60 protein-coding genes (1 of these 60 only partly in view) are annotated in these 57,030 nt (G+C 46.7%); 37 read left to right on the top strand and 23 right to left on the bottom strand.

Annotated elements, in window-relative coordinates:
* Nucleotides 1–902, bottom strand: the 5' portion of a protein-coding gene (gene dnaA / locus R7P80_RS26015) for a chromosomal replication initiator protein DnaA (protein WP_005378835.1). Its footprint begins 505 nt before the window's first position; the window shows 902 of its 1,407 coding nt (coding positions 1–902); it begins with the start codon at nt 900–902; the stop codon falls past the left edge of the window.
* A gap of 412 nt (nt 903–1,314) precedes the next feature.
* Here dnaA and R7P80_RS26010 point away from each other — a divergent pair, with 412 nt between their 5' ends.
* The 23 genes from R7P80_RS26010 to glmU all read left to right on the top strand — a co-directional run bounded on the left by R7P80_RS26010 (nt 1,315) and on the right by glmU (nt 21,564).
* Nucleotides 1,315–2,061, top strand: coding sequence for an amino acid ABC transporter substrate-binding protein (locus R7P80_RS26010; protein WP_005378831.1), 747 nt, complete (start codon nt 1,315–1,317; stop codon nt 2,059–2,061).
* A gap of 114 nt (nt 2,062–2,175) precedes the next feature.
* Complete coding sequence (locus R7P80_RS26005) at nt 2,176–2,847, top strand: amino acid ABC transporter permease (protein WP_005378829.1); 672 nt, start codon at nt 2,176–2,178, stop codon at nt 2,845–2,847.
* Nucleotides 2,844–3,581 carry an amino acid ABC transporter ATP-binding protein gene (locus tag R7P80_RS26000; protein WP_005378827.1) on the top strand — a complete coding sequence of 246 codons (738 nt, stop codon included), beginning with the start codon at nt 2,844–2,846 and terminating at the stop codon, nt 3,579–3,581. Before R7P80_RS26005 ends, R7P80_RS26000 begins: the two co-directional genes overlap by 4 nt.
* Nucleotides 3,582–3,823: 242 nt before the next feature.
* Nucleotides 3,824–3,958 (top strand): 50S ribosomal protein L34, encoded by a 135-nt coding sequence (gene rpmH, locus R7P80_RS25995; RefSeq protein ID WP_005378825.1) that lies wholly within the window; start codon nt 3,824–3,826, stop codon nt 3,956–3,958.
* A 46-nt stretch (nt 3,959–4,004) separates the two neighbouring features.
* On the top strand, nt 4,005–4,328 hold the full coding sequence (gene rnpA, locus R7P80_RS25990) for a ribonuclease P protein component (RefSeq protein ID WP_005394102.1): 324 nt from the start codon (nt 4,005–4,007) through the stop codon (nt 4,326–4,328).
* Nucleotides 4,295–4,552, top strand: coding sequence for a membrane protein insertion efficiency factor YidD (yidD, locus tag R7P80_RS25985; protein ID WP_005378822.1), 258 nt, complete (start codon nt 4,295–4,297; stop codon nt 4,550–4,552). Before rnpA ends, yidD begins: the two co-directional genes overlap by 34 nt.
* 2 nt (nt 4,553–4,554) lie before the next feature.
* Nucleotides 4,555–6,177 carry a membrane protein insertase YidC gene (gene yidC, locus R7P80_RS25980; protein WP_005383834.1) on the top strand — a complete coding sequence of 541 codons (1,623 nt, stop codon included), beginning with the start codon at nt 4,555–4,557 and terminating at the stop codon, nt 6,175–6,177.
* 130 nt (nt 6,178–6,307) lie between these two features.
* Complete coding sequence (gene mnmE / locus R7P80_RS25975) at nt 6,308–7,669, top strand: tRNA uridine-5-carboxymethylaminomethyl(34) synthesis GTPase MnmE (RefSeq protein ID WP_005383836.1); 1,362 nt, start codon at nt 6,308–6,310, stop codon at nt 7,667–7,669.
* Between the two features lie 100 nt (nt 7,670–7,769).
* The gene (gene mioC / locus R7P80_RS25970) at nt 7,770–8,204 is read left to right on the top strand and encodes an FMN-binding protein MioC (protein WP_005378900.1); all 435 of its coding nucleotides are present in this window, start codon (nt 7,770–7,772) and stop codon (nt 8,202–8,204) included.
* A gap of 477 nt (nt 8,205–8,681) precedes the next feature.
* On the top strand, nt 8,682–10,577 hold the full coding sequence (mnmG, locus tag R7P80_RS25965; protein WP_005378901.1) for a tRNA uridine-5-carboxymethylaminomethyl(34) synthesis enzyme MnmG: 1,896 nt from the start codon (nt 8,682–8,684) through the stop codon (nt 10,575–10,577).
* Nucleotides 10,577–11,212: a 16S rRNA (guanine(527)-N(7))-methyltransferase RsmG gene (gene rsmG, locus R7P80_RS25960; protein ID WP_005378902.1), complete on the top strand. Its 636-nt coding sequence runs from the start codon at nt 10,577–10,579 to the stop codon at nt 11,210–11,212. Before mnmG ends, rsmG begins: the two co-directional genes overlap by 1 nt.
* Nucleotides 11,213–11,222: 10 nt before the next feature.
* A complete protein-coding gene (locus R7P80_RS25955) occupies nt 11,223–11,996 on the top strand; it encodes a ParA family protein (RefSeq protein WP_005383838.1) in 774 nt (257 codons plus the stop codon).
* A gap of 24 nt (nt 11,997–12,020) precedes the next feature.
* Nucleotides 12,021–12,902, top strand: coding sequence for a ParB/RepB/Spo0J family partition protein (locus tag R7P80_RS25950; RefSeq protein ID WP_005383840.1), 882 nt, complete (start codon nt 12,021–12,023; stop codon nt 12,900–12,902).
* 189 nt (nt 12,903–13,091) lie between these two features.
* Complete coding sequence (locus tag R7P80_RS25945) at nt 13,092–13,481, top strand: F0F1 ATP synthase subunit I (protein WP_005378921.1); 390 nt, start codon at nt 13,092–13,094, stop codon at nt 13,479–13,481.
* Between the two features lie 8 nt (nt 13,482–13,489).
* On the top strand, nt 13,490–14,302 hold the full coding sequence (gene atpB / locus R7P80_RS25940) for a F0F1 ATP synthase subunit A (RefSeq protein ID WP_005378922.1): 813 nt from the start codon (nt 13,490–13,492) through the stop codon (nt 14,300–14,302).
* Nucleotides 14,303–14,359: 57 nt separating this feature from the next.
* Nucleotides 14,360–14,614 carry a F0F1 ATP synthase subunit C gene (gene atpE / locus R7P80_RS25935; RefSeq protein ID WP_002540812.1) on the top strand — a complete coding sequence of 85 codons (255 nt, stop codon included), beginning with the start codon at nt 14,360–14,362 and terminating at the stop codon, nt 14,612–14,614.
* A 74-nt stretch (nt 14,615–14,688) separates the two neighbouring features.
* Entirely contained in the window at nt 14,689–15,159 is a 471-nt protein-coding gene (gene atpF, locus R7P80_RS25930) for a F0F1 ATP synthase subunit B (RefSeq protein ID WP_005378929.1), read from the top strand.
* A 14-nt stretch (nt 15,160–15,173) separates the two neighbouring features.
* The gene (gene atpH / locus R7P80_RS25925) at nt 15,174–15,707 is read left to right on the top strand and encodes a F0F1 ATP synthase subunit delta (RefSeq protein WP_017635596.1); all 534 of its coding nucleotides are present in this window, start codon (nt 15,174–15,176) and stop codon (nt 15,705–15,707) included.
* Nucleotides 15,708–15,720: 13 nt separating this feature from the next.
* The gene (atpA, locus tag R7P80_RS25920; RefSeq protein ID WP_225492060.1) at nt 15,721–17,262 is read left to right on the top strand and encodes a F0F1 ATP synthase subunit alpha; all 1,542 of its coding nucleotides are present in this window, start codon (nt 15,721–15,723) and stop codon (nt 17,260–17,262) included.
* Between the two features lie 44 nt (nt 17,263–17,306).
* Entirely contained in the window at nt 17,307–18,173 is an 867-nt protein-coding gene (gene atpG / locus R7P80_RS25915) for a F0F1 ATP synthase subunit gamma (protein ID WP_005378932.1), read from the top strand.
* Between the two features lie 35 nt (nt 18,174–18,208).
* Nucleotides 18,209–19,612, top strand: coding sequence for a F0F1 ATP synthase subunit beta (gene atpD, locus R7P80_RS25910; RefSeq protein WP_005383849.1), 1,404 nt, complete (start codon nt 18,209–18,211; stop codon nt 19,610–19,612).
* Between the two features lie 18 nt (nt 19,613–19,630).
* Entirely contained in the window at nt 19,631–20,053 is a 423-nt protein-coding gene (locus R7P80_RS25905; protein ID WP_005378937.1) for a F0F1 ATP synthase subunit epsilon, read from the top strand.
* Between the two features lie 149 nt (nt 20,054–20,202).
* Entirely contained in the window at nt 20,203–21,564 is a 1,362-nt protein-coding gene (gene glmU / locus R7P80_RS25900; RefSeq protein WP_053304044.1) for a bifunctional UDP-N-acetylglucosamine diphosphorylase/glucosamine-1-phosphate N-acetyltransferase GlmU, read from the top strand.
* An 80-nt stretch (nt 21,565–21,644) separates the two neighbouring features.
* Here the strand turns inward: glmU and R7P80_RS25895 are convergent, their stop codons facing one another.
* The gene (locus tag R7P80_RS25895; protein WP_225492059.1) at nt 21,645–22,385 is read right to left on the bottom strand and encodes an amino acid ABC transporter permease; all 741 of its coding nucleotides are present in this window, start codon (nt 22,383–22,385) and stop codon (nt 21,645–21,647) included.
* 115 nt (nt 22,386–22,500) lie between these two features.
* On the opposite strand from R7P80_RS25895, the gene R7P80_RS25890 reads away from it, so the two are divergent.
* On the top strand, nt 22,501–23,277 hold the full coding sequence (locus R7P80_RS25890) for a transporter substrate-binding domain-containing protein (RefSeq protein WP_005378944.1): 777 nt from the start codon (nt 22,501–22,503) through the stop codon (nt 23,275–23,277).
* Between the two features lie 44 nt (nt 23,278–23,321).
* Here R7P80_RS25890 and punC read toward each other — a convergent pair whose 3' ends face one another.
* On the bottom strand, nt 23,322–24,527 hold the full coding sequence (gene punC / locus R7P80_RS25885) for a purine nucleoside transporter PunC (RefSeq protein WP_005378946.1): 1,206 nt from the start codon (nt 24,525–24,527) through the stop codon (nt 23,322–23,324).
* 152 nt (nt 24,528–24,679) lie between these two features.
* On the opposite strand from punC, the gene punR reads away from it, so the two are divergent.
* On the top strand, nt 24,680–25,582 hold the full coding sequence (gene punR / locus R7P80_RS25880; protein ID WP_005378948.1) for a DNA-binding transcriptional activator PunR: 903 nt from the start codon (nt 24,680–24,682) through the stop codon (nt 25,580–25,582).
* A 54-nt stretch (nt 25,583–25,636) separates the two neighbouring features.
* On the opposite strand, the gene ilvA is transcribed toward punR, so the two are convergent.
* The 5 genes from ilvA to ilvG are packed head-to-tail and all read right to left on the bottom strand — an operon-like array spanning nt 25,637 to nt 31,935.
* Nucleotides 25,637–27,184 carry a threonine ammonia-lyase, biosynthetic gene (gene ilvA, locus R7P80_RS25875; RefSeq protein WP_225492058.1) on the bottom strand — a complete coding sequence of 516 codons (1,548 nt, stop codon included), beginning with the start codon at nt 27,182–27,184 and terminating at the stop codon, nt 25,637–25,639.
* Nucleotides 27,185–27,186: 2 nt separating this feature from the next.
* A complete protein-coding gene (gene ilvD, locus R7P80_RS25870) occupies nt 27,187–29,028 on the bottom strand; it encodes a dihydroxy-acid dehydratase (protein WP_005383859.1) in 1,842 nt (613 codons plus the stop codon).
* Between the two features lie 13 nt (nt 29,029–29,041).
* Nucleotides 29,042–29,980 (bottom strand): branched-chain-amino-acid transaminase, encoded by a 939-nt coding sequence (gene ilvE, locus R7P80_RS25865; protein ID WP_017635602.1) that lies wholly within the window; start codon nt 29,978–29,980, stop codon nt 29,042–29,044.
* Between the two features lie 12 nt (nt 29,981–29,992).
* The gene (ilvM, locus tag R7P80_RS25860) at nt 29,993–30,277 is read right to left on the bottom strand and encodes an acetolactate synthase 2 small subunit (protein ID WP_005378958.1); all 285 of its coding nucleotides are present in this window, start codon (nt 30,275–30,277) and stop codon (nt 29,993–29,995) included.
* Nucleotides 30,278–30,288: 11 nt separating this feature from the next.
* The gene (ilvG, locus tag R7P80_RS25855) at nt 30,289–31,935 is read right to left on the bottom strand and encodes an acetolactate synthase 2 catalytic subunit (protein WP_005378960.1); all 1,647 of its coding nucleotides are present in this window, start codon (nt 31,933–31,935) and stop codon (nt 30,289–30,291) included.
* A 465-nt stretch (nt 31,936–32,400) separates the two neighbouring features.
* Between ilvG and R7P80_RS25850 the strand changes: the two genes are divergently transcribed.
* Nucleotides 32,401–33,924, top strand: coding sequence for a YifB family Mg chelatase-like AAA ATPase (locus R7P80_RS25850; RefSeq protein ID WP_005383862.1), 1,524 nt, complete (start codon nt 32,401–32,403; stop codon nt 33,922–33,924).
* Nucleotides 33,925–33,979: 55 nt separating this feature from the next.
* On the opposite strand, the gene R7P80_RS25845 is transcribed toward R7P80_RS25850, so the two are convergent.
* A complete protein-coding gene (locus R7P80_RS25845; RefSeq protein ID WP_005379034.1) occupies nt 33,980–34,936 on the bottom strand; it encodes a DUF2860 domain-containing protein in 957 nt (318 codons plus the stop codon).
* A gap of 149 nt (nt 34,937–35,085) precedes the next feature.
* Here R7P80_RS25845 and R7P80_RS25840 point away from each other — a divergent pair, with 149 nt between their 5' ends.
* On the top strand, nt 35,086–35,964 hold the full coding sequence (locus R7P80_RS25840; protein ID WP_005379035.1) for an acyltransferase: 879 nt from the start codon (nt 35,086–35,088) through the stop codon (nt 35,962–35,964).
* 46 nt (nt 35,965–36,010) lie between these two features.
* Here the strand turns inward: R7P80_RS25840 and R7P80_RS25835 are convergent, their stop codons facing one another.
* From R7P80_RS25835 to R7P80_RS25815, 5 genes are all read right to left on the bottom strand, one after another.
* Entirely contained in the window at nt 36,011–36,613 is a 603-nt protein-coding gene (locus R7P80_RS25835; RefSeq protein ID WP_005379036.1) for a thiol:disulfide interchange protein DsbA/DsbL, read from the bottom strand.
* A 34-nt stretch (nt 36,614–36,647) separates the two neighbouring features.
* A complete protein-coding gene (locus tag R7P80_RS25830) occupies nt 36,648–37,634 on the bottom strand; it encodes a serine/threonine protein kinase (protein ID WP_225492064.1) in 987 nt (328 codons plus the stop codon).
* Between the two features lie 48 nt (nt 37,635–37,682).
* Nucleotides 37,683–39,104 carry a cytochrome c oxidase accessory protein CcoG gene (gene ccoG / locus R7P80_RS25825; protein WP_033906581.1) on the bottom strand — a complete coding sequence of 474 codons (1,422 nt, stop codon included), beginning with the start codon at nt 39,102–39,104 and terminating at the stop codon, nt 37,683–37,685.
* Between the two features lie 308 nt (nt 39,105–39,412).
* Nucleotides 39,413–39,679 carry a YihD family protein gene (locus tag R7P80_RS25820; RefSeq protein WP_017821571.1) on the bottom strand — a complete coding sequence of 89 codons (267 nt, stop codon included), beginning with the start codon at nt 39,677–39,679 and terminating at the stop codon, nt 39,413–39,415.
* Between the two features lie 166 nt (nt 39,680–39,845).
* On the bottom strand, nt 39,846–40,013 hold the full coding sequence (locus R7P80_RS25815; protein WP_005379043.1) for a hypothetical protein: 168 nt from the start codon (nt 40,011–40,013) through the stop codon (nt 39,846–39,848).
* Between the two features lie 296 nt (nt 40,014–40,309).
* On the opposite strand from R7P80_RS25815, the gene R7P80_RS25810 reads away from it, so the two are divergent.
* Nucleotides 40,310–41,116, top strand: a complete 807-nt coding sequence (locus R7P80_RS25810) for a sporulation protein (RefSeq protein WP_005379045.1) — start codon at nt 40,310–40,312, stop codon at nt 41,114–41,116.
* Between the two features lie 70 nt (nt 41,117–41,186).
* Nucleotides 41,187–41,840 carry a PAQR family membrane homeostasis protein TrhA gene (gene trhA / locus R7P80_RS25805; protein ID WP_213870507.1) on the top strand — a complete coding sequence of 218 codons (654 nt, stop codon included), beginning with the start codon at nt 41,187–41,189 and terminating at the stop codon, nt 41,838–41,840.
* A 33-nt stretch (nt 41,841–41,873) separates the two neighbouring features.
* Here trhA and R7P80_RS25800 read toward each other — a convergent pair whose 3' ends face one another.
* From R7P80_RS25800 to def, 6 genes are all read right to left on the bottom strand, one after another.
* Complete coding sequence (locus R7P80_RS25800) at nt 41,874–42,458, bottom strand: DUF3157 family protein (RefSeq protein WP_213870509.1); 585 nt, start codon at nt 42,456–42,458, stop codon at nt 41,874–41,876.
* A 26-nt stretch (nt 42,459–42,484) separates the two neighbouring features.
* Nucleotides 42,485–43,930, bottom strand: a complete 1,446-nt coding sequence (locus R7P80_RS25795; protein WP_017821575.1) for a TrkH family potassium uptake protein — start codon at nt 43,928–43,930, stop codon at nt 42,485–42,487.
* Nucleotides 43,931–43,939: 9 nt separating this feature from the next.
* A complete protein-coding gene (gene trkA / locus R7P80_RS25790; RefSeq protein ID WP_005379062.1) occupies nt 43,940–45,316 on the bottom strand; it encodes a Trk system potassium transporter TrkA in 1,377 nt (458 codons plus the stop codon).
* Between the two features lie 64 nt (nt 45,317–45,380).
* On the bottom strand, nt 45,381–46,664 hold the full coding sequence (gene rsmB, locus R7P80_RS25785; protein ID WP_225492057.1) for a 16S rRNA (cytosine(967)-C(5))-methyltransferase RsmB: 1,284 nt from the start codon (nt 46,662–46,664) through the stop codon (nt 45,381–45,383).
* A gap of 80 nt (nt 46,665–46,744) precedes the next feature.
* The gene (gene fmt / locus R7P80_RS25780; protein WP_005379066.1) at nt 46,745–47,692 is read right to left on the bottom strand and encodes a methionyl-tRNA formyltransferase; all 948 of its coding nucleotides are present in this window, start codon (nt 47,690–47,692) and stop codon (nt 46,745–46,747) included.
* Nucleotides 47,693–47,725: 33 nt separating this feature from the next.
* Nucleotides 47,726–48,244, bottom strand: coding sequence for a peptide deformylase (gene def, locus R7P80_RS25775; protein ID WP_005379068.1), 519 nt, complete (start codon nt 48,242–48,244; stop codon nt 47,726–47,728).
* Between the two features lie 138 nt (nt 48,245–48,382).
* Here def and R7P80_RS25770 point away from each other — a divergent pair, with 138 nt between their 5' ends.
* From R7P80_RS25770 to R7P80_RS25755, 4 genes are all read left to right on the top strand, one after another.
* A complete protein-coding gene (locus R7P80_RS25770) occupies nt 48,383–49,477 on the top strand; it encodes a LysM peptidoglycan-binding domain-containing protein (RefSeq protein WP_047102570.1) in 1,095 nt (364 codons plus the stop codon).
* A complete protein-coding gene (dprA, locus tag R7P80_RS25765; RefSeq protein WP_047102571.1) occupies nt 49,461–50,570 on the top strand; it encodes a DNA-processing protein DprA in 1,110 nt (369 codons plus the stop codon). The genes R7P80_RS25770 and dprA overlap by 17 nt, the downstream gene beginning before the upstream one ends.
* Before the next feature lie 2 nt (nt 50,571–50,572).
* Nucleotides 50,573–51,052 carry a DUF494 family protein gene (locus R7P80_RS25760; protein ID WP_005379074.1) on the top strand — a complete coding sequence of 160 codons (480 nt, stop codon included), beginning with the start codon at nt 50,573–50,575 and terminating at the stop codon, nt 51,050–51,052.
* Nucleotides 51,053–51,128: 76 nt separating this feature from the next.
* On the top strand, nt 51,129–51,698 hold the full coding sequence (locus tag R7P80_RS25755; protein ID WP_053350677.1) for a type I DNA topoisomerase: 570 nt from the start codon (nt 51,129–51,131) through the stop codon (nt 51,696–51,698).
* 56 nt (nt 51,699–51,754) lie between these two features.
* On the opposite strand, the gene R7P80_RS25750 is transcribed toward R7P80_RS25755, so the two are convergent.
* Nucleotides 51,755–52,888 (bottom strand): 5-(carboxyamino)imidazole ribonucleotide synthase, encoded by a 1,134-nt coding sequence (locus R7P80_RS25750; RefSeq protein WP_213870512.1) that lies wholly within the window; start codon nt 52,886–52,888, stop codon nt 51,755–51,757.
* 4 nt (nt 52,889–52,892) lie between these two features.
* A complete protein-coding gene (gene purE, locus R7P80_RS25745) occupies nt 52,893–53,378 on the bottom strand; it encodes a 5-(carboxyamino)imidazole ribonucleotide mutase (RefSeq protein WP_005379082.1) in 486 nt (161 codons plus the stop codon).
* Nucleotides 53,379–53,578: 200 nt separating this feature from the next.
* Between purE and R7P80_RS25740 the strand changes: the two genes are divergently transcribed.
* From R7P80_RS25740 to R7P80_RS25725, 4 genes are all read left to right on the top strand, one after another.
* Complete coding sequence (locus R7P80_RS25740) at nt 53,579–54,136, top strand: L-threonylcarbamoyladenylate synthase (protein ID WP_005379084.1); 558 nt, start codon at nt 53,579–53,581, stop codon at nt 54,134–54,136.
* Between the two features lie 47 nt (nt 54,137–54,183).
* Nucleotides 54,184–55,101, top strand: a complete 918-nt coding sequence (hemF, locus tag R7P80_RS25735; RefSeq protein WP_065274969.1) for an oxygen-dependent coproporphyrinogen oxidase — start codon at nt 54,184–54,186, stop codon at nt 55,099–55,101.
* 101 nt (nt 55,102–55,202) lie between these two features.
* Nucleotides 55,203–56,036, top strand: coding sequence for a shikimate dehydrogenase (aroE, locus tag R7P80_RS25730; protein ID WP_005379088.1), 834 nt, complete (start codon nt 55,203–55,205; stop codon nt 56,034–56,036).
* A gap of 3 nt (nt 56,037–56,039) precedes the next feature.
* On the top strand, nt 56,040–56,303 hold the full coding sequence (locus R7P80_RS25725) for a DUF1488 domain-containing protein (protein ID WP_225492056.1): 264 nt from the start codon (nt 56,040–56,042) through the stop codon (nt 56,301–56,303).
* 14 nt (nt 56,304–56,317) lie between these two features.
* Here R7P80_RS25725 and R7P80_RS25720 read toward each other — a convergent pair whose 3' ends face one another.
* The gene (locus R7P80_RS25720; protein ID WP_225492055.1) at nt 56,318–56,869 is read right to left on the bottom strand and encodes a gamma carbonic anhydrase family protein; all 552 of its coding nucleotides are present in this window, start codon (nt 56,867–56,869) and stop codon (nt 56,318–56,320) included.
* Nucleotides 56,870–57,030: the final 161 nt, after the last annotated feature.

Genomic DNA, 57,030 nt, shown 5'->3' with positions numbered 1-57,030 from the left:
TCAAGCTCAGGCGGCTCGATCGCAACAGTAAGACCCCAACCAAAGCGAGATTTAAGACGATCTTCAACGCCATTAATTTCTTTAGGATAACGGTCAGACGTTAGAATGATCTGCTGATTACCTTCCAATAGTGCGTTGAAGGTATGGAAGAATTCTTCTTGTGAACGTTCTTTATTAGCAAAGAATTGGATGTCATCGATAAGGAGCGCATCCACGCTGCGGTAGTAGCGTTTGAATTCTTCAATCGCATTGTTTTGCAGCGCTTTCACCATGTCTTGCACAAAACGTTCTGAGTGCATGTAGACCACTTTTGCGTTCGGGTTGTTATCCACAATCGCGTTACCCACCGCATGCAATAAGTGGGTTTTACCCAAACCCGTGCCGCCGTATAGGAATAGTGGGTTGTAAGCTGCACCTGGGTTATCCGATACCTGACGCGCCGCAGCCAAACCCAGTTGGTTCGACTTACCTTCAACAAAGTTATCGAACTTGTGTTTTGGGTTCATGTTTGAGCGGTGATTGATAGCCGCAATCGCTTGAGCGTCGTCATCCCAGGTTTTGTGTACTGGCTTACGCGCCTGTAATTGCGCAGGTGCAGATGACTCGGCAGCCACATCTGCAGGCGTACGTGTCGGCGCTGGTTTTGGTGCAGAGACAGGTCGGCTCCCCACTTCAAAACGTAAGTTAGGAATATCGCCACCGCAGTATTCCTGCAGTAAGCGAGTAATATTGTTCAGATACTTATCACGCACCCAGTCCAACACAAAGCGGTTTGGCGCGAATAGAGTGAGAGTATTGTCATTGAGCTCCGCTTGTAGCGGACGAACCCACATGCTGAATTCTGTAGCTGGTAGCTCTTCTTGAAGCTGCTGCAAACATTGCAGCCAAAGCGAAGATGACACGGTGCCCCCACTGAGTAATTGAATTATCGGAAAAGACTGGCAATTTTACCTGTTGATAACCAAGATCGCCAGCGATTGATCGACGATCCAGTGAATAAGATCCAAGTTATTCACAATTATTTCTGCAAACTTGATGAGATCAACACACCTTGCCCCAAATTTGCCCACACAACGATCCACAATTGGGCAAAACTCACAAGATCGAGCGATTGGTGATAAGTCTGTGTATTATTTTATTCCCAATGCTGATTTTGTCGATCATTTCGCTAGGTTCAGTTCGCATTTTCGTCACATTTAACATTCTTCTTCTATTATCTAATAACTCACAGGTCTAGGTTATTGCTCTTGGTTATTTATTTAATTGAGCTAACTAACAGTAGTATTTCCAACCATAAAATTATGGAGATGTATTATGAAAAACTGGATTAAGGTTGCCGTTGCAGCCATTGCACTGTCGGCAGCAACCGTACAAGCCGCTACTGAAGTCAAAGTTGGTATGTCAGGTCGCTACTTCCCGTTTACTTTTGTAAAGCAAGACAAGCTACAAGGCTTTGAAGTCGACATGTGGGATGAAATCGGTAAACGTAACGATTACAAAATCGAATACGTAACAGCCAACTTCTCTGGTTTATTTGGTCTTTTAGAAACTGGTCGTATCGATACGATCTCCAACCAAATCACCATGACTGATGAGCGTAAAGCTAAATACCTATTTGCTGACCCTTACGTTGTAGATGGCGCACAAATTACCGTGCGTAAAGGCAACGACAGCATCAAAGGTGTTGACGATCTTGCGGGCAAAACCGTTGCGGTGAACCTAGGCTCTAACTTTGAGCAACTGCTGCGTCAATACGACAAAGACGGCAAGATCAACATTAAAACGTACGACACAGGTATCGAACATGACGTGGCGCTCGGTCGTGCAGACGCGTTTGTAATGGATCGTCTTTCTGCGTTAGAGCTGATTAAGAAAACTGGCCTTCCTCTGGAATTGGCAGGCGAACCGTTTGAGACCATTCAAAACGCATGGCCTTTCGTTGACAACGAGAAAGGTCGTAAGCTGCAAGAAGAAGTAAACAAAGCACTGGCTGAGATGCGCGCAGATGGTACAGTAGAGAAAATTTCCGTGAAGTGGTTTGGCGCTGACATCACGAAATAAGAACTCTTTGTACTTTAGGCCGCAAAGTGGTATCACTCTCGGACTAAAATAAACTTACGTAAAGGTGGAACTTGTTTTCCACCTTTTCTTTTCTCTAGCCTTTAGGTAAGCCGTATGGGATTTGACTTTAATTACATGTTGGAACTGCTGCCGATATTGCTGAAATATCTTGGCACAACCATGGAAATGGCGACATGGGGATTGGTGTTTTCGCTGATTTTATCCGTCATTTTAGCCAATATTCGCGTATTTAAACTGCCAGTTCTGGATCAATTAAGCCAACTGTACATCAGCTTCTTCCGTGGCACCCCACTGTTGGTTCAGCTTTTCCTGCTTTATTACGGCTTACCGCAAATTTTTCCATTGATGGTCGGTATCGACGCCTTTTCAGCAGCGGTGATCGGTTTAACGCTGCACTTTGCCGCTTATATGGCGGAAAGTATTCGTGCCGCCATTATTGGCATTGATCGCAGCCAAATGGAAGCGAGCTTATCGGTCGGTATGACGACATCCCAAGCAATGCGCCGAGTGATTTTACCTCAAGCAACGCGTGTCGCACTGCCTTCATTGATGAACTATTTCATCGATATGATCAAGTCAACGTCTCTCGCTTTCACGCTTGGTGTGGCCGAAATCATGGCGAAAGCACAGATGGAAGCCTCATCAAGTTTCCGTTTCTTTGAAGCTTTCCTTGCGGTTGCTCTTATTTACTGGGGAGTGGTGGTGATTCTGACTCGCGTACAAATCTGGGCAGAAGCAAAACTGAATAAGGCGTACGTACGATGATTAAGTTAGAAAATATTCACAAACGTTTTGGTGAGACTGAAGTGCTGAAAGGCATCGACCTCGATATTAAGCAAGGTGAGATCATCGTGATTATCGGCTCAAGTGGCACGGGTAAATCAACCTTGCTGCGTACGGTGAACTTTCTAGAACAAGCAGATGAAGGTCGTATCACGATAGATGACATCTCCGTTGATACTCAAAAACACACTAAAGCCGAAGTATTAGCGCTGCGTCGTCGAACTGGCTTTGTGTTCCAAAACTATGCCCTGTTTGCCCACATGAATGCGCGCCAGAACATTGCCGAAGGTCTAGTGACCGTTCGAGGCTGGAAAAAAGCCGATGCTCTCAAACGAGCGCAACAAATTCTGGATGACATCGGCCTTGGGGATAAAGGCGATAGTTATCCAGCGGCATTGTCTGGCGGCCAACAACAACGTGTGGGTATCGGCCGAGCGATGGCGCTGCAACCAGAACTGCTGTTATTTGACGAACCAACTTCTGCGCTGGATCCTGAATGGGTCGGTGAAGTTCTCTCATTAATGAAGAAGTTAGCTAATCAGCATCAAACCATGCTGGTGGTGACGCACGAAATGCAATTCGCGAAAGAAGTCGCTGATAGAGTGATCTTCATGGCGGAAGGCAATATCGTAGAGCAAGGTTCTCCACAGGATATCTTCGATAATCCACAAGATCCTCGTTTGAAAAAATTCCTTAACCAAGTAGGAATAGAGTAACGATCAAGCATCAGGATCGATTGATCCTTGAGATTTTACTCACACTACGTATAATCGCCCGGCCGGAATTTCGTACTCATTGAGTCATTGACACATTATGTGAGTGTGATTACAATTCCGCCTCTTTGTTGAGAGGCGTCGGTTGTCCTTCTCTATATAAAGAGCTTCTTTATATAAGAAAGCAAATACCCACGCCGGGTTTAACAAGAACCTAAAACTACTGATCAGTAAAGGTAATTATCATGAAACGCACTTTTCAACCTACAGTTCTAAAGCGCAAGCGTACTCACGGCTTCCGTGCTCGCATGGCAACTAAGAACGGTCGTAAAGTTATCAACGCACGTCGTGCAAAAGGCCGTGCGCGCCTATCAAAATAATCGCTAGTTTATTTTGAACACGTACGCGTTTAATCGGGAGTTACGTTTGTTAACTCCCGAGCATTATCAAAACGTCTTCCAGCAAGCTCATCGAGCTGGCTCGCCTCATTTCACCATCATTGCTCGCAATAACAAACTTTCTCACCCACGATTAGGTTTAGCGGTTCCCAAAAAGCAAATCAAAACGGCTGTCGGTCGTAACCGATTTAAGCGTTTGGCTCGTGAAAGCTTTCGTAACAATCAACATCAGCTTCCAAACAAAGATTTTGTTGTGATTGCGAAGAAAAGCGCGCAAGATTTAAGCAATGAGGAAATTTTTAAGTTGTTTGATAAGCTATGGCAACGCCTGTCTCGCCCTTCACGTGGATAGCCATTGGGCTCGTTTATCTGTATCGCTGGTTTATCAGCCCTTTGATTGGTCCTCGTTGCCGGTTCACACCAACCTGTTCCACTTACGCGCTAGAAGCTTTGAGAGCTCACGGTTTTGTAAAAGGATGTTGGTTATCAGGCAAACGTCTATTAAAATGCCACCCTTTGAATGAAGGGGGGTATGACCCCGTTCCACCAGTCCAAAAACAAGACAGAGATAACTAACGATGGATTCTCAACGTAATATCCTGCTCATCGGTTTGGCCCTGGTTTCTTTTTTGCTGTTTCAACAATGGCAAGTTGCAAAGAATCCAGAACCTCAAGCAGTTGAACAGGCTCAATCAAGCAGCACTCTACCTGCACCATCTTTTGCTGATGAACTTGACCCAGTTCCTGGTCAACAGCAAGCTTCTGCAAAAACTATCACAGTAACGACTGATGTTTTAACTCTGTCGATCGACACCGTTGGTGGCGATGTGGTACATGCCAACCTTAACGAATACTCTGCTGAGTTAGATTCATCAGATTCCTTTGTTCTGCTTAAAGACGCTCAAGGTCACCAATTTATCGCTCAAAGCGGTCTAGTGGGTCCTCAAGGTATCGACTTGAGCAGCACAAATCGCCCTCACTACAACGTAAGTGCAGACAGCTTCACAATGGCTGACGGTCAAGATGAACTTCGCGTTCCGATGACATTCACTGCAAACGGCATCGAATACACCAAAACTTACATCTTTAAACGCGGCAGCTACGCGCTTAATGTTGAATACGATGTAGTGAACAACTCAGGCAACAACGCAACATTTGGTATGTACGCTCACCTACGTCAAAACCTAATGGACGATGGTGGTAGCATCACAATGCCTACTTACCGTGGTGGCGCATACTCAACAGAAGATACGCGTTACAAGAAGTACAGCTTTGATGATATGCAGGATCGCAACCTGTCTCTTAACCTAGCCGATGGCCAAGGTTGGGCAGCAATGATTCAGCACTACTTTGCCGCAGCTTGGATCCCACGTAACGAACCAGGTACTAACCTATACACTCGTGTAATTGGCAACCTCGGCGACATCGGCGTTCGTATGCCGAACAAAACTATCGCAACAGGCGATCAGGCTAAGTTTGAAGCAACACTTTGGGTTGGTCCAAAACTGCAAGATGAAATGGCAGAAGTGGCACCTAACCTAGACCTAGTAGTGGACTACGGCTGGTTATGGTTCATTGCGAAGCCTCTTCATATGTTGCTTTCATTCATCCAGAGCTTTGTTGGCAACTGGGGTGTGGCAATCATCTGTCTGACCTTCATCGTTCGTGGTGCAATGTACCCACTAACAAAAGCGCAATACACGTCTATGGCGAAAATGCGCATGCTACAGCCTAAGCTGCAAGCAATGCGTGAGCGTATCGGTGATGACCGTCAGCGCATGAGCCAAGAAATGATGGAACTGTACAAGAAAGAGAAAGTGAACCCACTAGGTGGCTGTTTACCTCTTATCCTACAGATGCCTATCTTCATCGCGCTTTACTGGGCACTAATGGAATCGGTTGAGCTACGTCACTCTCCATTCTTCGGTTGGATTCATGACCTTTCAGCGCAGGACCCTTACTACATCCTGCCTCTACTGATGGGTGCGTCAATGTTCCTAATCCAGAAGATGAGCCCGACAACAGTAACGGATCCAATGCAGCAGAAGATCATGACCTTTATGCCGGTTATGTTTACCTTCTTCTTCTTGTTCTTCCCATCAGGTCTCGTTCTGTACTGGTTGGTGTCGAACATCGTAACGCTTATCCAGCAAACTCTGATCTACAAAGGATTAGAGAAAAAAGGCTTACACAGCAAGTAACCTTTTAGGAAATGATTGAGAAAGGCGGCCAAAAGGTCGCCTTTTTGTTTTTGGCTGATTACAATTCAGCTAATTAATTGTGATGGCTCCCTAGGTATCTTCCCTATAGCCCAGCTCAAAAGGCAAAATTATGACTACAGATACGATTGTCGCTCAAGCGACCGCGCCTGGTCGTGGCGGTGTCGGTATTATTCGAGTTTCTGGCCCTAAAGCCAACCAAGTGGCGTTAGAAGTCACTGGCAAAACACTAAAGCCCCGCTACGCAGAGTACCTGCCGTTTAAGTCAGAAGATGGCACTGTGCTTGATCAGGGCATCGCACTGTACTTCCCTAACCCACACTCATTTACCGGTGAAGACGTACTTGAGCTGCAAGGCCATGGCGGCCCTGTCGTGATGGATATGCTGATAAAACGCATTCTAGGTATAGATGGTATTCGAGCTGCTCGCCCTGGTGAGTTCTCTGAACGCGCATTTCTGAACGATAAACTCGACCTCGCTCAAGCCGAGGCGATCGCAGACCTCATTGATGCCAGTTCTGAAGAAGCAGCAAAATCGGCACTGCAATCCTTACAGGGCGCATTTTCAGGCCGCATTAATACCTTAGTTGAGTCGCTGATTCATTTGCGTATCTATGTTGAAGCAGCCATCGACTTCCCTGAAGAAGAGATCGACTTTTTGGCCGACGGTAAAGTGGCTGGTGACCTACAAGCCATCATCGACAACCTAGATGCGGTGCGCAAAGAAGCTAACCAAGGCGCTATTATGCGTGAAGGGATGAAAGTCGTGATTGCGGGTCGTCCAAATGCGGGCAAATCAAGCCTACTGAACGCGCTATCGGGTAAAGAATCTGCAATCGTAACCGACATCGCAGGAACCACGCGTGATGTACTGCGTGAGCATATCCATATTGATGGCATGCCACTACACATCATTGATACAGCAGGTTTGCGTGATGCTTCCGATGAAGTAGAGAAAATCGGTATCGAACGCGCGTGGGATGAAATAGCCCAAGCAGACCGCGTGTTGTTCATGGTGGATGGCACGACAACCGATGCCACCGATCCGAAAGATATCTGGCCAGATTTTGTGGATCGCCTACCAGACAACATTGGCATAACTGTGATCCGTAATAAAGCGGATCAAACGGGTGAAGATATGGGGATCTGCCACGTCAATAACCCTACTCTTATCCGTTTGTCAGCGAAGACTGGTGCAGGGGTTGAAGCTCTGCGCGATCATCTCAAGGAGTGTATGGGCTTCTCTGGCAACAGTGAAGGTGGGTTTATGGCTCGTCGTCGTCATCTCGATGCATTAGAACGTGCCGCACAGCACCTTCAAATAGGCCAGGAGCAGCTTGAAGGCTATATGGCAGGTGAAATATTGGCTGAAGAGCTACGTATCACCCAACAACATCTCAATGAGATTACCGGTGAGTTCAGTTCTGACGACTTACTGGGACGAATCTTCTCTTCATTCTGTATAGGGAAGTAAATAATCGAACGCGCGGTGCTGAGCTTAACTCACACCGCGTTTCTTTTTGTACGGCAAGCCATCCATGAGCTTTAGCCGTCGCATTCAATAAGGAAGAAGTATGATCCACATTATTACAGGCAGCACGTTAGGTGGCGCAGAATACGTAGGGGATCACCTGAGTGATCTACTCAACGAGAATGGATTTGAAACAACGATCCACAACCAGCCTTCCCTCAGTGATATCGAAAATCAAGGTACGTGGTTGGTGATCACCTCTACACATGGAGCTGGTGAGTATCCTGATAATATCCAACCTTTTATCGCAGCATTACAAAATACACCGCCAAAAATGACTGATGTAAAATTTGCGGTGATTGCGATTGGTGACTCTAGCTACGATACGTTCTGTGCCGCTGGTCAACACGCTTATGATTTATTAGAGGATATTGGTGCAACCCCTCTAGCAGATTGCTTTAAAATCGATGTACTGAGCCATGATGTGCCAGAAGACGCCGCAGAGATGTGGTTAAAAGAGAATATCGAACGTTTTTAAACTCACGACTTTCCCTTCAACAGAGTCGAAATTCGGCTCTGTTTTCTCCCATGTGAATAACTCCCACCAAATTATTTTGTTTAACCGCTCAAAAACTAACCAAACAGACTGTGGATAACTACAATAAGATCCAGTGATTTTCCTTTAGTTATCCCAATAACAACTTTGATCAATTTTACCTCCTGTGTATAACTACCACTTTTGATCCCAGGTAATCCTCGATCTGATCCAATCATGATCACAAGATATGATCCAAAGAAGATCCATGATCTTGTTGATCATTTTTAGGTTATCCACAGAAACGGTCGATCCTAATAGTAGATCTAATAAAAGATCATATATATAGATCTTATATATATTTATCTTGAAGCTTAAAACGGATAAAACGAGAAAACGTTTTTCTCTCTGGCATAAAGCAGGTAAAATACGGCTCCTTTATCTGTCCATTAAATCCCTTTGAATACCTGAGGTCAGTTCATGCTTTATCACGAAAACTTTGACGTCATTGTTGTCGGTGGCGGACACGCAGGAACGGAAGCCGCGCTCGCATCTGCACGCACAGGACAAAAAACGCTTCTCCTTACCCATAACATCGATACATTAGGCCAGATGTCTTGTAATCCGGCGATCGGTGGTATTGGTAAAGGTCACTTAGTAAAAGAAGTAGATGCTATGGGCGGTTTGATGGCTGAAGCCATCGACCATGCAGGTATTCAGTTTCGTACACTAAATGCCTCCAAAGGTCCTGCAGTACGAGCAACTCGAGCTCAAGCCGATCGCGCTCTGTACAAAGCGTACGTTCGTAATGCATTAGAAAATGCGCCTAACTTAACGTTGTTCCAGCAATCAGTTGATGATCTGATTGTTGAACAAGATCGCGCAGTTGGTGTGGTAACTCAAATGGGACTTCGCTTCCATGCAAAAGCCGTTGTGCTAACCGTGGGTACCTTCCTTGGTGGTAAGATCCACATAGGTATGGAAAGCTCGTCTGGTGGTCGTGCCGGGGATCCACCATCGATCGCATTAGCGGATCGACTGCGTGAACTGCCGTTCCGTGTGGATCGTTTAAAAACAGGTACTCCACCGCGCATTGATGCTCGTACTGTTGATTTTTCAGTGCTAGAAGCTCAGCACGGTGATAACCCAACGCCTGTATTCTCGTTCATGGGCAAACGTGAACAGCATCCGCGTCAGATTCCATGTTTCATCACCCACACCAATGAACAAACTCACGATGTGATCCGTAGTAACTTGGATCGCAGTCCAATGTACGCAGGTGTGATTGAAGGTATTGGTCCGCGTTACTGTCCGTCTATTGAAGACAAAGTGATGCGTTTCGCTGACAAAAACAGCCACCAAATCTTCATTGAGCCAGAAGGCCTAACCACGCACGAGTTATACCCTAATGGTATCTCGACCAGCTTGCCATTTGATGTGCAAGTACAAATCGTGCGCTCAATGAAAGGGTTTGAAAATGCACACATCGTTCGCCCAGGTTATGCGATTGAATACGATTTCTTCGATCCACGTGATTTGAAGCAAACGTACGAGACGAAGTTCATCCATGGTTTGTTCTTTGCTGGCCAGATTAATGGTACGACTGGCTACGAAGAAGCCGCAGCGCAAGGCTTGATGGCGGGCCTAAACGCAAGCTTGTTTAGCCAAGACAAAGAAGGCTGGAGCCCACGTCGTGACCAAGCTTACATGGGCGTGTTGATTGATGACTTATCGACCATGGGTACCAAAGAGCCGTACCGCATGTTCACTTCTCGTGCGGAATACCGCCTGCTACTTCGTGAAGATAATGCTGATTTGCGTTTAACGGAAAAAGCGCGCGAGCTAGGCTTGATTGATGATGTTCGTTGGGCTCGCTTTAACGAGAAAATCAACAATATGGAAACGGAGCGTCAGCGTTTGAAAGCAACGTGGATGAATCCGAAATCAGAGGGTGTTGATGAGCTGAACAAGCTGCTGAAAACCCCAATGGCCCGTGAAGCGAGTGGTGAGGATCTTCTGCGTCGTCCAGAGATCACTTATTCGCAACTGACGCAACTTGAAGCGTTTGCTCCTGCACTTGAAGATCAGCAAGCGGCTGAGCAAGTTGAAATTCAAGTGAAATACGATGGTTACATCAAGCGTCAGCAGGAAGAGATCGAAAAATCACTGCGTCACGAAAATACCAAGTTACCTGCTGATTTGGATTACCGCGATGTAAAAGGTTTATCAAACGAAGTCGTTGCTAAACTGAGCGAGGCCAAACCAGAGAGCATCGGTATTGCATCACGCATTTCTGGTATTACGCCTGCTGCAATTTCTATTCTACTTGTTCACTTGAAAAAGCATGGTTTGCTGAAGAAAGGTGAGGAAGAATAATGAGCGCATTGCGAACAAAGCTGGATTCACTGATCGCGAAAACCGATTTGGAAGTGTCAGAACAGCAACGAGAGCAGTTAGTTGGTTATGTCGAACTGCTCGACAAATGGAACAAAGCGTACAATTTAACATCGGTACGTGATCCGCTTGATATGTTAGTGAAACATATTCTTGATAGTATCGTTGTAAGCGCACACCTGCCCGGTGAGCGCTTCATTGATGTTGGTACTGGTCCGGGGTTACCGGGCATCCCTTTGGCAATAATGAACCCTGAGAAAACCTTCTTTTTGCTCGACAGTCTTGGCAAACGCATTCGTTTTATCAAGCAAGTCGTGCACACATTAGGGCTGAAAAACGTGACACCAATTCAAAGTCGCGTCGAAGAATTCCAACCTGAAGAAAAATTTGATGGCGTTTTGAGTCGAGCTTTTGCTTCAATGACAGACATGGTGGAATGGTGCCACCATTTGCCGAAACAAGAGCACGGGGTGTTTCTAGCGCTGAAAGGACAGCACCCTAAAGATGAAATGGATCAGCTTCCTGAATGGTGCAGTGTGACAGAGATCATATCTTTGGCTGTTCCTGAGTTGGAAGGTGATCGTCATCTAGTAATCTTATCGCGCAAGGAAAATTAGCGAGGTAATCGTGGGTAAAATTGTAGCAATCGCCAACCAGAAAGGTGGGGTCGGCAAAACAACAACGTGCATTAACTTAGCGGCTTCGATGGCGGCAACAAAGCGCAAGGTTTTGGTGATCGATCTCGACCCGCAAGGCAATGCTACGATGGCCAGTGGCGTGGATAAGTATATGGTCGACGCCACCGCATACGATCTTTTGGTCGAAGATACACCGTTCGATCAAGTCGTTTGTACCCAAACAACAGGGAAGTATGATTTGATCGCGGCGAACGGAGACGTAACCGCGGCAGAAATCAAATTGATGGAAGTTTTCGCTCGTGAAGTGCGTCTAAAAAATGCATTGTCGTCAGTTCGCGATAACTATGATTTCATCTTTATTGATTGTCCTCCTTCTCTAAACCTTCTTACAATCAATGCGATGGCGGCAGCTGACTCTGTGCTGGTGCCGATGCAATGTGAATACTTTGCGTTAGAAGGTTTAACTGCTCTTATGGATACAATCAGCAAGTTAGCGGCTGTTGTGAATGAAAACCTAAAAATCGAAGGTTTATTGCGTACCATGTACGACCCACGCAACCGCTTATCGAATGAAGTATCCGATCAACTTAAAAAACACTTTGGGAATAAAGTTTACCGTACTGTCATTCCGCGTAATGTTCGTTTGGCTGAAGCGCCAAGCCACGGTAAGCCAGCAATGTACTACGATAAGTACTCCGCAGGTGCCAAAGCGTATCTTGCTCTAGCGGGCGAAATGCTCCGCCGCGAAGAAATCCCAGTTTAACTCTAACCTAAGGAATTCAATCCCATGTCTAAGCGTGGTCTCGGAAAAGGACTGGATGCGTTATTGTCGACCAGTTCGTTTGCTCGTGAAAAACAGCATATTGCATCGCATAGCCAAGAATTATCGGCAGACGGTGAGTTAACCGATTTAGCGATTGGTCAATTGCAGCCGGGCGTATACCAACCGCGTAAAGACATGGCGCCTGAAGCGCTAGAAGAACTAGCGGCTTCGATTCAATCACAAGGCATTATTCAACCAATCGTGGTTCGCCAGGTCGAAAATGGTCAGTTTGAGATCATCGCAGGTGAGCGCCGCTGGCGTGCTGCAAGGCAGGCGGGTTTAAAACGCGTGCCGTGTTTGGTGAAAAAAGTTGAAGATCGTGCCGCCATCGCCATGGCGTTGATTGAAAACATTCAACGTGAAGACTTGAATGTGATTGAGGAAGCCCAAGCGCTTGAACGTCTACAAGATGAATTCACGCTGACACATCAGCAAGTGGCCGATGTGATTGGTAAATCAAGAACGACGGTGAGTAACCTATTACGTCTGAATCAGTTGGAAGTTGATGTAAAAGGTCTGGTTGCAGATAAAAAATTGGAAATGGGTCATGCTCGAGCTCTGTTAGCGTTAGAAGGCGAACAGCAAGTCGAAGTAGCTCAACAAGTGGCTAAGAAGCAAATGACTGTTCGCCAAACCGAACAGTTAGTAAAAAAGTGCTTAGCCCCACAAAATGAGCAAAAAGGGCAACAAGAGGATACCGAAGCCGAGCAAATGTCGCATAAATTGAGTCAGCTGCTTGATGCAAAAGTTTCTCTTACCCGTTCTGCAAACGGAAAAGCGAAATTGACGATAAGTCTTGATGAGCCTCACAAATTGGACCAACTAATTGCCAAGCTTGAGGCCTAGATGAGATAATTGATTTAGGTCAATTAATCTAATTAATCGAATTTTGTGCGAAAGTTGTCGTTTTGTAAACAAAACTGTAAGTTTTTGATGCAATCGAATTGCTTTACGTTGAACTGAACGTATAATTTTCGCCAATTTCCCAGCACAGAGAGTTAAGTGCGAAGTGGATATTACTAGAGGTACGAATACATGGTAGCTGCGTTAGCTAGACCAGGACGAGAGCTCGCAAGGCAATTGTTAATGATCCAGTCTGGCGCGGTTATTTTTGTGGCAGCAGGAATGGCGGTAGCCATAAATCCTGACTGGGGATTTTCAGCGCTGATTGGCGGAGGCATTTTTGTTGTTGCCAATGCAGTATTCGCGCTGTGTGCTTTCATGTTTAGTGGAGCTCGCGCTGCCAAGCGCATCGCTGCTTCCTTCTATACGGGTGAAGTACTGAAAATTCTCATCACGGTTGCACTGTTCTATGTTGCCTACATGTATATGCAGGTGGAACTTGTTCCCCTCAAACTAACCTATTTGCTGGTACTAGGTATTAATATCTGTGCACCAGTGCTATTCATTAACAACAAAAAATAGGATGAGTTATGGCTGCGCCAGGTGAAGCGCTAACATCGTCCGGTTACATTGCCCACCACCTTTCTAACCTATCGCTATACAAGTTGGGTTTAGTAGGGTCGGAGACAAGTTTCTGGAACGTACATATCGATAGCCTGTTTTTTTCTTGGTTTACTGGTTTAATCTTCCTCGGAATTTTTTACAAAGTAGCAAAGAGAACAACAGCGGGTGTACCGGGTAAGCTTCAGTGTGCTGTAGAAATGATCGTTGAATTTGTCGCCGATAACGTCAAAGACACGTTCCATGGACGCAACCCACTGATCGCGCCTTTAGCACTGACTATCTTTTGTTGGGTATTTTTGATGAACGTGATGGACTTAGTTCCTATCGACTTCTTACCATACCCAGCAGAGCATTGGCTAGGTATTCCTTACCTTAAGGTTGTACCGTCTGCTGATGTGAATATCACCATGGCTATGGCTCTAGGCGTTTTTGCATTGATGATTTACTACAGCATCAAAGTAAAAGGTCTAGGTGGATTCGCAAAAGAACTTGCACTACATCCATTCAATCACCCACTGATGATTCCGTTTAACCTACTAATTGAAGTGGTATCGCTATTAGCGAAACCTCTATCACTTGGTATGCGTCTATTCGGTAACATGTTCGCGGGTGAGGTTGTATTCATTCTTTGTGCGGCAATGCTACCATGGTACTTACAATGGATGGGTTCACTACCGTGGGCAATCTTCCATATCTTGGTTATTACGATTCAAGCCTTCGTATTCATGATGTTGACAATTGTTTACCTGTCAATGGCACACGAAGATCCTGATCATTAATTTTTTTAAAGCTTTTTATTTGGGCACTAAGCCAACAACTATAAATTGGAGATAGTAATGGAAACTTTACTGAGCTTTTCTGCAATCGCCGTAGGTATTATCGTCGGTCTTGCTTCTCTTGGTACAGCGATTGGTTTCGCACTGCTAGGTGGTAAATTCCTAGAAGGTGCTGCACGTCAACCAGAAATGGCTCCTATGCTACAAGTTAAGATGTTCATCATCGCGGGTCTACTTGATGCGGTTCCAATGATCGGTATCGTAATCGCGCTACTATTCACTTTCGCAAACCCATTCGTTGGTCAACTAGGTTAATCACCTTTAACTCGGGACGGGCGATTATCGCTTGTCACTGATTAACACTAAGTCCAAATAGAGGGGTAGCTGTTGTGAACATAAACGCAACTCTGCTAGGTCAAGCAATCTCGTTCGCACTATTTGTGTGGTTCTGCATGAAGTATGTATGGCCACCATTGATGCAAGCGATCGAAGAGCGTCAGAAGAAAATTGCTGATGGTCTTCAAGCAGCAGAACGTGCTGCGAAAGACTTGGATCTAGCACAAGCCAACGCTTCTGATCAATTGAAAGAAGCGAAGCGCACAGCAACTGAGATCATCGAACAAGCGAACAAGCGTAAGTCTCAAATTCTTGATGAAGCTCGCGAGGAAGCTCAGGCAGAACGCCAGAAAATCCTAGCGCAAGCAGAAGCAGAACTTGAAGCTGAACGCAATCGTGCACGCGATGAGCTGCGCAAACAAGTTGCTACTCTGGCTGTAGCTGGTGCTGAGAAAATCCTTGAGCGTTCTATCGATAAAGATGCGCAAAAAGATATTCTCGACAACATTACTGCAAAACTTTAAGTCTGGGGGCGCATATGTCTGATTTGACTACTATCGCACGCCCCTATGCTAAAGCAGCCTTCGACTTTGCTTTAGAGAAAGACCAGTTGGACCAATGGGGCCAAATGTTATCTTTTGCTGCTGAAGTGGCCAAAAACGAACAAATGAACGAACTACTAACGGGTTCGGTTTCTGCTGACAAAATGGCAGAAATTTTTGTTGCAGTTTGCGGCGAACAAGTTGATGCGCACGGTCAAAACCTTTTGAAGGTAATGGCTGAGAATGGTCGTTTAGCGGCCCTTCCTGATGTTTGCACGGAGTTTTTTACTCTGAAAAAAGAACATGAGAAAGAAATTGATGTTGAAGTAATTTCAGCAACAGAGCTTTCTGATGAACAACTTGCAAACATTGGCAGCAAACTTGAAAAGCGTCTTGAACGCAAAGTGAAGCTGAATTGCAGTGTAGATGAGACCCTACTTGGTGGGGTTATTATTCGAGCCGGAGACCTAGTCATCGATGACTCAGCGCGTGGTCGTTTGAACCGCCTGAGCGATGCATTGCAGTCTTAATGGGGATTGGAGCATGCAACTTAATTCCACGGAAATTAGCGATCTGATCAAACAACGTATCGAATCTTTCGAAGTTGTTAGTGACGCTCGCAACGAGGGTACTATCGTATCGGTAAGCGATGGTATCATCCGCATCCACGGCCTAGCGGACGTGATGCAAGGTGAAATGATTGAATTACCGGGTGGCCGTTATGCACTGGCACTTAACCTTGAGCGTGACTCGGTTGGTGCGGTTGTAATGGGCCCATATGCTGACCTTAAGGAAGGCATGAAAGTTACAGGTACTGGCCGCATTCTTGAAGTGCCAGTTGGTCCAGAACTGCTAGGCCGCGTAGTAAATACGCTGGGTGAGCCTATCGACGGTAAAGGTCCAATCGAAGCGAAAATGACTTCGCCTGTAGAAGTGATCGCACCAGGTGTAATCGACCGTAAATCGGTAGACCAACCTGTGCAAACTGGTTATAAGTCAGTTGACTCAATGATCCCAATCGGTCGTGGTCAGCGTGAGCTTATCATCGGTGACCGTCAGATTGGTAAAACAGCACTGGCGATCGACGCGATCATCAACCAGAAAGACTCTGGTATTTTCTCTATCTACGTAGCAATCGGTCAGAAAGCATCGACTATCGCTAACGTTGTTCGCAAACTAGAAGAGCACGGCGCACTACAAAATACTATCGTTGTAGTTGCATCAGCTTCTGAATCTGCAGCGCTTCAATACCTAGCGCCTTACGCAGGTTGTGCGATGGGTGAATACTTCCGCGATCGCGGTGAAGACGCACTGATTGTTTACGATGATCTATCTAAGCAAGCGGTAGCTTACCGTCAGATCTCTCTACTACTTAAACGTCCACCAGGCCGTGAGGCATTCCCAGGTGACGTATTCTACTTACACTCGCGTCTACTAGAGCGTGCAGCTCGTGTAAACGAAGAGTACGTAGAGCGTTTCACTAACGGTGAAGTGAAAGGTAAGACTGGTTCTTTGACTGCTCTTCCTATCATCGAAACTCAAGCAGGTGACGTTTCAGCATTCGTACCGACTAACGTAATCTCGATTACCGATGGTCAGATCTTCCTACAAACTGAGCTATTCAACGCTGGTGTTCGTCCTGCTGTTGACCCTGGTATCTCAGTATCTCGTGTAGGTGGTTCAGCTCAGACGAAAATCATCAAGAAACTATCAGGTGGTATCCGTACAGCACTAGCTGCATACCGTGAACTAGCGGCATTTGCTCAGTTCTCTTCTGACCTTGATGACGCAACGAAGAAACAGCTAGACCATGGTCAAAAAGTTACAGAACTAATGAAGCAGAAGCAGTACGCTCCAATGTCTGTATTTGACCAAGCTCTAACTATCTTCGCGGCAGAGCGCGGTTACCTTGATGATGTAGAACTTAACAAAGTTCTAGATTTCGAGGCGGCTCTACTATCGTACGCTCGCGGTCAATACGCTGAACTAGCAGCTGAGATCGACAAGTCTGGCGCTTACAACGATGAAATCGAAGCTCAGTTGAAGAAACTGACTGACGACTTCAAAGCAACCCAAACTTGGTAATTAGGTCGGTGGCAGTTTCTGCCACCAACTAACGGAGAGTAACGATGGCCGGCGCAAAAGAGATACGTAATAAAATCGGTAGTGTTAAAAGCACTCAGAAAATTACGAAAGCGATGGAAATGGTAGCAGCTTCAAAAATGCGTCGTTCTCAAGATGCAATGGAAGCTTCTCGTCCATACGCTGAAACAATGCGTAAAGTGATCGGTCATGTGGCTAACGCAAACCTAGAGTACCGTCATCCGTACCTAGAAGAGCGTGAAGCTAAACGTGTTGGTTACATCATCGTTTCGACAGACCGTGGTCTGTGTGGTGGTTTGAACATTAACGTGTTCAAAAAAGCCGTTACAGACATGCAAGCATGGAGAGAGAAAGGTGCTGAGATTGAGCTAGCCGTTGTTGGCTCAAAAGCAACAGCTTTCTTTAAACATGGTGGCGCAAAAGTTGCGGCACAGGTTTCTGGTCTTGGAGATAATCCAAGCCTACAAGACCTAATCGGCTCTGTTGGCGTAATGCTGAAGAAATACGATGAAGGTGAACTGGACCGTCTATATGTAGTATTCAACAAGTTTGTAAATACTATGGTTCAGCAACCAACGATCGATCAATTGCTACCTTTGCCTAAATCGGACAGCGAAGAGATGCAGCGTGAGCATTCATGGGACTACATCTATGAGCCTGAACCAAAACCTCTACTGGATACGCTATTAGTGCGTTACGTAGAGTCTCAGGTATACCAAGGTGTGGTTGAGAACCTTGCTTGTGAGCAAGCGGCTCGAATGATTGCGATGAAGGCTGCAACGGATAACGCAACCAGTTTGATTGACGATTTGGAACTTGTGTACAACAAAGCCCGTCAGGCTGCGATTACACAAGAACTATCAGAAATCGTTGGTGGTGCAGCTGCGGTTTAAGCTTAGGTAAAACGAAATAGTTTAGAGGATTAACGATGGCTACAGGTAAGATCGTACAGATCATCGGTGCGGTAGTCGACGTAGAGTTCCCACAGAGCAATGTACCTAGTGTATATGACGCTCTAAACGTAACGGACTCAAAAGAGCGTCTAGTTCTTGAAGTTCAACAACAGCTAGGCGGTGGCGTAGTTCGTTGTATCGTAATGGGTAGCTCTGATGGTTTACGTCGTGGAGTAGAAGTGGTTAACACTGGCGCTCCAATTTCAGTACCAGTAGGTACTAAAACTCTAGGTCGTATCATGAACGTCCTAGGTGACGCGATTGACGAGCGTGGTGAAGTGGGTGCGGAAGAGGTTTACTCTATCCACCGTAGTGCACCAAGCTACGAAGAGCAATCAAACGAAATTGCACTTCTAGAAACGGGCGTTAAAGTAATCGACCTAATTTGTCCATTCGCTAAGGGTGGTAAAATCGGTCTATTCGGTGGTGCAGGTGTAGGTAAGACCGTTAACATGATGGAACTTATCAACAACATCGCACTACAGCACTCAGGTCTATCAGTATTTGCTGGTGTTGGTGAGCGTACTCGTGAAGGTAACGATTTCTACTACGAGATGCAGGAAGCGGGCGTTGTAAACGTTGAGAAGCCTGAAGAATCAAAAGTAGCGATGGTTTACGGTCAGATGAACGAGCCACCAGGTAACCGTCTACGTGTTGCACTGACTGGTCTAACAATGGCAGAGCGTTTCCGTGACGAAGGTCGTGACGTACTACTGTTCATTGATAACATCTACCGTTACACACTTGCAGGTACAGAGGTATCAGCACTACTAGGTCGTATGCCTTCTGCGGTAGGTTACCAGCCAACTCTTGCAGAAGAGATGGGTGTACTTCAGGAGCGTATCACGTCAACGAAATCAGGTTCTATCACGTCTGTACAGGCGGTATACGTACCAGCGGATGACTTGACTGACCCGTCTCCAGCAACAACGTTCGCGCACTTGGATGCAACGGTTGTACTTAACCGTAACATCGCTGCAATGGGTCTATACCCTGCGATCGACCCGCTAGATTCAACATCTCGTATGCTTGATCCACTAGTCGTTGGTCAAGATCACTACGAAGTTGCTCGTGGTGTTCAGCAGACTCTTCAGCGCTACAAAGAGCTGAAAGATATCATTGCTATCCTAGGTATGGACGAGCTATCTGAAGAAGATAAGCAAGTTGTATCTCGTGCACGTAAGATTGAGCGTTTCCTAACTCAGCCTTACCACGTAGCAGAAGTATTTACAGGTGACCCTGGTATTTACGTACCTCTAAAAGAGACTCTACGTGGCTTTAAAGGTCTACTAGCTGGTGAATACGACGACATTCCTGAGCAGGCATTTATGTACTGCGGTAGCATCGACGATGCTATTGAGAATGCGAAGAAGCTATAAGGCTAACTAGGAGGCGATATGGCAGCAATAACCTTTCACCTAGACGTAGTAAGCGCTGAGAAGAAAATCTTCTCTGGTCGTGTTGAAACGTTTCAGGTGACCGGTAGCGAAGGTGAACTTGGTATTTTCCATGGTCACACACCGCTGCTGACCGCTATCAAGCCTGGTATGGTGCGTATTGTGAAACAGCACGGCCACGAAGAAATTATTTATGTTTCTGGTGGTATGGTAGAGATTCAGCCTGGTACAGCGACTGTACTAGCTGATACAGCTATCCGTGGTGAAGAGCTAGACGCAGCGAAGGCAGAAGAAGCCAAACGCCGCGCTGAGGAGCAAATCCAGAATCAGCATGGTGACATGGACTTCGCACAAGCGGCCAGTGAACTGGCTAAAGCCATTGCTCAGCTACGAGTTATCGAGCTGACAAAAAAGCGTCGCTAAGCTCAATTAGCAACGTTGCATGAAAAAAGGCGGCCAATTGGTCGCCTTTTTGATTAATTTTAGTTGGAAATTTACCTTACTCCATTAACTATTTTAAAAGAGCTGTTTAAAATAACGGCCAATTAACATAAAACGTCAATAGGTTATCAATGAAATTCAGTGCTGTGATTCTTGCAGCGGGTAAAGGTACCCGTATGCATTCGAACATGCCTAAAGTGCTACACACTTTGGCAGGCAAGCCAATGGCAAAACATGTGATTGATACATGTACAGGTCTAGGTGCACAAAATATCCACTTGGTCTTTGGTCACGGTGGTGATCAAATGCAAACCACTCTTGCAGAAGAGCCTGTAAATTGGGTGCTTCAAGCGGAGCAGTTAGGGACAGGTCATGCGGTTGATCAAGCGTCTCCGAAGTTTGAAGACGATGAAAAAGTACTGGTGCTTTACGGTGATGTTCCACTGATTTCAGCTGAAACGATTGAAAACCTATTAGATGCACAGCCAACAGGCGGTATTGCACTACTAACAGTGATTCTAGATAACCCGACAGGCTACGGTCGTATTATCCGTAAAAATGGTCCTGTTGTTGCGATCGTTGAGCAAAAAGATGCAACAGAAGAACAAAAACAAATTAAAGAGATCAACACTGGCGTGATGGTTGCGACTGGTGGGGATCTTAAGCGTTGGTTGTCTGGCTTAAACAACAACAACGCACAAGGCGAATACTACCTAACTGACGTTATTGCAGCTGCACACGATGAAGGTCGTGCCGTTGAGGCAGTACACCCAGTCAATGCCATTGAGGTGGAAGGGGTCAATGACCGCGCGCAGCTTGCTCGTCTAGAGCGTGCTTTCCAGTCAATGCAAGCTCAGAAGCTGCTAGAGCAAGGTGTCATGCTACGCGATCCAGCACGCTTTGATTTGCGTGGTGAGTTACAGTGCGGTATGGACTGTGAAATCGACGTGAATGTTATCATCGAAGGTAAAGTTTCACTGGGTGATAACGTGGTTATCGGTGCGGGTTGTGTACTGAAAGATTGTGAAATCGACGACAACACCATCGTTCGCCCTTACAGTGTGATTGAAGGTGCAACGGTTGGTGAAGAATGTACGGTTGGTCCATTTACTCGCCTTCGTCCTGGTGCTGAAATGCGTAACGATTCCCATGTGGGTAACTTCGTTGAAGTGAAAAATGCGCGCATCGGAGAAGGTTCAAAAGCGAACCACCTAACTTACTTAGGTGATGCAGAGATCGGCCAACGTACTAACATCGGTGCAGGTACTATCACTTGTAACTACGATGGTGCGAACAAGTTTAAAACCATCATCGGTAATGATGTTTTTGTTGGTTCTGATAGCCAGCTGGTGGCGCCTGTCACTATCGCTGATGGCGCAACCATCGGTGCTGGCACGACACTAACAAAAGATGTTGAAGAAGGTGAGTTAGTAATTACTCGCGTCAAAGAACGCAAAATTACTGGCTGGCAGCGTCCTGTAAAACAGAAATAAGCATTACCTACACTCTGTCTCTATATTGTCAAAGCCGCTCAACAAGAGCGGCTTTGTTGTTTCTAGCTAAGGCTTCATCGCTAGTAGCTAGGAATGGCAATACGTTTTTCGAGCCAACGAACGGCTTGAGATACAAATAGGATGAGTAACAAGTACTCCAAAACGAGGAAGGTATAAATCTCTAAGGGTAAGTACTCATTCACCACCAGCTCATTAGCACGGCGAGTGAGATCGCTTAAACCAATCACGCTGACTAAAGAACTCATCTTGAGAATGTAGACAAATTGATTGCCCAGTGGAGGGAGGATTTGTCGAAATGCTTGGGGAAGAATTACCAGGCGCATCTTTTGCCAATAGCTTAAGCCCAAAGATTCAGCCGCTTCATGTTGGCCACGGCTGATAGCTTGTATCCCACCGCGAAACACTTCCGCCATAAACGCGCTCTCAGCGATAGTCAGTGCAATAACACCCGCCCAAAAGTGATTGAGTGAGACATCCAATAGCGTAGGCATGCCGTAATACACCCAAAGTAGTAAGACTAAAACTGGCACTGAACGGATCACCTCGACATAAATACGGTTTATCCACTTCAGAGAGGCAGAGTCCGACAGAGCGGGTAACGCAACGATCAGACCCAAGCTCATCGCAAATAACATACTGAGGAGTGATACCTGAATGGTGTCATTAAACCCAGCGATTAAAAACTTTAGATTGGTGAGCCCTTGATCCGTCGAAGGGTTAAGTACATACCAGCCCCATTGATAATCTGAACAACCAGTGAGTAATAGCAGTGAAAACAGCCATAGAGTTCGAAACGTCACATTTACTCCCTGAATTAACTAAAAAACTTCCTTTGTTACTGCTATGTTATCAGTAGAGCTCTAATAAAGGTTAATTATTAAACCGTATAAGGTCATTATTTTTAAGGGAATAAAAATGAGAAAGATTTTACTAGTGCTAGGAATGTGTTTGCTTGCTGCGACTCAAGTCGCTCACGCTGAAAGCCGTCTTCAATCCATTTTAGACAATGGCGTACTCCGAGTTGGAACGACGGGAGATTGGAATCCGATGACGATGAAAGACCCCGCGACAAACAGTTATCGTGGCTTCGATATCGATGTAACAACAGAACTTGCTAAAGATCTCGGTGTAAAAGTGGAGTATGTGCCCACGGATTGGAAGACGCTAGTTAATGGCATTACCGCCAACAAATACGATATTACTGGCAGCGCATCTCTGAACATGTCGCGCGCTAAAGTAGCTGGATACAGCCAGCCGTATTTCTACCTTGCCTTTGTACCTGTGGTGCAAAAGAAAGATCTCGCCAAATTTTCTGATTGGGCGGATTTTAATAAACCAGAAGTAAAAGTCGCGGCGACGTTAGGTACGGTACAAGAAAAAATGGTGAAAGAGTTCTTCCCGTCTGCTCAGCATATTGTTATTGAAGCGCCAGCGCGCGACTTCCAAGAACTACTAGCTCGCAGGGCCGATGTATCGGTGACGTCCAATGTGGAAGCAGCGACGTTGGTGGATAAGTTTAAACAGTTGGCGATAGTGCCAGTGACCGCACCGCGTAAACCAACCCCAATTGCTATGTTGTTGCCGCAAGACGATCAAGTATGGATTAATTACATCAATCACTGGGTTGAGTTGAAAAAGACTCAAGGTTTTTTTAAGCAGACCGCCAAGAAGTGGGGGTTGAAAAGCTTATAAACAGAAAGAGCCGCATTGCGCGGCTCTTTTTATTATTTGAACGATTAAAGTTCGTCTTCACTCACGACTCGGGCGTTGTCAGGAGTCGTAAAGTGCTTGGATAATTCGCGATTCGACAGAATGTATCCCATCCACAGCCCACCCATACAGATGATGATTGCGATGCCAGTAACCATCTGAGCTTGGCTTGCCATTGCGGCTACCAATGCACTTGAGAAGCTACTTACACAGATTTGCAGGCTGTTTTGAAGACCTGCTGCTGTTGCAGGGCTCTGTTGTGCGCTGGCCAGTGCACGGTTTACCACGATTGGGTACAGCGCGCCGTTAGCGACGGCAATCAAACAGAATGGCGCAAGAATAGGCCAAATCGATGACAGCTCCCACTGTGAAGCAATGAAAATCATTAATGCCGCGACACTAAATAGGCCAATCAGTTGGCGCAGAACCTTTTCATCACCAAATTTTCGAACGCCTACTTTACCTAAGTAGCCACCAGCCATAAACGCGATGGTTTGTGGGATAAAGCTCAAACCAATATCTTTTGCTTCGTAGCCCAGTTGTGCCATGATTTCTGGCATCCCAGTTAGGTAAGCAAAGAATGCAGCTGAAGCCGTCGCAAACATAAACACGTTGCCAAGGTATTTTTTAGAACTCAGTAGCGCTTTGATGTCGGCAGACATACTGGTTTGTTTGATTTCTGCTTTCTCGTCTTTTTGTGCCATGGTCGCAAAGACCAAAAAGACACCAACCAGTGTTAGCGTAATAAAGATACTGTGCCAGCCGAAGTTATCTGCCAACACAACCCCTAATTGAGGTGCTAGTGCTGGTGATAGCGCGACGAGTGGCATGATTGTCGCAAAAATTTGTTGGCTACTGCTTGAGTAGCGCTTAATGACCATAGCCTGCCAGATCACGGCTGGTGCACACACACCGATAGCTTGGATAAAGCGCAGTGTGAGTAGTTGCCATACTTGATCACAGAAAGCCAAACCGAATGACGCGATAGTAAATAGCACCAACCCGGCTGCGAGTGTATTACGATGGCCAAATTTATCGGATGCCAATCCCCACATTAGCTGGCCAATCGCCATACCAACGAGGAATACCGTTAAAGAGAGCGCAATTTGCTCAGGGCCTGTTGCAAAGTCGATTTCCATCGCTTTGAATGCTGGCAGATACATATCGGTAGCAACGAAGCCAAGCATCGATAATGCTGCCAGATAAATGAGCTGTAGTTTTGAGATTTTCATGATTCAACCAGTCAAATTATTTAATCATTTTTTAATCAACATCAGTTGGCGCCAACCCTGATTTATTTACCTTATTATTCTATTTTTCGATTTTGAGAAAATAAAACGCTAAAATTGTTGGTTATCAATCAAATTTTTTGAAAGGTTAAATCATGTTCTCTAAAGCGTCTTTGGAAATGCTGGATACGGTTGCCCGTTTAGGCAGTTTCACCGCTGCGGCTGAGGTATTGCATAAAGTCCCCTCAGCCATCAGCTATGGAGTAAGGCAGGTCGAGCAAGATTTAGATGTGGTGCTGTTTCGACGTTTACCAAGGAAAGTCGAGCTAACTCCAGCGGGTGAACTTTTTATGGCCGAGGCGCGCTCTTTGCTGCGTCAAATGGAAGAGGTGAAAGCACAAACGCGGCGAGCGGCTCAAGGATGGAAAAGCACGTTAAAGCTGACCTTAGATAACGTGGTGAAGTTAGAAAAACTCAAACCTTTGGTGGAAGATTTCTATCGCGAGTTTGAATTTGCTGAATTGCAGATCAATATGGAGGTCTTCAATGGTTCTTGGGAAGCCATAGCACAAGGTCGAGCCGACATTGTCGTTGGCGCGACATCTGCGGTTCCCGTTGGGGGAGATTTTGAAGTCAAAGATATGGGCGTATTAGATTGGGCATTTGTAATGTCACCCGCTCATCCTTGCGTTCGACAACAAGTGCTTACTGAAGCGTTTGTGAGTCAATTTCCGGCGATCTGTCTTGATGATACTTCGAACGTGCTGCCAAAACGCCATACTGGCCATTATCCGCAACAGCGCCGATTATTATTGCCCAATTGGTATAGTGCGATTGAATGTTTAAAAAATGGGGTGGGCGTGGGTTACATGCCACGTCATATTGCAACACCCTTAATCAATGATGGTGTGCTGGTGGAGAAGGTCATGCCGGATGATAAACCGCTCAGTCACTGCTGCTTAGTATGGCGCAAAGATGATAATCATAAATTGATCCAGTGGATGGTGGACTATCTTGGGTCGCCTAATCAGCTACATAAAGATTGGTTACAGTCATAAAAAACACCTCGCATTAGCGAGGTGTTTTCATTGATATGTTTAAAATGTGGCGTTTTATGACAAGAAAAACTTATACGATGGGTTGTCTGTCTCGTCTTTGCATTGATAGCCAAGTTCACGTAAATGTGCAGAAAACTGAGCTAAATCGCTTTCATCTAACTCGAAACCACATAAAACACGTCCGTAGTCAGCGCCGTGGTTACGGTAGTTGAACAAGCTGATATTCCAATGAGTACCGAGTGTGCTTAAGAACTTGAGTAGCGCTCCCGGATATTCTGGGAATTCAAAGCTGTAGAGGCGCTCTTTAAGCGGCTTAGATGGCTTACCACCAATCATGTAGCGCACGTGCAGCTTCGCCATTTCATCATCAGACAAATCAACCACTGGGTAGCCACCATCACGTAAGTCGTGAATGATATGTTCTAGCTCTTCCTGACCGCCTTGCAAACGCACACCGACAAAGATATTTGCCAATGCGTCATCGTTGTAGCGGTAGTTAAACTCCGTTACGGCGCGGCCGCCAATGAGGTTACAGAACTCAAAGAAGGCACCTTGACGCTCAGGAATGGTGACGGCAAGCAAACCTTCACGTTTCTCACCAAGCTCGCAACGCTCAGAAACATAACGTAAGCCATGGAAGTTAGTGTTGGCACCAGACAGCACAGTACCTAAATTCTTACCTTGCAGTTTGTTTTGCTCAGCAAACTTCTTCAAACCCGCCAGAGCAAGCGCGCCAGAAGGCTCTGCAATCGCACGGGTGTCTTCAAAGATGTCTTTTACTGCTGCGCAGATTTCATCGCTAGAGACGGCAATATGGCCATCAATGTACTTTTGGCATAGACGGAAAGTCTCTTCGCCAATGCGTTTTACAGCGACGCCATCGGCAAACATGCTGACTTGGTCTAGTACTACTGGCTCACCAGCATCCAAAGCAGCTTTGAGGCATGACGAATCTTCTGGCTCAACTGCAATCACTTTGATTTCTGGCATGAGCTGCTTCACAAGTACCGCAACACCCGCAGCCAAACCGCCACCACCGACAGGGACGAAAATGTAATCAAGGTGACCATTTTGCTGCAGCATTTCCATGCCTATGGTGCCTTGACCTGCAATCACCAGTGGGTGATCGAAAGGAGGGACAAATGTGTACCCATGCACATCAGAAAGGCGTTCCGCTTCCGCTTTTGCCTCATCGAAGTTGCTGCCGTGCAGCACTACATTGCCACCGAAGCCACGTACCGCATCGACTTTGATGTCTGGTGTGGTTTTAGGCATCACGATGGTGGTTTTGATGCCTAGCTTAGTACCAGAGAGCGCCATGCCTTGAGCGTGGTTACCTGCCGATGCTGCAATGACACCAGCGGCTTTTTGTGCTTCAGATAAACTCGCCACCATGTTGTATGCACCGCGCAATTTGAACGAGTGTACGGGTTGGCGATCTTCACGCTTGATCTGCACGTTATTCCCGATACGTGCAGATAAACGAGGCATTTCTTGCAGTGGCGTCACTGTTGCTACTTCATAAACAGGTGCGCGAAGGATTTGGCGCAGATAATCTGCGCCAGTTTGGTTCACTTGTTTTTCGGGTTGAGCTTCCATCATTGCTAGCCCTCTAGCTTCGACTTGTCTCGTACTGCACCCTTGTCAGCACTGGTTGCCATACTCGCGTACGCTTTGAGTGCAAATGAAACTTCACGTTGGCGGTCAACTGGTTTCCAGCCTAGTTCGTCTTGTTTTGCACGGCGCTCAGCAAGTTCTTGTTCAGACACTTGGAGTGAAATTGAACGGTTTGGAATATCAATTGCAATCATATCGCCTTCTTTTACCAGGCCAATTGCACCGCCGTTTGCTGCTTCAGGAGAGGCGTGGCCGATAGAAAGACCTGATGTGCCGCCAGAGAAACGGCCGTCAGTCAGAAGTGCACACTCTTTGCCAAGGCCCATCGATTTTAGATAAGTGGTTGGGTAAAGCATTTCTTGCATGCCCGGACCACCTTTAGGGCCTTCGTAACGGATAACAACCACGTCGCCAGCTTTTACTTTGCCGCCTAAGATGCCTTCTACGGCGTCTTCTTGGCTTTCGAAAACTACGGCTGGGCCAGTGAATTTATGAATGCTCTCATCCACACCAGCAGTCTTAACGATACAACCATCTAATGCGATGTTGCCTGATAGAACGGCTAGGCCACCTTCTTGGCTAAAGGCATGATCGATAGTACGAATACAGCCTTCCGCACGGTCGTCATCAAGGCGATCCCAGCGGCAATCTTGTGAGAACGCTTGAGTAGTACGAATTCCCGCAGGACCTGCGCGGTAGAACTTAAGTACTTCTTCGTCTTCAGTTTGGATGATGTCGTATTTCGCCAGCTGCTCTTTCATCGAAAGGCCAAGCACGGTGCGCGCATCATTGTGTAGAAGACCTGCACGATCTAACTCACCAAGAATTGCCATGACGCCACCAGCGCGGTGTACATCTTCCATGTGATATTTCTGGGTAGATGGTGCCACTTTACATAGGTGTGGTACTTGGCGTGATAGGCGATCGATATCTTCCATATCGAAATCCACTTCACCTTCTTGCGCTGCAGCCAACAGGTGCAAAATGGTGTTGGTTGAGCCACCCATTGCAATATCCAGTGCCATCGCATTTTCGAACGCATCAAACGTAGCGATGTTGCGTGGCAGTGCTGATTCGTCATCTTGCTCGTAGTAACGACGAGTCAGTTCAACGATGCGACGACCTGCATTAAGGAACAGTTGTTCACGGTCAGCGTGCGTTGCCAGCATAGAACCGTTACCTGGTTGAGAAAGACCCAGTGCTTCCGTTAGACAGTTCATTGAGTTTGCAGTGAACATGCCTGAACACGATCCACACGTTGGACATGCGCTGCGTTCGATCTGCTCGCTTTGCTCATCAGACACTTTTGGATCCGCGCCTTGGATCATCGCATCTACAAGGTCTAGTTTGATGATCTGATCAGAAAGCTTGGTTTTACCCGCTTCCATTGGACCACCAGAAACAAAGATAACCGGGATGTTGAGACGCATAGATGCCATCAACATTCCCGGAGTGATTTTGTCACAGTTAGAGATACATACCATGGCATCGGCACAGTGCGCGTTGACCATGTACTCCACAGAGTCTGCGATCAGTTCGCGTGAAGGCAGTGAGTACAGCATGCCGCCGTGACCCATTGCGATACCATCATCAACCGCGATGGTGTTGAATTCTTTCGCAATACCGCCAGCTTTTTCGATTTCGCGTGCTACAAGCTGACCCATGTCTTTCAGGTGTACGTGACCCGGAACAAACTGAGTAAACGAGTTTACTACGGCGATGATTGGTTTACCGAAGTCTTCTTCTTTCACACCCGTTGCACGCCATAGTGCTCGTGCACCCGCCATGTTACGACCATGTGTTGTGGTTGCTGATCTATATTTTGGCATTTCCTAATCCTTCTTACTTCTGTTCTGGGTACACATAGTCTAACCAGCCCCACTTATCTTCCGTGGTGCCGTTAAATAGGCCAAAGTAGGCCGCTTGTAGTTCTTTAGTGATTGGACCGCGTTTACCGGTGCCCACTTCAATTTTGTCGATGGTTGCTACTGGCACAACTTCGGCTGCGGTACCTGTCATAAAGACTTCATCGGCAAGGTAAAGCGCTTCACGTGCAATGTTGGCTTCACGTACTTCGTAGCCTTTATCGCGTGCAATTGTCATGATCGAGTCGCGAGTGATGCCCGGTAGAATCGCGCTAGTTGCTGGTGGTGTGGTGATTACGCCATCTTTGATAACGAAGATGTTTTCACCAGCCCCTTCCGATAGGTAACCATCTACGCTTAGCGCAATACCTTCGTCGTAACCGTGACGACGCGCTTCACCACCAACCAGTAGTGAAGATAGGTAGTTACCGCCTGCTTTAGCTGCAGTTGGGATGGTGTTTGGCGCAGCGCGGTTCCAGCTTGAAATCATCGCATCGACACCTTTTTCTAGCGCTTCTTCGCCTAAGTAAGAGCCCCAAGGAAATGCTGCAATGATTAGATCCATCTCAGTGCCAACTGGTGGACATACGCCTAAGCCAACATTACCGACAAAACCCAATGGACGAATGTAAGCGCTGTCGAGTTTGTTTTGGCGCAGTGTTTCGCGGGTCGCTTCCATGATTTCTTCTACAGAAAAAGGGATCGGAAAGCGGTAAATCTTGGCAGAATCTTTTAGACGTTGTGCATGCTCACGGTGACGGAAGACAATTGGGCCTTTTGGTGTGTTGTAACAGCGCACGCCTTCAAACACGGATGTACCATAGTGCATTGCGTGAGTCAGAACGTGAACGTTCGCCTCTGCCCATGGAACCATCTCACCATTAAACCAAATGAAATCTGCAGTTTTCGTTGCCATTTGTTGCCTTCCTTATGCACTTACGTGTTGTTGTAAGTTGTGATTTGGCAGTTCGTCGTTGCGGATTTTTAGCACCTCAACCTTACGAACGTCCCACAACTTCTCTATTTGATTGATCAAAAACGAGATTGGTCGATCGCTGTCGACGATGATCTCGACGCTGGCTACTTTGCTTTCGTGGTTTTGCGTAGCAGCGACTTGTTTGATCACGAAACCTCGGTGACGAATCACACGTAGAACGCGCTCCAACAGTACCGGTTTGTCATCGGCTTTGATGTCGAGTAAATATCTGTCCATGCGATTGTCTCCTATGTATTTTCCAACATATCACTGTTTGATGCGCCAGGTGGCACCAATGGCCACACGTTTTCTTCTTCATCAATCAAAACGTGAAGCATGTAAGAAGTTTCACTCGCTAGCATCTCTTTGAGAGCAGGTTCGACTTCTTCTTTCTTGGTGATGGTTTTGCCCGGGATATCGAATGCTTTTGCTAACATCACGAAATCTGGGTTGTCATCAAGAATGGTTTCACTGTGGCGACCGTCAAAGAACAATGACTGCCATTGGCGAACCATGCCAAGACGTTGGTTATTAAGAAGGACAATCTTCACTGGAATCTGACGACGCTTCAGCGTGCCCAATTCCTGAACGTTCATCATAAATGAACCGTCACCTGTAATAAGGATAGACTGATCATCAGGACGTGCGACTGCAGCACCCATCGCCGCTGGCAAGCCAAAGCCCATGGTGCCAAGGCCAGCAGAAGTGATGAAATTTTGTGGTTCGCGTGGCTGGATATGTTGCGCTGCCCACATCTGGTGCTGACCGACGTCGGTCGAGACAATTGAGCTATCTGGCATCATGTCAGACAGTTGTTTAAGCAATAGCGGTGCGTAGATTAACTCGCCTGGGTGGTCGTAACGCCACTTAAAGCCGCTGCGCAGACTTTCACTGTGATGAACCCACGGTGAGATATCTTGAGTCAGCTCTAGCTGAGGAAGAATGGTGTTGATGTCGCCACGTAATGGTGCGTTGGCGTGGCGCAGTTTATGAATCTCCGCAGCATCAATGTCGATGTGAATCACTTTCGCATTTGGTGCAAACGTATCGAGCTTACCCGTCACACGGTCATCAAAACGCGCGCCAACCACAATCAATAGATCAGCTTCTTGAACCACTAGGTTGGCGGCTTTGGTGCCATGCATACCCAACATACCAAGATAGTGAGGATCATGGCGTTCAATGGTACCGAGGCCTTTTAATGTGCTAACTGCAGGCATTGGGTTTAAGCGAAGAAATTCGCGTACTGCATCGGTTGCTTTCGCAAGTTGCACGCCACCACCAACATACAACACTGGGCGAGTAGATGCTGCCAGCACATCTTGCGCACGTTTGATATCTTCAGCGCTGACATCTTCGATTGCTGGTGCTATGTATGGAGGAAGAAGGTCTGTAGGTGCTTGAGCGAGTTGAACGTCTTTGGCGATATCGACAATGACAGGACCCGGACGACCGGTTTTTGCGACCTCAAAGGCTTCGGCAAGTGTCGGAGCTAGATCTTCAATTTCGGTCACGAGATAGCTGTGCTTAGTACAGGCTAGGGACATTCCGATCACATCCATTTCTTGGAATGCATCGGTACCGATATGAGAGCTAGCAACCTGGCCTGTGATGGCAACTAGAGGTACGGAGTCAAGGAAAGCGTCGGCAAGGCCGGTAACAAGGTTAGTGGCTCCTGGGCCAGAAGTTGCCATGCACACAGCAACGTCTTGAGTGGAGCGAGCCATCCCGATAGCTGCCATAGCGGCCCCTTGCTCGTGACGGCATAGGATGTGTTCCACCCCACCGTCATACAAAGCATCATAGATTGGCATGATGGCCCCGCCGGGGTAGCCAAAAACGGTTTCGATGCCTTGCTGTCTTAAAGCGGCTACGACAAGTTGTGCACCAGTCATCGTAAACCTCCTTTGCTACGTTGTGGCTCGTAGCGATTGCCATATTTATTGCACTTCATGTGCACTCCCATTCTTCCCGTTAAACTGTCCGAGGGTTAGACAGATGACAACTTGTAGTTGTAAAAAAACCCCCGGACTTTTCAGTGCGGGGGTTTTTTGTAATTTGTGGTTACCTTTCGCCCACAATACCCCGCGCGGTGCCAATAATGACCACGATAATCAGGGCTAGCAGTGCGTTGATATGAGCGAAAAGGTTCATCTGTCTGTCGTTCTTTTTTCGTTAAAAAATGTTGTGTAATGTTCTACGAAATTGTTTGCGTCATTAGTGGTATCACACAATTCCGCTGCATGACAAGAAAAAAGTCATTCTTTTTTCACATTAACTCTCAATTGGGACGCGGTATATAACATAACCAACTAGATAAAACATTTGTTTACAGAGTGTTCAAAAAAATTGAGGAACGTATGGGGCTGGCAATCATTCATAGTCGAGCAAGCGTCGGGGTGCAAGCGCCATCGGTTAGTGTAGAAGTTCATATCAGCAACGGCATGCCAGGGTTTACCTTAGTAGGCTTGCCAGAGACAACGGTAAAAGAGTCCAAAGATCGCGTACGCAGTGCGATCATTAATTCTAACTTTCAATTTCCTGCTAAGCGGATCACCGTGAACTTGGCTCCGGCAGATCTACCCAAGGAGGGAGGGCGTTTTGATCTTCCTATAGCATTGGGGATTTTGGCCGCTTCGGAGCAAATCGCGACAGATAAGCTCAAAAACTACGAATTTGTTGGTGAGTTAGCGTTATCTGGTGGTCTGAGACCTGTAAAAGGTGTGCTGCCTGCTGCGCTGGAAGCCAGTAAGATTCAACGTCATTTGGTCGTCCCACATGTGAATGGCGATCAGGCGGCGCTGGTGGGGAAGGAACAACATAAATCGGCCCAATCATTACTGGAAGTATGTGCCGAGCTTTGTGGTCAACATCGACTGAATCTTTTTCAAACGCCTAAGCGAAAAACGATCGAAAAACATGGTCGAGACTTACAAGATATTATTGGCCAACAACAAGGTAAGCGAGCACTGGAGATTGCTGCCGCTGGAAACCACAACTTACTTTTCCTTGGCCCGCCAGGTACTGGAAAAACGATGTTGGCTTCGCGTTTGTGTGACTTATTACCGGAAATGAGTGACGAAGAAGCAATGGAAACCGCTTCGGTGGCATCGTTGACTCAGAGTGAAATTAATGAGCATAACTGGAAGTCGCGTCCGTTTCGTTCTCCGCATCATTCAAGTTCAATGGCGGCATTAGTCGGCGGTGGTTCGGTACCCAGACCAGGGGAGATCTCTTTAGCCCACAACGGGTTATTGTTTCTCGATGAAATGCCCGAATTTGATCGTAAAGTTCTGGACTCGTTACGCGAACCGCTCGAATCTGGAGAGATCATTATCTCTCGAGCGCAAGGTAAAACACGCTTTCCGGCTCGTTTCCAATTAGTCGGAGCCTTGAACCCAAGCCCGACAGGATATTACGAAGGCAATCAAGCGCGCACCAATCCACAAGCTATTTTGCGCTACCTTGGTCGATTATCTGGACCACTGTTAGATCGCTTTGATATGTCTTTAGAAATCCCAGCTTTGCCCAAAGGGACATTAGCAGAAGGTGGTGATCGCGGTGAGCCGACTGCTATCGTAAAAGCGCGTGTGAGCCATGCGCGTAACAATATGCTAAACCGCAGTGGTAAGGTCAATGCACTGCTAGGTAGTCGAGAAATTGAGGCGTTTTGTCCCTTGCATAAGAGTGATGCTGAGTTTCTTGAAACCGCTTTGCATCGTTTAGGGCTCTCGATTCGTGCATATCATCGTATTATCAAAGTGGCGCGAACAATCGCCGATCTGGATGGGGCGGAGCAAATTGAACGAACGCACTTGGCCGAGGCGCTTGGGTATCGAGCGATGGACCGTTTGCTGAAACAGCTTACGGCGCAAGCGGTATAGACAGCAAAGTGTCATCGCAACAAGTGTTGTAAGCACCTTGTTGCGATGAAGGACGTTAGAAGGTGTAGTTGAGACCAAGCGACAATAGGTACTCTTTCTCCTCATAAAACGTGATATTCGAGTCAGTTTGGCTATAGCCGGCTAAAGAAATGAACGACCAGTCTTGCCAGTCAAATACGTTTTGATATTCGTAGGCCGCAAATAGGCTGATGGTGTCGTCATTTCGTGTTTTAGCAAAAGTTTGGCTAGCTGCTTGATAGTCTTTCCATGCATAACCCGCGGTGAGGGCCAATCGATGACGGTTGATAAATTTAAACCAGCTAATGTCAAATCCGTACGAATCAAATGACTCCGCCTTACCGTCGGCATCTTGATTGATGTAGGTGAAAGCGGGTTGCAACATAGATGTTTGGTTGAGTGGAATGCGATAGTCGCCTTTGACATAGTAAAGGTTAGCATCGCGAGCAAGTGAGCGGTCTGTCACTTCCTCCTGCTCGATGTCTTTATCAGCATAAGCAAGATCAAGGTTGAAGTTCTTATCAATCAACCCTTTGATCTGAAAGCGATACGCATTGCCGTCAACATCCGTCTCTTTACGTGCGGTTCCTACTTGATAAGGGTTGCGCCAAGTTTCGCCTTTGAGTACCGTCGGCAGATAGGAAACATCGAGCACGGTGCCAGATTGTAGCTCGTGTTGATAGCCCAACTGAAAAGCGAGTGTACCTACCGCGACATCTGAGCGTGTGGTACCGGCGTAAACTTGGTGGTTGAGTCGGCTACCAAAGGTGTATGTCACACTCCCTAGCGGTGCAGCGATAACGGAACTGTCACTATCGGCACGCTTATCGAGAGAATCGATGGTGTTACTATTTTCTGTATTGAAATTGGATTCTGATGATATGAATCCGGCATTCAGCGAAATTTCACCGCCAAAACCTGCGGTTTCAGCGAGTTGAGCCTGAGCAGAACTGACGACAAAGGCCAAAGGCAAGAGAAGTAGCCTTGGTTTCATTCGTTATCTCCTTGTTGTCGAATGAGTGGTGCACATATTGGTTGCGGTAACAAATCTGACCATTCCCACGCATGTTCCAATGTGGCAAAGGCGCAGTATAATTACACGCTGTTTTATTCTTCACACATTATCACTGTTGTTTGACTATCATGTTGGCATATTTGTTATTTTTTTTTAACGCTTCTTTTGTGATTCTCAATTCTGCGGTTTGTTCACTCGCAATTTGTGTTATCGCTGTATTTAAAATATTGCTTCCTGGCGTAAAGCTAAAAGCGATAGCGACCGCTTGTGCCAATAAGGTGATGTGGTTATGGGCTACCGTTAATGCGTGCATTCTGGCGGTATCTAACCGTGTTGAGTGGGATGTTCAGGGCGGTGAAGCGCTTAAAAAAGACGGGTGGTATCTGCTGATCAGTAATCATCTCAGTTGGACAGATATTGTTGTGCTTTGCTGCGTGTTTAAAGACCGTATTCCCATGCCGAAGTTTTTCCTCAAGCAACAACTGCTGTATGTGCCTTTCATCGGGATGGCGTGTTGGGCGCTCGATATGCCATTTATGCGTCGCTATTCGCGAGAGTATCTGATCCGCAATCCTCATAAGCGAGGTCAAGATTTAGAGACGACACGTCGCTCGTGCGCTAAATTCAAACACACTCCAACCACAGTGGTTAACTATGTCGAAGGAACCCGATTTACCGAAGAAAAGCAGCGTAAGAGTAAAGCAAACTATCAATATTTGCTGCAACCAAAGTCGGGCGGGATTGCGTACACGTTAGCGGCGATGGGGGAGCAGTTCGAGAGCATTATCGACGTTACGTTGGCGTACCCAGAAAATACGCATAAACCGTTCAAGGATTTATTGATGGGCCGCATGAGCAAGGTGGTTGTGCGTGTAAATGTGTTACCCGTTGATGAAAGAGTGCTTGGTGATTACTTCAACGATAAGCCCTATAAGCGACAATTTCAGCAATGGTTGGGGGATGTGTGGCAAGAAAAAGATCGGTTGCTACAAGAGATTTACAAATAAACAAAAGGGGAGCGACGTGTTCCCCTTTTGATTGATATCGATGTGCTTATTTTAGTGTCAGCAAGTAGTTCACCAGAGAGAAGTACTCATCCATCGTTTTGATGCTTTGTGCTTGAACTAGGTATTTGTTGTTAACGATAACCGCAGGAACGCCGGTTAGACCGCTGTTTTCAAATTGCTTGTCCATACGGCGAACCATTGAATCAACCGCGAAGCCTTTGAATGCAGAATCGAATTTTTTCGCGTCTACACCTTCATCAAGGAAGATTTGACGAAGTTCTTCATCATTACGTGGCGCCTTCTTTAGATTGTGGATGCGGTTAAACATCACTGGCACCATTTTGTCTTCCACTTTTAATGCAACCATCGTTGCGTAGGCTTTGCTCATTGATGGGCCCATGTTGCCACCCATGAAAGAAACGTGGTTTTTTAATAGCTTAGTACCTTCTGGCAACTGCTTTTTCAGTTGCTGGATAACCGGTTCAAAGCTATTACAGTGCGGGCAGTAGAAAGAGAAAAACTCCGTCACAAGAGGTTTTTTTGATGCCTCAAGATCCAATACTTTGTAATGTTCACCTTCTTTGAATTGCGCTGCATGTGCCGACAGGCTTAACATCAGCATAGAAAACAGTGCGAACAGTTTTTTCATCGAAATATCTCCATTTTTGAATTTTTGGCCTGACTTACCATTGAGGCATTAAAGACAGCGGTGCTTCTTCTAAAGCGGCGATCTGCTCTTTAAATGCAAGGACCTGACCTTCCCAGTATTTTGGCTCATTAAACCATGGAAAAGCGAGAGGAAATGCAGGGTCATGCCAACGTTTTGCTAGCCATGCCATATAGTGCACCATTCGTAGACCGCGAAGTGGCTCGATTAGTTTCAATTCTGCAGGATTAAAATCGCAAAACTCTTGGTAAGCCTCTAAAACAATATCCAACTGCATCAGTTTGTCTTGGCGTTCACCGTTCAGTAGCATCCATAAGTCTTGTACTGCAGGGCCGTTACGAGCGTCATCCAAATCAACAAACATAGGGCCATCTCGCCACAAAATATTGCCTGGGTGGCAATCGCCATGCAAACGAATCATATTGAAGCCTTCTTGCCAGTGGCTTTCAATTGATTTGATCAGCATATCCAAGTCATTGAAGAAGCTGTTCTCCAAGTGCATTGGAATCATATTGGCGTTTTGCAGAATCTCTCTTGGTTGATACAGGTATTCTTGTAAGCCGATCGTAGGGCGATGTTGGAAGGCTTGGCGGCTGCCGACTTTATGGATTCGGCCAAGGAAACGCCCTACACCTTCGAGCTGATCTAAATTGTCAACCTCGTATTGGCGACCACCCATGCTATCAAACAGCGCAAAAGCATAGCCTTGATAGTGATGCAGGGTTTCACCGTTGATGCGCACAGGTGGTGCGACGGGGATCTCATTGCCAATCAGCTCTAAAGTAAAGTCGTGCTCCTCTTGGATCTGTTCATTGCTCCAACGTTCAGGACGGTAAAACTTGACGACATAACGACGACGCTCTTCGTCAGTAAATTGATAAACACGGTTTTCGTAGCTATTGAGGGGAAGAAAGCCTGATTCTGCGCGAACGCCGATGCTTTCTAACGCGTACCACATAAAGTCTGGGGTAAGGGCGTCAAAGTTAAACATACTTTGGGACATATAAACAAAAAGGCTCATTACTGAGCCTTTTTCCATTAGTCATCGAAGTTATAGCTTCTTGATAAATCGGCTTTCCACTTCAATGGTGAATTCGTTGCTCTTATCGGTGAGTATAAACTGAATTGTCGTAATCGCAGAGTTTAGCTTGTCAGGATCGGCACCAAGACTCATTGGCAGGTTCAATACCTCACCTGGCTGGACCTGAATTGTCTGCTTACCATACCAGCTTACATCGGATAGCCCTTCAACATCCAACGAGTACTCTTGCACTTGCTGAGTTTTGTTGATCACCTTGAGGGTGTAGGTGTTTTCTACTTCTCCCGAGCTATTAACGCGGAACAGTTGGTTACGGTCGCGAATAACACTCATGCCGGCTGGGTCTACCGCTGCAATTTGGGCAAAGAAAAGACCGACCATGACGAGTAGTACGGCACCATAGCCTAGCAGCTTCGGACGCATGACTTTGGTACTCTTACCCGATAAGCGATGCTCGGTGGTGTAACTAATTAGGCCTTTCTCGTAGCCCATGCGATCCATGGTGTTGTCACACGCATCAATACAGGCGCCACAGTTGATACATTCATACTGCAAGCCGTCACGAATATCGATACCTGTTGGGCACACCTGCACACACAAATCACAATCAATACAATCACCCAAACCAAGCTGCTTTGGATCGGCTTTACGCGGACGTGGGCCACGTTTTTCCCCACGTTTTGCATCGTAGCCAACGATGAAGGTGTCTTTATCAAACATGGCAGACTGGAAGCGCGCGTAAGGACACATGTGAATACACATGATGGAACGCATCCAACCAGCATTACCATAAGTACAAATGGCAAAGAACATTACCCAAAAGACGGGCCAGAAGTTGGCGTTAAAGGTGAAAAAGTCGATAACCAATTGCTTCATTGGTACGAAGTAGCCAACAAAAGTAAAACCAGTGGCGAGTGCAATGGCAAACCAAGCTATATGTTTGACGGTTTTACGCATCGCTAAATTCGCCGTCAGCTTATTGGAGTCTTGTTTGCGGCGTTTATTGGCACTACCTTCCAGCTTCTCTTCAAACCAGATATACATGAAGGTCCAGACGGTTTGTGGGCAGAGATAGCCACACCAAACCCGACCCAAGAAGGTGGTAATAAAGAACAACCCAAACGCCGCGATCACAAACAGCAAGGCGAGTAGGGTAAGATCTTGTGGGTACAGGGTGGTACCGAAAAAGTTGAACTGCTGGTTGCCAATATCAAGCAAGATCGCTTGACGTTCACCGTAAGGAATCCACGGTATCAAAGCGAAGAGAAGCAGTAAGAACCAACCACCGTAACGACGCAGTTTCTGGTAAGTCCCTTTGCTTTCGCGTACATAGATGCGATTACTTGGGTTGAACCGATCCCCGTTTCCTTTATGGGTTTTGGGATTATAGGTTTTAGGAGTCACATCTTTGATATCGATCTTGTCCTGACTCATGCACTCATCCTTCTTAGGCTTTTATAATGTACGGCGTCATTTCTATTGATGTCGCTCGATGACATTGCTGCTCGTTCCGTCATAAAGATGACCGAACATAATTATTTTAGTAAATACTGATGAACGGCGATTATACAATCAATAACAATTCCGTTTCTTTAACGCAGTCAATGTTTAACAACAAAAATCAGTACAGTTAACCTGATAATTGGCTGAACAGTTATAACCAATTGTGGGACTAAAAACTTTGGTTATAAAAAAGCGACTCACAGAGAGAGTCGCTTAAAGAATACTGGCTGTTGAGCTGGTTATTTGATGATGCCACGAGCGCGTAGGATCGCCGTTTTAAAATCGTCCTCTTGGTCTTTTTTGAGTCCAGGGATCATTTCATCTTTGCTGCTATTACGCATTTTAAGGTGGTAGATCAGTACATCGTCGGTCAGATCTTCTAGCTTTCCTTCATAGCCTGCTTCTTTTGCCAGCTTAACGATGAACTGCAAGAGGTTCAGCTCTTGATCTTTATGCCATTCAGGCTCTAGTAGCTCAAGCAGCTCTTCAATGCGATGACACTTCATTTCTTTCTCCACAGAATTTATAGGTGTAATTAGCAGTAAAGGTACCAAATTGCTTTGCTAAGACCAAATAGGAAAAACGATCTCTTTCACTGTAGTTTGTTCTAAGTCTTTGAAGCTTTATGAGTCGCGTGCAAAGAAAAAAGCGCAGCTGGCGCCGCGCTTTTGATTAAGCTGCTTTGATAACTTTGGCCGGAACACTCGACATCATTGCTGTCTTCTCAACCAATGTCATTGCTGGCGCAACTTGCTTTGCCTTTGGTGCAGTAGTAAAGCCACTGCGGCGGCGCATTGCACTAGTATTAGTGTGTGCGAACCTGACTGTTGTTGGGCGCATTAATTTACCTAACTGTCAGGCATATCCATTGCCGATGTAATGGCCTGAATCATTATGAGCTAGGCTCCAACAAGATTGAAGAATCACTCTTCTGGCTCTCGCCAATCCAGTTAATGAGTCAGGAATACCGATATGCATGCATATCAAGTGTAAGATTAGCATCCTTGTAATAATTGGTCGATAGTTGAGCAATTGAATTGTTTAGATTTTGTCATTTTGTCGCGATGTTCGAGGCAATTTTTGTTTGCTCCCACGATCAGCAGTAGTAGTATGAGATCTCGATGAAGGAGGTGCCTATGTCATTTTTGAAGAAGACACTTGCCAGTTTTGGGATTGGGAGCGCGAAGGTCGACTCAATCTTAAACCAAGACGTGCTATACCCAGGTCAAAGTGTGGATGTGTCGATCCATGTATATGGTGGTGCGACTGAACAAGCGATCGACAACATTGATTTAAAACTCTGTTGCCGCTACATCGCAGAAGCCCCTGATGACCGTGGTGCGCGAGAAGGACACAGCATGCGCCGAGTACCTCAAACTCATGTGCTTGCTAAGTGGAGTCTCCCTTACGCATTTACCATCCATTCCGGCGAAGAGCGTACCTTCGATGTTAAGCTCGATGTGCCTTGGAACACGCCTGTCACCATTGGTGATGCCAAAGTATGGTTAGAAACTGGCTTAGACGTTGCTGCTGCTTTGGATCCGACTGATAAAGACATCCTCACCGTCCGACCTGATCCACTGATGGATGCGGTACTATCTGCATTTGAAGCGCAAGGTTTACGAATTCGCCAGGTGGAATGCGAGGAAGTGAAAGGATTCGATCTACCATTTGTGCAAGAGTTTGAACTGGTGCCAACCGACGGACCTTACCACGGCGTGTGGCGCGAATTAGAATTTGTTGCCCACCGCAGTGAGCAAGAGCTCAAGTTGTGGTTTGAAGTTGACCGCACACGCAAGGGGCAAGGTGGCATGCTCGCGAGCTTACTGGGTAGTGGCAAACTCAAGCGAGAGCTGACCATTCCTGCCACGACTAAGCCAGATCAAGTTGGCGAACTGGTACTCAATTATCTCGATCAAACTACTGCCGTTCATGAGTCTTAATTTAAGCTTACACGTGTAAGCCTAATGTGCCATACTAGAGCAAATTTCAAACTCTAGTATAGGCGCATTGATGTCCGAGCTGCAGAAACCTCAATACAGTCAACGTGAAGAACTGGCCAATACCATCACCCACGGTATAGGGATGATTTTTGGTATTGTTGGCTTGATACTGCTGTTAGTTAAAGCCGTAGACCATCAAGCTGACACTTTAACGCTTACCAGTATGGCGATTTATGGTGCGAGTATTATCGTGCTATTTTTGGCCTCGACGCTCTATCATGCGATCCCTTATCCCAAAGCGAAACGTTGGCTAAAAACCTTCGACCACTGTGCTATTTATCTTTTGATAGCTGGCAGCTATACCCCTTTCTTGTTAGTCAGCTTAAGAACACCTCTAGCATTTGGGTTGATGATCGTTATTTGGAGCATTGCGTTGATCGGCATCATCATGAAAGTTGCGTTCGTCTATCGATTTAAAAAGCTTTCTTTGATGACGTATTTGGTGATGGGATGGTTATCGTTGATTGTGATTTATCAATTAGCTATTAACTTGGATGTCGGCGGACTTACACTGCTTGCTGCTGGTGGAATTGTGTATTCACTAGGGGTAATTTTCTACGTCGCGAAGCGCATTCCCTTTAACCATGCGATTTGGCACGGCTTTGTTTTGGCTGGCTGCGTGTGCCATTTCTTTGCGATTTATTACTTTGTTGAGCCTATCTAGCCGATAGGCTCAACAAAGAATATTAAACACGTATTAGCGAGTTTTTACCTCTAGCACTTTGGCAGAAAACTGGTATTGCTGTGATTGCGGTACAGCCAATTTAATGCTCTTACCTTGTTCCGCTTGCTGTGGTCGCAGGTAGGTATCCGCCATGCGCTTGATGGATTGCCAAACCGTCACGTTTTCTTTTGCCAGTTGCTGACCAGACATATCAAACACTTGCACCTCAACTTCCACTTGAATGACAGATTGAGAGCTTTGGTTAGTGATTGATGTAGGTAAAATAAGCTCACCGCTTTGATAGCTTGCTGAACCAATCAATACATCCACACCTGAATCTGATAGCTGCATGGTTGGCTTTTTGGCGTTTACCACCACGGTCGTGCCAACGGTTTTCGTTACCACTGGAATTGTCGCAATCGCAGGAGCTGCGATTGTTTCAACTACGCCTGCTGTTGTTTGTGTCTCCGTCGCTTGCTGCGCCGGTTTTTTCATGACGTATTCCCAGGTAAAGTCATCGTTCAACTTCACTTCTCGACCATCGGCTAAAGTGATGACCTCGGCGGCGTATGTGGATGAGGCGGCAAGTAGGGTCGCCAGAGTAATCCATGTTTTCATTGTTATACCTTTTAATTAGAGTCTGCTTAGCGGCGCCAAAACGCAGGAAAGAACAGTACAAGAATAGTCAGAATTTCCAAGCGGCCCATTAACATCCCAAAGCTTAAGAGCCATTTGGCAGTATCGGGCAGAGGCGCGAAGTTGCCTGTTGGGCCAATCACACTGCCCATACCAGGGCCAACATTGGCAACGGCGGTGATTGAGCCAGAAATACTGGTCACAGGGTCGAGGCCTAGTGCACTTAAACAACCCGCGATAAAGATAATAGTGATAAAAAACATCAAGCCAAATGCCACCACTGAGCGAACAATATCATCATTCACCGGTCGCTGGTTATAACGCTGTACAAACACTCCTGAAGGGTGAATCAACTTCATCATTTGTTTGTTTAGCAGCGTCATTGCAATTTGGAAGCGGAAGATTTTGATCCCGCCAGACGTTGAGCCTGAGCATGCCCCCGCCATCATTAAGAATGCGAAAAGAGTGGTGGGTAATGCGCCCCATGCGGTGAAGTCTTCTAAGCCAAAGCCAGTTGTGGTGACGACAGAGACAATATTAAACATCGACACTCGCAGGGCATCCAAAATGGTGTACCCATCTCGAATCACTAACCAAGCTGAAATCACTAAGCTTGAGAATACGAACAGGTACGCAAATCCTCTAACTTGAGCGTCGTTAACCAACACATCAATACGGCGTTTACGTAACGCGGCGATAAAGAGCAAAAACGGCAAACCACCTAAGAACATAAAGGTAGTGGCCACCCAATGTGCGCCATTAGAGAAGTGGTTCATTGACCCATCAGATGTAGAGTATCCACCCGTCGATAGCGTAGTAAAGGCATGGTTGATTGCTTCGAACAGGTTCATGCCGGTGATCAAGTAGCCCAAAATACATAGGCCCGTTAGCATCAAATAAACCGCTACGATGTTTTTGGCGACCGTTTTCGCTCTTGGACTACTTTTATCCGACCAATCTGATGATTCGGTTTGGAATAGCTTCATACCACCGACATTCAGCATAGGTAACACTGCTACCGCCATCACGATAAAACCAATGCCACCAAGCCATTGTAAAATAGAGCGCCACAGCAATATGCTCGGCGCCATGTTGTCTAGGCCACTGAGCACCGTTGAGCCCGTCGTGGTGATACCCGACATCGTTTCGAAGTAGGCGTCGGTGAAGCTGATGTGGTTGATAAACACAAATGGCAAGGCGGCAAACGCACTCGCGATGGTCCAAACCAAACTGGTGATGAGGAACATATCGCGTACGCTGAGTTTGAACTTGGCGGTTCGACCTATCGTTAGGCAGATGAAGGCGGCAAGGTGCGTGATCACAACGGCTTGGGCGAAATCGAGGAATCCCCCCGTACCGGTAAAGAAAGCGACCAAAGTCGGCACGTACATAAACAGGGCCAGTTTGGATAAAACCAGCCCGATAACAAACAGTACGGGACGTAAGTTGACCATAGGAAAATCCTAGAGGAAAAATGGACTCGGTTGGAATAGCGCTTCGACGTCTGATACGTATTTTTTGTTGACCAGGAACATCACCACATGATCATCCTGCTCGATGACCGTACGGTCGTGGGCAATAAGAACTTCTTCGCCACGAACGATAGCACCAATGGTGGTCCCAGGTGGAAGCTTTATATCTCCAATCGCACGTCCAACCACTTTAGATGTACTTTCATCACCGTGAGCGACGGCTTCAATCGCTTCCGCAGCGCCGCGGCGAAGTGAGGATACGTTTACGATATCAGCGCGACGAACGTGCGTTAGCAAGGCTGAAATAGTGGCTTGCTGAGGTGAGATTGCTACATCAATTACGCCGCCTTGTACCAGGTCTACATAAGCGCCACGTTGGATCAGCACCATCACTTTTTTAGCGCCCATGCGTTTTGCCAACATTGCAGACATGATGTTGGTTTCATCTTCGTTGGTCAGCGCGATGAAGACGTCGACTTGGTCGATGTTCTCTTCCGAGAGAAGCTCTTGGTCTGCCGCATCACCGCAGAACACGATGGTGTTTTCTAGTTGCTCAGAGAGCTTTTCTGCACGCTGGTAGTTACGCTCAATCAGCTTCACGCTGTAAGTTTGCTCTAGGCGTTTTGCCAAGCTTGCGCCGATGTTACCCCCGCCAACAATCATGATGCGGCGGTACGGTTTTTCTAGGCGCTGAAGCTCACTCATCACTGAGCGAATATGATTACTTGCTGCAACGAAGAACACTTCATCGTCGGCTTCAATAATCGTGGTGCCTTGTGGGCGAATCGGGCGACCCTGGCGGAAAATAGCTGCCACACGGGTATCAATGTGCGGCATGTGCTCACGCAAAGCAGACAACGCATTACCCACCAGCGGGCCACCATAGTAGGCTTTCACCGCCACTAGGCTGACTTTCTGTTCAGCAAAGCTCACCACTTGCAGCGCGCCCGGGTATTGGATCAGACGTTCGATGTAGCTCGTAACGAGTTCTTCTGGGGCGATAAGGTGATCGACAGGAATGGCGCCAGATTTAAACAGGGCTTCTTTTTCTGCCAAGTATTCTGGAGAGCGAATACGTGCAACGCGGTTTGGGGTGTTGAATAGAGTGAACGCGACCTGACAGGCGGCCATGTTGGTTTCATCAGTGTTGGTTACTGCGACGAGCATATCGGCGTCTTGCGCACCAGCTTCGTGCAGCACGTCGGGGTGGCTCGCATGGCCATTGACCACACGCAGGTCGTATTTGTCCTGCAATTCACGCAGTCGATCGGCATTGTTATCGACGATGGTGATGTCGTTGTTTTCACCCACTAGGTTTTCTGCCAGTGTGCCGCCAACCTGACCTGCACCAAGAATAATGATCTTCATACTCTTTTCTCGTTATCTGAAAAAGGCGATTGAAATCACTCCAATCGCCCTATTTAGCATGCTGTTACGCGTGTGTTTTAGTTAGCACTGCGTAGTAGAAACCATCCATATCTTCTTCGCCTGGTAGAATTTGACGACCAGGCTGGTCGGGATCAGAATCCAGCAGTTGCGCATCCGCGGTACGTGCTAAAAACGCTTTTACTTGCTCCACGTTTTCTTGCGGTGTGATTGAACAAGTCGCGTAAACCATTGTGCCGCCGGGTTTCAGTTGCGTCCACATGGCATCAAAAATTTCACTCTGTAGCTCTGCTAATGCGGCGATGTCGTCTGCACGACGTAGCCATTTGATGTCTGGGTGACGACGAATCACGCCAGTCGCAGAACATGGGGCATCCAGCAAAATGCGATCAAATTGCTCGCCTTGCCACCATTCTTGTGGATTACGCGCATCACCGCAAACCACTTTTGCCTGAAGGTTGAGACGCTTCAGGTTTTCATGCACACGTTTCAGGCGTGTGTCGTCGCAGTCAATCGCAACCACATCACTGCCCGACGTGCGCTCTAGAATATGCGCCGTCTTGCCACCTGGCGCAGCACAGCAATCTAAAATCAGTTCGCCGTCTTGTGGTTTTAGGTAGTTGATCGAAAGCTGCGCCGCCGCATCTTGTACCGAAACCCAACCTTTCTCAAAACCAGGCAGCTTCATCACATCACATGGTGCGGCCAATTTTATGGCGTCCATTGCTTCTGAGTGTGGCGTGCTATCAATGTTTTCATTTTTGAGCAGCGCAAGGTATTCATTTCGAGTGTGGTGTTGGTGATTTACACGGAGCCACATTGGTGCTTTTTGGTTGTTTGCTTCAACAATGCTTTCCCATTGCTGTGGGTAGGCCTCTTGCAGCAGTTTTAGTAACCAGCTTGGGTGACCGTACTTGCCAGCGTTGTTGCTGACGGCCATTTGGTCGAGTTCTTCTTGGTTGCGCTGGTAGTTACGCAATACAGCGTTAATCAAACCACGCAGACGAGGACCTTTCAGCTCTTTAGTGCCTTCAACCGTTTCACCGACAGCTGCGTGCGCAGGAATGCGCATGAAGCTCAGTTGGTAAATACCAACCAGAATTAGGTGATGGAATACACGTTGTTTGCCTTTGAGCGGCTTATCCATCAATTGGTTTGCGATCATTTCTAGGCGAGGTAGGTAACGTAGCGCACCGTAACAGATCTCTTGTAGCAGAGCATGGTCACGAGGTCGTACCGTTTGTTGAGCCGCTGGAAGAGCGCTTGAAAGTGAGTGGCCCTTGTCGACGACAAGATACAGGACGTTAGCAGCCGCAGCGCGAACATTCATGATGAGTACCTTAAAGTAAAGGAGGGCATCTCTGCCCTCTAAAAGTTCGTATAATTGGGAGTAATAACCCCTAGTATGGCTTAAACCAGCAGAGTGCCAACTTCAAACCAAGCCGCACGCGAATTCAGAATATCCTGAACTGACATGGCTTTTTTGCCAGGAACTTGCAGTTGCTCTAGCACCAGTACGCCGTTGCCTGTCGCAACATAAATACCGGTTTTATCTGCTTGTACGATGGTGCCGGCTGGCTTGTCACTGGTTTGCTCTGCCACACGGCTTTGCCATACTTTGATGCTGTTTTCTGCCGCCTCAAAGTGGCTCATTGGCCATGGGTTAAATGCACGAACGCAGCGCTCAATGTGCGCCGCATCGTCGTTCCAGTTGATGCGTGCTTCTTCTTTACTGAGCTTTTTCGCATAGTTCGCTAACTCATCGTCTTGCTTCACTGGCACTGCTTTACCCGCAGCAATGTCTACTAGGCAGTCAATCAGGGCTTCTGGACCAAGCTCAGCCAATTTTTCGTACATTGAAGCGCTGGTATCTGTCGCTTCGATTGGCAGCGTGGCAATCTTCAGCATATCACCAGTGTCGAGACCGATGTCCATCTGCATGATGGTCACGCCAGTTTCTGCATCGCCCGCCCAAATAGAGCGTTGGATTGGAGCCGCACCACGCCAACGAGGTAGGATAGAACCATGTACGTTGATACAACCCAGTTTAGGGGTATCAAGAACCGCTTGTGGCAGCAGCATACCGTACGCCACGACAACCATGAGGTCGGCGTTCAGATCGGCAAGTTCTTGTTTCGCTTCGTCGGACTTAAAGCTTTCAGGTTGGTAAACCGGGATATTGTGTTCTAGCGCCAGTTGTTTTACCGGTGGCGCAGCCAATTTTTTGCCACGACCCGCTGGACGATCTGGGTTTGTGTAAACCGCGATGACTTCATGCTCCGAAGACAACAACGCAGCCAAGTGACGGGCGGCGAAATCCGGAGTACCTGCAAAGACAATTCGTAAAGACTGACTCAAGGTAGACTTCCTTCTAATTGGTATGGTTCGAGATTAAGCGTTTTGCTGCTTCTCGTTAAAGCGTTTGATTTTCGCTAGCTTGTCCTGAATGCGTTTGCGTTTCAGTGGTGATAGGTAATCCACGAATAGCTTACCTTGTAGGTGATCAAGCTCGTGTTGAACACAAATCGCTAGCAGGTCGTCGGCTTCAAAGGTGAACTCTTTGCCATCACGATCCAGTGCTTTAACGGTAACTTCTGCAGCGCGAGGCACAAGTGCGCGCGCACCTGGTACCGACAGACAGCCTTCTTCGATGCCATCTTCGCCACGCTTTTCCAGAATCTCAGGGTTGATTAGCACCATCGGCTCATCGCGAGTTTCTGAAATATCAATCACTACGATACGTTTGTGGATATCAACCTGCGTTGCAGCAAGGCCAATACCTTCTTCGTCGTACATGGTTTCAATCATGTCATCGACGATTTTTTGAATCTCAGGTGTCACCGCTTCAACAGGCTTTGCGACTGTGCGCAGGCGATCATCCGGGAATGTTAATACTTGTAATACAGACATATTCACTCGAAATATTGAACTGTGCCGAAACAGCACAAACCTTGTTGGCTCAATTCTAGACATTTTATAGCCTAAATGACAGCATCCTTGCACCAATTTCCATTCTGGTTCCTGCTTAATAGACCAAGGACGAGGGTCATGAATCGAATTTTCCGCAACGTTGCCAGTGTTACGTTGCCGTTACTTTTCTCTTTCAACGCTGTAGCAAATGTGGATGCGAACCCACTGACTGTTAAAGATGATGCGCCACAAACGTATGTAGTCGTGAAGGGCGATACGCTATGGGATATTTCGGCCATGTACTTAGATAGCCCGTGGTTGTGGCCTCGTTTATGGCAAGTAAACCCGGAAATCGATAACCCTCATTTAATTTATCCCGGAGACAAGCTGTCTTTGGTGTGGATTAACGGTCAGCCCGTGTTGAGCCTAAAACCGGTTAAGAAGCTGAGCCCGAAAGCTCGCATCACAGAAAAGAAAGCCGTACCAACGGTCGCGGAAGGTTTGGTGATGCCTTACCTTAAATCGGATCGGTTGCTAGATAAAGATTCGTTGAACAGAGCAGCAAAAGTGATGGGTAGCAGCAAGGGCAGTAAGTATCTGACTGCAGAAGATGTGCTGTATATCAATGGCAATCAGACCGCGACAGGTTGGGCTATTTACCGACCAGTAGCTACCTTTTCGCGTGACGATGTGTCGGAAGAGATTACCGCGCTGCGTTTGATTGCCAAAGGCGATCTCGTTGAAGCTTCGAGTGATTATTCAGGTTTGAAGCTTACATCGCAAATGCAAGAAATCCTACGTAACGATATCGCGTTGCCAAATCAATCGGTTGAGAATACTGACTTCACGACTACGTTCTATCCGCTGCCGTCGCCACAAGGCAGTTCTGCAAAGTTGCTAGGTAATATCGAAGGTATTCGCTTTAGTTCAACTAACCAAGTCGTGGTGATTGATAAAGGCACGTCAGATAATCTCAAGCAAGGCAGTGTGTTTGATTTAAAAGAAGACGCGCACCCAGTTTACAAAGACGGCGATGAGTTCAAGAAAGAGTTTGGCGTGCTTGATAAGAAAATCACTTTGCCTCAAAGCAAAGTTGGTGAGTTGCTGGTCATTCGTCCTTATGAGTACTTTAGCTTGGCACTGATCACTAACAGTACGAAACCCATTAACCAAGATATTTCGGTGGTGTCACCGTTGGCGGACGAATTAATCATCGATGAATCGACGAAATAACGATGATCTCGCTGCCTGGTTAAAACTGAGTTGTTTACCAGGCATTGGCGGCGTCAAAATGAATAAGCTACTGGCAAGAGACGCGCCACGTAACATCGTAAACTTCTCTCCTGAACAGCTACAACAACTTGGGTTAACAACTAAGCAAATTCAAGCTTGGGCTTCAACAGATAAAGAAGTCGATGCTTGTTTAAGCTGGCTTGAGGCTTCTACAAATCATCATATCCTGACACTGACTGACCCGCGTTATCCACCTCAACTCAAACAAATCGTTGCACCGCCACCTCTACTTTTTGTTCAAGGAAACCCTACTTGTCTCTCTCAGCCACAAATCGCGATGGTTGGCAGTCGAAATGCGAGTATTGATGGATTACAGCATGCACGTCAGTTTGCTGCAGAGTTTGTTCAGCACGATTTTATTGTCACCAGTGGTCTCGCTTTAGGCATTGATGGTCATGCGCATGATGGTGCGTTGCAAGCGGGTGGTAAGACGATTGCGGTGCTAGGATCTGGCTTAGAAAATATTTATCCGGCACGTCATCGTGGTTTAGCGCAACGTGTTATTGAACATGGGGCCTTGGTGTCTGAGTTTCGGCCTAATGCCAAGCCGCGTCCAGAAAACTTCCCGCGTCGTAATCGTATTATTAGTGGATTATCGCTTGGTGTACTGGTCGTCGAGGCGGCGAAAAAGAGCGGCTCGTTAATTACAGCTCGTTACGCGCTTGAGCAAGGTCGAGAAGTATTTGCGCTGCCAGCGTCAATCAATGCCCCCAATGCCTGCGGTGGAAACCAGTTGATACGTCATGGCGCTTGCCTCGTAGAAAAGACGAAAGATGTCTTAGATGAAATACAGTCCTTGCTTGATTGGTCTATTAATCAGAGTACCGATTTATTTTCTACGTTAAATGATGAAGAAGAATTGCCATTTCCTCAGCTGTTAGCTAACGTAGGAAGTGAAGCTACACCGGTTGATATTCTTGCAAACAGGACCAATATACCTGTCCAAGAAGTCATGATGCAGCTCTTAGAGTTAGAACTCTCTGGGCATGTCGTTGCGGTTTCAGGTGGCTATATTCGAAAGGGGAGGGGCTAGCTATGATGATGGATATACTGATGTATCTATTCGAAACCTACATCCATAGCGATGCAGAGTTACAGGTCGAACAAGACGAGTTGGAAGAAGAGTTGCTTCGTGCAGGCTTCCAACAAAAAGATATCTACAAAGCCCTTGTCTGGTTAGAAGAGCTTGCCGCATTGCAGCAAAGTGACACCTCTTCTGCAATCTCGACTTGCATGGCTTCGTCATCAACTCGTATCTACACAGCGAAAGAGATGCAGCGTTTAGATTTGGAATGCCGAGGTTTTCTATTGTTTCTCGAGCAAATCAATGTGTTAACCACAGAAACTCGCGAAATGGTGATTGACCGAGTGATGGGATTAGAAACGAGTGAGTTTGAGCTTGAAGATCTCAAATGGATCATTCTGATGGTGCTGTTTAATGTGCCTGGCAACGAAAACGCTTACACGCTAATGGAAGAGCTGTTGTACACCAAGGAACAAGGGATTCTTCACTAACCATCTGGGCAAGTTCGAGTTTAACTAGAATAAACGCGAGCTTGTCTTTTTGTGTGTTTTTCACGAAACGGTAAGTATGAGTAGTAAAATCGACAACACCCTTTTCTCTGCCCATGAACACGCTTTGGAGCACGAGCCGTGTCCAAAATGTGGTGGTGAGCTGACTCTCAAGCACGGAAAACATGGCCCATTCCTCGGCTGTAACCATTACCCAAGCTGTGATTACATTAAACCGCTACACAGCAATGATGGTCACATCGTGAAAGAGTTGGGTGTGCCTTGTCCTGAGTGTGGCAATGAGTTGGTTCTCCGCCAAGGGCGCTACGGTATGTTCGTCGGTTGTAGTAACTACCCGGCTTGTCATCATATTGAGTCGATTAATCAACCAGAGCCAGAGGCGCAGTCACAAGAGCAACACGCTTGCCCTGAATGTGGCAAAGGACATTTGGTTGAGCGTAAAACCCGATTTGGCAAAACATTCTACGCGTGTGATAACTACCCTAAATGCAAATTTGCTGTGAACCTTGCTCCGGTCAAGGGGCGATGCGAAGAGTGCGGTTTTACTCTGTTGGTGGAGAAGAAACTTGCCAGTGGTGTGAAATTGCAATGTGCTAATCGTAAGTGTCAGCACACCCAGCAAGGTTAAATGAATTGAAAAGGGTCGCATCGTGCGACCCTTTTCTGTTTTTTTGCTGCCAAACGTTAGTGTTGAGACTGTTTAGCGAACGCTTGCACGGCTGGGAAAGCTATTGGGTCTAAGATGTCTGCCAGGGCGCACAACCTACGGTGCAATTCTCCTGGGTAGTCGCCACACACGTTGATGTGTCCCATCTTGCGACCTGCACGTTTCTCCTTGCCATACCAATGAATGTGGCAACCATCCATTGATAACAATGCTTCTGGTAGTGTGTCTTCACCAAGAATATTGATCATTGAGGTTTCACGAACCAATTTCGTACTGCCTAATGGTAAGCCGCACACTGCGCGCAGATGGTTTTCAAACTGACACGTTTCTGCACCTTGCTGTGTCCAGTGACCAGAGTTGTGCACGCGTGGAGCAATCTCATTCACTAAAAGTGCCCCATCGACATCAAAGAACTCAAGCGCCAATACGCCAACGTAATCTAGGCTATCTGCGACTGCCGTGAACATTTGCTTTGCTTGTTCCTGTAACCCTGGCGCATCAATCGCAGTAGAAAGACTCAATACACCGTTGGTGTGAACATTCTCTGCCAGAGGGTACACTTCCACACTGCCATCTTTGCTTCGAGCACCAACCAGTGATACTTCGCGGTTAAAAGGAACAAACTCTTCAGCAACAATCGCTTGAGTTGGTGTTGCCGCGATGCACTCTGCCATCTCAGTCCAAATGTCGTCGACTTGAGAAGCTTCTTTTAAGCGCCATTGGCCTTTACCATCGTAACCACCTAATGCACTTTTCAGAACCATTGGCATACCAACGTGTTCAATTGCGCGCTCAAAGTCTTCACGAGTTTCAATGACGTAGTATTTCGCGTTGCGCACGCCAGCATCATCAAGCAGTGCCTTTTCAATACGGCGATCACCACCTGCTTTGATGGCTTGCGTACTTGGTAGGAACTTGCCGCTCGCTTCGCAAACCTTGAGCACGTCATGTGGAATATGCTCGAACTCGGCAGTAATCACATCAACTTGCGTAATCGCATTTTCCAAACCATGGCCAAGTACCTGTTGAGTTAAAGGGTGAACGACATCACCGCTGCTGACATCGTAAGCTGAAATTTGAATATTCAGTGGCGCACCAGCCAGAGACATCATACGAGCCAACTGACCCGCACCAAGAACCAGTACATGCATCTGATTAATCCTCTGCAGGGTTTGGATTTGCGAGAACTGTTTCCGTTTGCTCATTACGGAATGCTTCTACCTTCGCCATGATGTTTTCATCATGAGTGCCTAGGATTTGCGCTGCTAGGATACCGGCGTTTGCTGCGCCCGCTTCGCCAATCGCCAATGTACCAACCGCAATTCCCTTTGGCATCTGTACAATAGAAAGCAGTGAATCCATACCTTTCAGTGCACGAGACTGAACGGGAACCCCAAGCACTGGCAAACTAGTAAACGCCGCCGCCATACCTGGTAGGTGGGCTGCACCACCTGCGCCTGCGATGATAACTTTGATGCCGCGTTCTTTTGCGCCACTAGCGTAGTCAGCCAGTAATTGAGGAGTTCGGTGTGCTGACACGACTTTTGTTTCGTAAGGCACGCCAAATTGGTCTAGCATGTCCGCTGCTAGTTTCATGGTTGGCCAATCGGATTTAGAACCCATGATGATACCGACTTTCATCTCAAACTCCTTTAAGCTACAAAAATTAGGTGAGCTATAAATTTGTGCGCATTATACGGGGATTTTTATCTCAAGCAAACGTTTGCGTCTTGTTGTTGGCGCTATTGATACATTTTATAAAAAAATTGCTTTAGTGTCTGAGAATGAATATTTGTACACTTAGTGAAAACAACACAGTCAAACAAATAGGAAGTAATCCGGTGGATAACTTTGAACAAGTGCTCAATGCACTCAAGCAAGGCGAAGTGATTGCCTATCCAACAGAAGGGGTTTTTGGTGTCGGATGTGATCCAGATAACCCAGAAGCAATTCAAAAGCTATTAGAGCTCAAGCAGCGTCCGGTAGAAAAAGGGCTGATTCTAATCGCGGCAAGTTATGATCAGCTCTTGCCTTATATTGATGAATCTCAGTTGACTGAAGAACAATTACAGACTGTTCATGCCACTTGGCCAGGCCCATACACTTGGATCATGCCAGCGAGCGATAAAGTATCCAACTGGGTTTCAGGGCAGTTTGATTCAATTGCGGTTCGTGTGACTGATCATCCTTTGGTGCAAAAAATGTGTAATGCATTCGGAAAGCCGTTAACCTCTACCAGCGCGAATCTTTCCGGCTTACCACCGTGTATGACCACGGAAGAAGTCGAAGAGCAGTTGGGTGATAAGCTGGTCGCCATTCTTCGTGGCGAGACCAGCGGTCGTGATAAACCCAGCGAGATTCGTGACGCCAAAACTTCACAAATATTAAGACAGGGTTAACCCTGCTAGCCAGCCATCATTAGGTTTCACGTAATAGGTAATAACGTATGTCAGCGATCGATAAGCACGCCGTAAAGCAGTTCTTGATGTCACTTCAGGACTCCATTTGTCAGCAGTTAGAACAAGAAGATGGAAAGGCCGTCTTTGTCGAAGATGCATGGCAACGTGAAAAAGGAGAGCGTCTGGGGGGCGGTGGTCGCTCACGTGTTTTGCGTGATGGCCTTGTTTTCGAGCAGGGAGGCGTGAACTTCTCGCATGTGGAAGGGAAAGAAATGCCAGCATCTGCGACAGCGCATCGCCCAGAGCTAGCGGGTCGTCGTTTTGAAGCGATGGGTGTTTCTTTGGTTATTCACCCTAAAAACCCTTACGTACCGACTTCACACGCCAATGTCCGATTCTTTATTGCAGAAAAAGATGGCGAAGACCCAATTTGGTGGTTTGGTGGTGGTTTTGACCTAACGCCGTTCTATCCATTTGAAGAAGATTGCCAATCATGGCACGACACTGCAAAACTGCTTTGTGCGCCATTTGGTGACGATGTTTACCAAGAGCATAAAGCATGGTGTGACAAATACTTCTTCCTACCACATCGTAATGAAACTCGCGGTGTTGGCGGTTTGTTCTTTGATGATCTAAACCAGTGGGAATTTGATAAGTGTTTTGCTTACATCAAAGCAGTCGGTGAAGGCTATTGCCAGGCTTATTTGCCGATCGTTTCTCGTCGTAAAGAGATCGAGTATGGTGAGCGTGAGCGTGAATTCCAACTATATCGTCGCGGCCGTTACGTAGAGTTCAACTTAGTGTATGACCGTGGCACCTTATTTGGTTTACAAAGTGGTGGGCGTACTGAGTCGATTCTGATGTCAATGCCGCCGCTCGCTCGCTGGGAGTACTGCTACGAGCCAGAAGCGGGATCGCCAGAAGCTGAACTTTACGAGCGATACCTAACGCCACGAGAGTGGTAAGCACGGAATCTCCTTTTCTATATAGATAGATAGTGATAGGGTCATCTGTAATCAGGTGGCCCTGTTTTCTCTATATCTAAGTAAGGAACAAAGGTAAGGAAATGACCCAGCAAATCGATCGCTATGCCGTGTTTGGTAATCCTATCGGACACAGTAAGTCGCCATTCATTCACACCTTGTTTGCTCGTCAAACTAATCAATCTTTGGTGTACACCGCAGAAAGTGCACCTGTTGATGGTTTTATTGACGCGGCGAAGGTGTTTTTTGCTGAAGGTGGCAAGGGGTGCAACATCACTATGCCATTTAAAGAAGATGCTTATCAATTTGCTAGTCGATTGACAGAACGGGCTCAGTTAGCAGGCGCGGTAAATACCCTCAAGAAGTTAGACGATGGTGAAATCATCGGTGACAACACTGATGGTGCAGGTTTAGTGCAAGATCTGCTTCAGCATCAGGTTGTATTGGAAGGCGCGCGAATCCTAATTATTGGCGCTGGTGGTGCAGCTCGTGGTGTTATTAAGCCACTACTTGATCAAAAGCCGACCTCTTTAACCATTACCAACCGTACCTTTAGTAAAGCACAGGAGCTTGCAGAGCTGTTTGTCTCTCACGGTCCTATCCTCGCCAAAGAGATAGCAAGTATTGATGAAGAGTATGATGTCATCATTAACTCCACATCCGCTTCTCTTAGTGGTGAACTGCCGACTATTTCATCCTCCATCTTTGCCGCTAACAGTACAAGCTATGACATGATTTATGGCAAAGGGGTGACGAGCTTTAACTTATGGGCAAAAGAGAATGGTGCCGCTCATGCGTATGACGGTCTTGGAATGTTAGTTGGGCAGGCTGCGGAAAGCTTTATGCTCTGGCGTGGCTTACGTCCTGGTGCCAAACAAATTCTCAGAGAACTAAGAAAGAACCTTGAAGGTCAATAAGCGATGAATCAATCCATCTTATTCCCAGATATTCAATCATGGGATGAAGTATCACAATCGGTAAACTTTTCGGCGCAACAATCAGGCGCACTAATAGAGTGCTTTGTGACGAAACAAAAGTTAGAAAAGCTCAGTGGTTCACTGATTGAAACTGAGCAAGCGGCAATTAAAGTGTTTACTGATTACCGATTCGACCTAGAAGAAATGGCTGAAGAGCTAATAGAAGATGAAGCCTTCAACGAAGAAGGCCATATCATTATCGATTAGCTGACGATTCCTGGCTACTCTTTGATGTCTTCTACTTCGTTAATGTAGTCGTCTTTGTTCTGCACATAGTTGTTGGCAGACTTTTGCAAGAAAGCTCGTTCTTTTTCTGATAGAGGGCGAGCTTGTTTTACTGGGCTTCCAACATATAAGTAGCCACTTTCTAATACTTTCCCAGGTGGCACTAAACTGCCTGCTCCGATCATCACCTCTGACTCAATTACAACAGCATCTAAAACAATAGCTCCCATACCAACCAAAACACGATCGTGGATCTCACAACCGTGCAGCATCACTTTGTGGCCAATCGTAACGTCATTACCAATAATCAATGGGTAGCCGTTTGGGTTTTCGGCGTTCTTATGGGTGACATGCAAAACACTGCCATCTTGAATATTCGTTCGATCACCAATGTGAATGTGGTTTACATCGCCTCGCGCTGCTACCAATGGCCAAATGCTAGAATCATCGCCAATTCGGATATCACCGACTAAAACAGAGGTTGGGTCAACGTAAACACGTTCACCAAGTTCAGGCTTTATACCTTTGTAGCTTCTCATTGAGCTCATCTTTTTTCCTTATTCAGGGCGATTACAGGGTGTATGGAGGTAGAATAGTAGTGAAAACTCGCCTTTTAGAATAAAAAACACCCAAACGATAAAAAAATCAAAAAAAACGAGAAAAAGGGCTTGCCAATGTGATCGCAATCTCTATAATGCCACCTCGCTGA

This window comes from Vibrio sp. 2092, from assembly GCF_033339635.1.
GTDB lineage: Bacteria > Pseudomonadota > Gammaproteobacteria > Enterobacterales > Vibrionaceae > Vibrio > Vibrio alginolyticus.
The sequence above is the reverse complement of the archived record's forward strand: the minus strand, read 5'-3'. Positions and strand labels throughout refer to the sequence as shown.

Bases quoted from the DNA above. Each gene is read 5' to 3' on its own strand.
- R7P80_RS25840 (WP_005379035.1), top strand. From the start codon at position 35,086: ATGTTGGCATATTTGTTATTTTTTTTTAACGCTTCTTTTGTGATTCTC.
- R7P80_RS25750 (WP_213870512.1), bottom strand. From the start codon at position 52,888: ATGCATGTACTGGTTCTTGGTGCGGGTCAGTTGGCTCGTATGATGTCT.
- R7P80_RS25945 (WP_005378921.1), top strand. From the start codon at position 13,092: ATGGTAGCTGCGTTAGCTAGACCAGGACGAGAGCTCGCAAGGCAATTG.
- trhA (WP_213870507.1), top strand. From the start codon at position 41,187: ATGTCCGAGCTGCAGAAACCTCAATACAGTCAACGTGAAGAACTGGCC.
- ilvG (WP_005378960.1), bottom strand. From the start codon at position 31,935: ATGACTGGTGCACAACTTGTCGTAGCCGCTTTAAGACAGCAAGGCATC.
- atpE (WP_002540812.1), top strand. From the start codon at position 14,360: ATGGAAACTTTACTGAGCTTTTCTGCAATCGCCGTAGGTATTATCGTC.
- R7P80_RS25850 (WP_005383862.1), top strand. From the start codon at position 32,401: ATGGGGCTGGCAATCATTCATAGTCGAGCAAGCGTCGGGGTGCAAGCG.
- aroE (WP_005379088.1), top strand. From the start codon at position 55,203: ATGACCCAGCAAATCGATCGCTATGCCGTGTTTGGTAATCCTATCGGA.
- rsmB (WP_225492057.1), bottom strand. From the start codon at position 46,664: ATGAATGTTCGCGCTGCGGCTGCTAACGTCCTGTATCTTGTCGTCGAC.
- R7P80_RS25950 (WP_005383840.1), top strand. From the start codon at position 12,021: ATGTCTAAGCGTGGTCTCGGAAAAGGACTGGATGCGTTATTGTCGACC.
- atpA (WP_225492060.1), top strand. From the start codon at position 15,721: ATGCAACTTAATTCCACGGAAATTAGCGATCTGATCAAACAACGTATC.
- R7P80_RS25830 (WP_225492064.1), bottom strand. From the start codon at position 37,634: ATGTCCCAAAGTATGTTTAACTTTGACGCCCTTACCCCAGACTTTATG.
- R7P80_RS25795 (WP_017821575.1), bottom strand. From the start codon at position 43,930: ATGGTCAACTTACGTCCCGTACTGTTTGTTATCGGGCTGGTTTTATCC.
- R7P80_RS25845 (WP_005379034.1), bottom strand. From the start codon at position 34,936: ATGAAACCAAGGCTACTTCTCTTGCCTTTGGCCTTTGTCGTCAGTTCT.
- R7P80_RS25820 (WP_017821571.1), bottom strand. From the start codon at position 39,679: ATGAAGTGTCATCGCATTGAAGAGCTGCTTGAGCTACTAGAGCCTGAA.
- def (WP_005379068.1), bottom strand. From the start codon at position 48,244: ATGTCTGTATTACAAGTATTAACATTCCCGGATGATCGCCTGCGCACA.
- R7P80_RS25760 (WP_005379074.1), top strand. From the start codon at position 50,573: ATGATGATGGATATACTGATGTATCTATTCGAAACCTACATCCATAGC.
- R7P80_RS25725 (WP_225492056.1), top strand. From the start codon at position 56,040: ATGAATCAATCCATCTTATTCCCAGATATTCAATCATGGGATGAAGTA.
- trkA (WP_005379062.1), bottom strand. From the start codon at position 45,316: ATGAAGATCATTATTCTTGGTGCAGGTCAGGTTGGCGGCACACTGGCA.
- mioC (WP_005378900.1), top strand. From the start codon at position 7,770: ATGATCCACATTATTACAGGCAGCACGTTAGGTGGCGCAGAATACGTA.
- R7P80_RS25810 (WP_005379045.1), top strand. From the start codon at position 40,310: ATGTCATTTTTGAAGAAGACACTTGCCAGTTTTGGGATTGGGAGCGCG.
- ilvM (WP_005378958.1), bottom strand. From the start codon at position 30,277: ATGGACAGATATTTACTCGACATCAAAGCCGATGACAAACCGGTACTG.
- R7P80_RS25720 (WP_225492055.1), bottom strand. From the start codon at position 56,869: ATGAGCTCAATGAGAAGCTACAAAGGTATAAAGCCTGAACTTGGTGAA.
- ilvE (WP_017635602.1), bottom strand. From the start codon at position 29,980: ATGGCAACGAAAACTGCAGATTTCATTTGGTTTAATGGTGAGATGGTT.
- hemF (WP_065274969.1), top strand. From the start codon at position 54,184: ATGTCAGCGATCGATAAGCACGCCGTAAAGCAGTTCTTGATGTCACTT.
- R7P80_RS25890 (WP_005378944.1), top strand. From the start codon at position 22,501: ATGAGAAAGATTTTACTAGTGCTAGGAATGTGTTTGCTTGCTGCGACT.
- R7P80_RS25800 (WP_213870509.1), bottom strand. From the start codon at position 42,458: ATGAAAACATGGATTACTCTGGCGACCCTACTTGCCGCCTCATCCACA.
- R7P80_RS26000 (WP_005378827.1), top strand. From the start codon at position 2,844: ATGATTAAGTTAGAAAATATTCACAAACGTTTTGGTGAGACTGAAGTG.
- rpmH (WP_005378825.1), top strand. From the start codon at position 3,824: ATGAAACGCACTTTTCAACCTACAGTTCTAAAGCGCAAGCGTACTCAC.
- punR (WP_005378948.1), top strand. From the start codon at position 24,680: ATGTTCTCTAAAGCGTCTTTGGAAATGCTGGATACGGTTGCCCGTTTA.
- purE (WP_005379082.1), bottom strand. From the start codon at position 53,378: ATGAAAGTCGGTATCATCATGGGTTCTAAATCCGATTGGCCAACCATG.
- punC (WP_005378946.1), bottom strand. From the start codon at position 24,527: ATGAAAATCTCAAAACTACAGCTCATTTATCTGGCAGCATTATCGATG.
- mnmG (WP_005378901.1), top strand. From the start codon at position 8,682: ATGCTTTATCACGAAAACTTTGACGTCATTGTTGTCGGTGGCGGACAC.
- ccoG (WP_033906581.1), bottom strand. From the start codon at position 39,104: ATGAGTCAGGACAAGATCGATATCAAAGATGTGACTCCTAAAACCTAT.
- ilvA (WP_225492058.1), bottom strand. From the start codon at position 27,184: ATGATGGAAGCTCAACCCGAAAAACAAGTGAACCAAACTGGCGCAGAT.
- dprA (WP_047102571.1), top strand. From the start codon at position 49,461: ATGAATCGACGAAATAACGATGATCTCGCTGCCTGGTTAAAACTGAGT.
- R7P80_RS25835 (WP_005379036.1), bottom strand. From the start codon at position 36,613: ATGAAAAAACTGTTCGCACTGTTTTCTATGCTGATGTTAAGCCTGTCG.
- atpH (WP_017635596.1), top strand. From the start codon at position 15,174: ATGTCTGATTTGACTACTATCGCACGCCCCTATGCTAAAGCAGCCTTC.
- R7P80_RS25815 (WP_005379043.1), bottom strand. From the start codon at position 40,013: ATGCGCCCAACAACAGTCAGGTTCGCACACACTAATACTAGTGCAATG.
- yidC (WP_005383834.1), top strand. From the start codon at position 4,555: ATGGATTCTCAACGTAATATCCTGCTCATCGGTTTGGCCCTGGTTTCT.
- R7P80_RS26010 (WP_005378831.1), top strand. From the start codon at position 1,315: ATGAAAAACTGGATTAAGGTTGCCGTTGCAGCCATTGCACTGTCGGCA.
- R7P80_RS25755 (WP_053350677.1), top strand. From the start codon at position 51,129: ATGAGTAGTAAAATCGACAACACCCTTTTCTCTGCCCATGAACACGCT.
- rsmG (WP_005378902.1), top strand. From the start codon at position 10,577: ATGAGCGCATTGCGAACAAAGCTGGATTCACTGATCGCGAAAACCGAT.
- mnmE (WP_005383836.1), top strand. From the start codon at position 6,308: ATGACTACAGATACGATTGTCGCTCAAGCGACCGCGCCTGGTCGTGGC.
- glmU (WP_053304044.1), top strand. From the start codon at position 20,203: ATGAAATTCAGTGCTGTGATTCTTGCAGCGGGTAAAGGTACCCGTATG.
- atpB (WP_005378922.1), top strand. From the start codon at position 13,490: ATGGCTGCGCCAGGTGAAGCGCTAACATCGTCCGGTTACATTGCCCAC.
- atpG (WP_005378932.1), top strand. From the start codon at position 17,307: ATGGCCGGCGCAAAAGAGATACGTAATAAAATCGGTAGTGTTAAAAGC.
- yidD (WP_005378822.1), top strand. From the start codon at position 4,295: ATGGCAACGCCTGTCTCGCCCTTCACGTGGATAGCCATTGGGCTCGTT.
- R7P80_RS26005 (WP_005378829.1), top strand. From the start codon at position 2,176: ATGGGATTTGACTTTAATTACATGTTGGAACTGCTGCCGATATTGCTG.
- R7P80_RS25770 (WP_047102570.1), top strand. From the start codon at position 48,383: ATGAATCGAATTTTCCGCAACGTTGCCAGTGTTACGTTGCCGTTACTT.
- R7P80_RS25905 (WP_005378937.1), top strand. From the start codon at position 19,631: ATGGCAGCAATAACCTTTCACCTAGACGTAGTAAGCGCTGAGAAGAAA.
- ilvD (WP_005383859.1), bottom strand. From the start codon at position 29,028: ATGCCAAAATATAGATCAGCAACCACAACACATGGTCGTAACATGGCG.
- atpD (WP_005383849.1), top strand. From the start codon at position 18,209: ATGGCTACAGGTAAGATCGTACAGATCATCGGTGCGGTAGTCGACGTA.